We start from the raw sequence: 56553 nt of genomic DNA, 5'->3' as shown, positions 1-56553 counted from the left end.
GCACCGACTTCCCGAACATTCCGTACTCCTACGCCACACAGCTGCGGGCGATCGCCGGCTGGGCGGCCGACGATCGCCTTGGCGAGCCGTTCCTGCGGGCGGTGCTGCACGACACGCCCGCCAAGCTGCTCAGCGTTTGACCGCCACGAGGGCCTGGCTCCTCGGCAGCGCCACCTGACGTCCGGCCAGCGTGAACCCGGCCGCGACCAGCGCCACCCACGGCAGCGGGCCGTTCAGCAGCCCTTCGCTCAGCGGCGCGAACCCGTGCGCGGCCAGGCCGAGGAGACCGCCGGAGGCGAGCAGGCCCGCCAGCACCAGCTGCGGCGTCCGTGCGGTGACGACCACGCCGTCCGGCTGCATCTCGAAGCGCTCGAAGAGCCGCAGCAGGCCCAGCAGCACCGCGCCGCACACGGCGAACCAGGCGGGCGCCATCAGGAACCACATGGACGAACCCGGGGCCGGCGTCGAGTAGCCGAGGCCGAACACAGTCACGCCGGAAACGATGACCAGCGCCGGCATGTGCCACAGGTAGACCGACATGAACCGCGGGCTGAGCCAGCTGAGCGCCGCCGTGACGCGGGGGAGCGAGACGAGCTTCTCGCGGAACGCCAGCAGGAACCCGATCTGGCCGAGCGCGAGGAACAGCAGCAGGACGGTGGGCGGGCTCATGTTGGACACCGGCGCGCCCGGCATGCCGATCATGCTCGCCGGGTACGGGCCGAACGCGACCAGCAGTGCCGTCACCCCGAATCCGGCGGCGGAAACGGCGAGCGCGGCGCGGCGGCTGAGCGAGCCGAGGCGGCCTTCGACGTAGTGGAAACCGAGCTGGTGGACCGCGACCCAGACGATGACAGCGTTGGCGTACCCGATCATGCCGAGGTCGGAAAACCGTGCCACGTCAACGAGAACGCCGAGACCGGCCAGTACCGCCGGCACCGCGAGACCCCAGCGCCGGTGTGCGGCGACCATCAGCGGCGTGAGCAGCACGGTGAGCAGGTAGACCGAGAGGAACCACAGCAGCTGCGCGGCGATCGCGCTTGCGACCTGGACAGGTTGCGGGGGAACGCCCATGCCGTGCAACAGATCCGGCACGACGAGCCACACCGCCATCAGCGGCAGCACGGGAACGAGCAGCCGGCGCACGCGGCCGGCGAACCAGGCCCGGGTGGATTCCGCGCGGCGCAAGGAGATCAGGTTCGCGGCACCTCCGGCGAAGAAGACGAGGGGCATGACTTGCGAGGCCCAGGTGATGATCCACCAGCCGGGGGTCGCGAGGGCGTTGCCGGTGGCAAGAGTGTTGCCGGAGAAGGAAAGCACCGGCATCGTCCAGTGCTGCGCGACCACCGCGAGGATCGCTCCGGCTCGCACCACGTCGAGGAACTTGTCCCGGGTTGCCCTTGTGCCGCGGGTCTGCAGCTGGCTCGTCGTCATGCTGAAGAGCCTGTCGGTTTCCGGGCGCGGAAACAGCGGTGCTGACCACCGAAACCGGGTTCGGGTCAGCAGGGGGTGCGAGGTGGGGTCTGCCCTACCTGGCTAGGAGAGCGTGTCCGGTTCCGGCTCGGACTCGTGCGCCTGCACCCGGTACGCCCAGCCGTCCTCGGTGAGGCCGAGTTCGTACCGCGTCTCGATTTTCGGCCCGCCGTGCAGGTGGATGTGGCGCACGACGGTGCCCGGAACCGGTTCTTCGTCGGCGAGTTCCTGCACCCGGCCGTCGAGCGGGCCGCCGAAGAAGCGGACGCTGCGGTCGGGCATCGGACTCTCCTCGCTCGGTTCGGGCATCAGCCCATGGTAGGCGAGAGACGGCGGGCGAGGCTGCCGTCAGTTCGAGTGAGGGTATTCAGCGGCCGAGATAGGTCAGCACCGCGCGCACCCGGCGATGTTCCTCGGAACTGGCTTCGAGACCGAGCTTCGCGAAGATGTTGCCGATGTGCTTTTCGACCGCCCCGTGCGACACCACCAGCGAGTTCGCGATGGCGTTGTTGGACAGCCCCTGTGCCATCAGGCCGAGCACTTCGGATTCGCGCGCGGTGAGCGAATCGAGCGGGTTGCGGCGGCCGCGGGCCATCAGCTGGGCGATGACGTCGGGGTCGATGGCGGTGCCGCCGTCCGCGACGCGGCGGACCGCGTCCAGGAACTCGTCCACGTCGGCGACGCGCTCTTTCAGCAGGTAACCGACGCCGCCCGCGCCGCCGGACAGCAGCTCCACCGCGTAGCTTTCCTCGACGTACTGGGACAGCACGAGCACCGGCAGGCCGGCGATCTCCTTGCGGGCCGCGAGTGCCGCGCGCAGGCCCTCGTCGGTGAACGTCGGCGGCATCCGGACGTCGACAATCGCCAGGTCAGGGCGGTGTTCGGTGATGGCCCCGAGCAGATCGTCGCCGTTGTCGACCGCGGCTACGGTCTCGATGCCCTCGTCGGCGAGCAACCGGGTGACCCCCGCCCGCAGCAGCACGGCGTCTTCGGCGATCACTACCCGCATCAAGGCCCCCAGGTCCGTGAGTGAAAAGCTCCCGGAGGCTATTCACTCACGAACGGGTCACCATTGACACGGCAGGTCCGCTCTGATGACCGTCGGCCCGCCGACCGGGCTCACCACGGTGATCACGCCGTCGATGGTCGCCGCCCGGTCGGCCAGCCCGGCGAGCCCGCCGCCAGGGCGAACCTCGGCGCCGCCGTGGCCGTTGTCGGTGATCTCGGTGATGACGTGCGTTTCCGAGCGCCACACCTTCACCGTCGCCTCGGTCGCGCCGGAGTGCTTGGCGATGTTGGTCAGCGTCTCGCCGACGATGAAGTACGCCGTGGTCTCGACCGCGGCCGGCGGCCGGGGCTCGACGTCGACGTGCACGTCCACCGGGATCGGCGACTTCGCGGCCTGCGCGGACAGCGCCGCGTCGAGACCGCGGTCGCCCAGCACGGCGGGGTAGATGCCCCGGGCCAGGTCGCGCAGCTCGGAAACGGCGAGCTTGGCGTCCGAATGCGCCTCGTCGATCAGGTCGCGCACCGCGTTCGGGTCGTTGTCGAACTTCGACTTCGCCCGGCCGAGGCTCATCGCGACGGCCACGAGCCGCTGCTGGGCGCCGTCGTGCAGGTCGCGCTCGATCCGGCGGCGCTCGGCCTCCGCGGCGTCCACGCCCCGGGCCCGCGACGCCTGCAGGTGCTCGGCCTTCTTTTCGAGCTTCTTCGTGCGGTTCGGGCCGAGCATCGACAGCGCCAGGTTCCCGTGCAGCCAGCCCAGCCACGGCGTCACCCAGATCGCCATCGGCAGCAGGATGATCGACGCGAGCGCGATCGGCAGCTCCACGATCGACAGCGGGAACGCGACCATCAGGTAGGCCAGATCGCGCCAGGTCGTCGGGTCGGACAGCCGGGTCAGCCAGCGCCGGGTCAGCGACTGCCCGTCCAGCGACAGCCGCTCGACCGGCACCAGCGGGGTGCCGAGCATCCGGCGGGCCCACCGGCGTTCGAGGTCGCCGGACCAGCGGATGAACCCGGTGACCGCGAGCAGGATCGGGAAGCCGATCCAGATGATGAGCGTCGCCGTGCCGACGGTCCCGCCGACCACGATGAGGATGAACTGAAGCAGCCGCAGCACGAACGACGGGATCATGTACGCGATCGTGCGAGCCGGATGCGGGCGCGGGTGCTCCGGAGGCGGGTCTTGCGAAGTCATCCGGCCACCGTGATCCCGTCGATCTCGTTCCACGAGCGCTCCATGCGACGCCGCTGGGCGACCGTCGGCCGCAGCAGCCCGGCCGCGACCGCCGCGTGCAGCGCGGCCAGCCCCTTGGTCAGGGCCACGGCGACCGCGGCGAGCAGGACCCCCAGCGCCGCCCAGGGCAGCGCGGTCACCGTCGAGTCGACGACGAACCACTGCACATCGTAGCTCGGGAAGGCGTAGACGCCGTCCGGAAGGAAGCGGTAGTAGACCGGCAGCGCGACCAGCCCCAGGCTGACCGCCCAGACCGTCACGACCAGCACGAACTCCACCAGCCCGAGCGGGAAGAGGAGGAACAGGTAGGCCAGGTCGCGCCAGGTCGCCGGGTCCTTCAGCCGCGCCAGCCAGCGCTGCTTCAGCCCGGACGGCGGCAACGGCAGATACGGATCGTCGAGATACACGTCGAGCAGCGCGAACACCCGCCCCCGCTCGACCCGCCCCGCGGCCCGCGCGAACAGGACCAGCAGGCCGAGCAGCGGAACGCCCAGCCACACGACGATCGTCCCGAACCCGGCCGACGCCAGGGTCACGATGAGCGTGAACGAGAGGATGCCGATGGGCAGGTTGAGCAGGAGATACGCCAGCGCCCCGCCCAACGGCGGAGTGCGGCGCCCAAGACTGCGACCGGCGGGCACGGTGACCATGGCGGGGCTCCCTCACTGCGGAAACTGACCTGCTCAGCATGGCCGGACCGGTGCCGGGCAACCAGGGGGCGAGCGGGCATCTTGGAGGTGGGGACAGCCCTACCCCAGCCGCTGGCCCATGCCGGAATTATCGGGTTGCCGCTCGGGTTATGATGGGTAGGTTACGAGCACCTGCAAGGGGGTGAACGGTTTCGACTCTGGACGTTGAATCAAGGGAAGCGTGCCGGTGCAGGCGAGAGACCACCGCAAGCGTCATCGCAACCTAATAAGCGCCAAGGCCAATAGCCAGCGCGACTTCGCTCTCGCTGCCTGATCGCAGTAGAGCAAGTCTGTCGGCCCGGGGTCGCCTCCGACCCGGTCGCCGGCATCAGCTAGGAGGCTTACCACCAGTCCCGGCCACGGGGCCTGGCAGGGAAGCAAACAGTGGCTGGGCTCGTCACTTCAGCTTGTTCGCGTGACTGAAGGGGCCAAGCAGAGACACAGCGGACTGCGCACGGAGAAGCCTTGAGGAGGCGCTAGAGGACCCGGGTTCAATTCCCGGCACCTCCACTCGATTCGCGGGAGAGCCCTGCCCCACGCTGACGCGGGGGCCAGGGCTCTTCTTCGTATCTGGCTTTGGGGGTCGGACCCCCAAACCCCCGCCAGGGGGCTGCGCCCCCTGGACCCCCGTCGTGGTGGTCGCGTTGGGTGGGTCTGTTGCCTTCAGTGTTGGGAACGCGGGTTGCGGGGCGGAGCGGGCCTTCGTCGGTATGTCGGCGTAGTGCGCGGAAGTCTGATGGATGTCGGATTGGCCAGTTGGCGAATTGCTGGCCGTGTGCCGTCGGCATCGACGTTGTGACGACGAGTGCTGTGATGTGGCGTGGTCTCATTCCGGCCGAGTGCCGCCGATGTGGGTCGTGAGGGTGGCAGCCGTCGCGGCGACAGCCTCGGCCAAGTCGGGGAACGTTTCTTCGCACGGGCCGTCCTCTGGGCAGAGGTGGCGGAGCGTCACGCTGATCGCGGCCATCGGGCGGGAGCCGTGGTCGAAGACCGGGGCGGCGACGGAGGCGAAACCGGTTGTTACGTGGCCGTCTTCGACCGACCAGCCTAGGCGGCGTTCGGTGGCCAAGGTTCGGCGTAGGGCGGCTAGGGAGTTGGGGCCGCGCGGGGTGCGTAGGACGAAGGACGTCGCGGCGGGGAACAGGGCTCGGACGTGTGCGGCGGGCAGGTGTTGCAGCATCGCGCGGCCGGAGGCGGTCAGGTGGGCTGGCAGGCGGACGCCGACGTCGGTGACCAGCGTTTCCGGGCGGGTGGGGCGTTCCTTGATCAGGTACAGGGATTCGTTTCCGTGCAGGACGCCTAGGTGTGCGGTGTGGCCGATGCGGTCGACGAGTTTGCGCAGCAGGGGGCCGGCTAGGCGCTCCAGGGGGTCGTGGCGCAGGTAGGCCGAGCCTAGTTCGAAGGCGGCGATGCCTAGGCCGTAGCGGCGTTCGGAGGGTAGGTGGGTGACGAAGCCGGCGGCGGTTAGTTCGTTCAGCAGGTGGTAGGTCGTGGAGCGGGGGAGGTCCAGGTCGCGGGCGATGGCGGCGGCGGAGACTGGGCCGGCGTGGCCGGCTAGCAGGCGCAGGACGGAGAGGCCGTTGCGCAGGGCTGGCACGTCGGAGCTGCTCAACGGGGTCACGTCCTCTCGGATGGTGCGAGGGGACCCATCGGTCCGCCCGGACGGAGTATGAGGGGTCCCTTCGCTCCGGTAACCGAGGCTCTCGCCACGTATTGTCTTGGATGCCAGACACTACCCCGAACTCCGCCCTGTCGCCGCGGGCCGCTGGGAGGTGCAATGGCGGCATGCCGGAACCAGTCCTCCTGAGTGCGAAGCCGATGACCGCGGCGCAGGTTGTCGACGTCGTCCGCGGGCACGCGCACGTCGGGCTCGCCGAGGCGGTCGAGAAGAACCTCGCCGCCACTCGCCAGCACATCGAAGACCTCGCCGACGCCACGTCGCCGACTTACGGGGTCTCGACCGGGTTCGGCGCGCTCGCCACGCGCCACATCCCGGTCGAGAGCCGCACCGCGCTGCAGCGCAGCCTGATTCGCTCGCACGCCGCGGGTGCTGGGCCTGCGGTGGAGCCGGAGGTGGTGCGCGCGTTGATGCTGCTGCGGCTGCGCACGTTGGCCAGCGGCTATACGGGGGTGCGACCGCAGACGGCGCAAACGCTTGCGGCCCTGCTCAACGCGGATATCACCCCGGTCGTGCACGAGTACGGGTCGCTCGGTTGCTCCGGCGACCTCGCGCCGCTGGCTGCGGTCGCGTTGGCGTTGATGGGTGAGGGCGAGGTGTTCCACGCGGGTGAGCGGAAGCCGGCCGCTGACGCGTTGCGGGCGGCTGGGATCACGCCGGTCGTGCTGGCGGAGAAGGAGGGGCTCGCGCTCACCAACGGCACGGACGGCATGCTCGGCATGCTGCTGCTCGCCGCGGCTGATCTGCACCGGCTGTTGGACGTCGCGGACCTTACTGCGGCGATGAGCGTCGAGGCGTTGCTGGGGACGGATCGTGCGTTTGCCGCTGACTTGCAGGCGCTCCGGCCGCACCCGGGGCAGGCGACCAGCGCGGCGCGGATGTTCGCGGCGTTGCAGGGGTCGAAGATCGTGGAAAGCCATCGCGGGCCGGACTGCAACCGCGTGCAGGACGCGTACTCGCTGCGGTGTGCGCCCCAGGTGCACGGGGCCGCGCGGGACACGTTGACGCACGCGGAACTCGTCGCGGAGCGGGAACTGTGGTCCGCTGTGGACAACCCGGTGGTGCTGTCCGACGGCCGGGTCGAGTCGAACGGCAACTTCCACGGCGCGCCGGTCGCGTATGTGCTCGACTTCCTCGCCGTGCCGGTGGCGGACGTGGCGAGCATCGCCGAGCGCCGCACTGACCGGATGCTCGACCAGGCGCGGTCGCACGGGCTGCCGCCGTTTCTCGCGCACGACCCCGGCGTCGACTCCGGGCACATGATCGCGCAGTACACGCAGGCCGCCGTGGTCAGTGAGCTGAAGCGGCTCGCGGTGCCTGCCTCGGTGGACTCGATCCCGAGCAGCGCGATGCAGGAGGACCACGTGTCCATGGGCTGGTCCGCCGCGCGCAAGCTGCGCAAGGCGGTCGACGGCCTCACCACCGTGCTCGCCGTCGAACTGCTCACCGCGGCTCGCGCGCTCGATTTCCGCGCGCCGCTGCAGCCTTCGCCGGTCACCGGACGCGTCCGGGACCTGCTGCGCACCAAGGTCGAGGGTCCCGGCCCCGACCGTCATCTGGCGCCCGAGATCGCGGCCGCCGAAGAACTCGTGCGGTCGGGCGCTGTCCTGGCCGCGGCCGAACTGGAGGCCTGAGCAATGACAAGCACCGCCCGTACCGTCCGCGCCGCCCGGGGCACCTCGCTCACCGCGAAGAACTGGCAGACCGAGGCCGCGCTGCGGATGTTCCACAACAACCTCGACCCGGAGGTCGCCGAGCGGCCCGACGATCTGGTGGTTTACGGCGGCACCGGCCGTGCCGCGCGCAACTGGGCGAGCTTCGACGCGATCACCCGCGAGCTGACCGCGCTGGAGCAGGACGAGACGCTGCTGGTCCAGTCCGGCAAACCGGTCGGCGTGTTCCGCACGCACGAGTGGGCGCCGCGGGTGCTGATCGCGAACTCGAACCTGGTGGGCGACTGGGCGACCTGGCCGGAGTTCCGCCGGTTGGAGCAGCAGGGCCTCACCATGTACGGCCAGATGACCGCGGGGTCGTGGATTTACATTGGCACGCAAGGCATTCTGCAGGGCACCTACGAGACGTTCGCCGCGGTGGCGAAGAAGCGTTTCGGCGGAACGCTGCGCGGCACGCTCACCGTCACCGCCGGGCTCGGCGGCATGGGCGGCGCGCAGCCGCTGGCGGTCACGATGAACGACGGCGTGGCGTTGTGCATCGAGGTCGACGCCCAGCGCGCGCACCGCCGGGTCGAGCACCGGTACCTCGACGAGGTGGCCGACGACCTGGACGACGCGATCCGGCGGGTCACCGCGGCGAAGAAGGAGCGGCGGCCGCTGTCGGTCGGCGTGGTCGGCAACGCCGCCGAGGTGCTGCCGGAGCTGTTGCGCCGCGACGTCGAGGTGGACATCGTCACCGACCAGACGTCGGCGCACGACCCGCTGTCCTACCTGCCCAAGGGCATCAGCGTGGACGACTGGCCGGACTACGCGGCCAAGAAGCCGGACGAGTTCACCGACCGGGCGCGCGAGTCGATGGCCGACCACGTCGACGCGATGCTCGGGTTCCTCGACCGCGGCGCCGAGGTGTTCGACTACGGCAACTCGCTGCGCGGCGAGGCGAAGCTCGGCGGCTGCGAGCGTGCGTTCGACTTCCCCGGCTTCGTGCCCGCCTACATCCGGCCGCTGTTCTGCGAGGGCAACGGGCCGTTCCGCTGGGCCGCGCTGTCCGGCGACCCCGAGGACATCGCCGCGACCGACCGCGCGATGCTCGAACTGTTCCCGGAGAACGAATCGCTGGCCCGCTGGATCAAGATGGCTGGCGAGCGCGTCGCGTTCCAGGGCCTGCCCGCCCGGATCTGCTGGCTCGGCTACGGCGAACGGCACCTGGCCGGCCTGCGCTTCAACGAGATGGTGGCCAGCGGCGAGCTGAAGGCCCCGGTTGTGATCGGCCGCGACCACCTCGACTCGGGCAGCGTCGCCTCGCCGTACCGCGAGACCGAGGGCATGGCCGACGGCTCCGACGCGATCGCCGACTGGCCGCTGCTCAACGCGCTGGTCAACACGTCGTCCGGGGCGAGCTGGGTGTCCATCCACCACGGCGGCGGGGTCGGCATGGGCCGGTCCATCCACGCCGGGCAGGTGAGCGTCGCGGACGGCACGCCGCTGGCCGCGCAGAAGCTGGAGCGGGTGCTCACGAACGACCCGGGCATGGGCGTCATCCGGCACGTGGACGCCGGGTACGACCGCGCGGCCGAGGTGGCCGACGAGCGCGGCGTGCGGGTGCCGATGCGGGAGCAGGCGTGACGGCGTCCGGGCTGCTTGGCGAGATCGCCGACGTCGGGCGGGATGCCCGGCGCGGCGGTTACTCGCGGCACGCGTTCGATTCGCCGGAGCACGACCTGCGCACGTGGTTCGTCGAACGGGCGCAGCAGCTGAGCCTCGACGTCGAGACTGACCGCAACGGCAACCTGTGGGCGTGGTGGGGCGCTCCCGGGCCGGACGCGGTCGTCACCGGCAGCCATCTGGACTCGGTGCCGGGCGGCGGCGCGTTCGACGGGCCGCTCGGCGTCGTGAGCGCGCTGGCGGCGGTGGAGGCGTTGCAGGCCAAGGGGTTCCGTCCGGTCAAGCCGTCTGCGGTGGTGGTGTTCGCCGAGGAGGAGGGCGGGCGCTTCGGCGTGCCGTGTCTCGGTTCGCGGCTGCTCACCGGGACGATCGACGCGGACCGGGCCCGGGCGTTGCGGGATCCGTCCGGCGTCACGTTCGCCGAGGCCGCCGCGAAGGCCGGGCTGGACGTGGACCGGGTCGGCGCGGATCCGGACCGGCTCGGGATGATCGGGCAGTTCCTGGAGCTGCACGTCGAGCAGGGCAGGGGGCTGATCGACCTCGGGTCGCCGGTGGCGGTCGGCAATACGGTGATCGCGCACGGCCGGTGGCGGTTCTCCTTTGCCGGGCAAGGCAATCACGCGGGTGCGACGTTGCTCGCGGACCGGGTGGACCCGATGCTGCCCGCCGCGGAGACCGTGGTGGCGGTGCGGCGGCTGGCACGCACGGTGCCGGACGCGCGCGCGACGGTGGGCCGGTTGGTGCCCACGCCGGGCGGGACGAACGTGATCGCGTCCACTGTGGACCTGTGGCTGGACGCGCGGGTTCCGGGCACGTCGACGCCGGAGCTGGTCGAGGAGATCACTCGCGCGGCGCAGGCGGCTGCTGAGGCGGAGGGGTGCGAGCTGGCGGTCACACGTGAGTCGTATTCCGACGACGTGGTGTTCGACGAGTCGCTGCGGCGGTCGCTGGGGGAGTGGCTGGGCGCTCCGCCCGAGCTGCCCACCGGTGCCGGGCACGACGCGGCGATCCTGGCGGGATTCGTGCCGTCCGGGATGCTGTACGTCCGCAATCCGACCGGGATCAGCCACGCGCCGGAGGAATTCGCTGAGGCGGACGACGTCGAGGCCGGTGCCCGGGCGCTCGCCGAGGTGCTGGAGCGGCTCGCGAGATGACCACGTACTGGTGCGAACGGGCCTGGCTGCCCGACGGGGTCGCGGACGCGGTCCGGATCGAGGTGGCGGACGGCCGGATCGTCTCGGTGGCCGCCAACACGGCGAGGACCGGAACTGTCCTCAACGGACTGACCATGCCCGGGTTCGCCAACGGGCACTCGCACGCGTTCCACCGCGCGCTGCGGGGCCGGACGCACCACGAGCGGGGCACGTTCTGGACGTGGCGGGAGCGGATGTACTCGCTCGCCGCCCGGCTTGACCCGGACTCGTACTACCGGCTCGCCAGAGGCGTCTACGCGGAGATGGTGCTGGCCGGCTACACGAGCGTCGCCGAGTTCCACTACCTGCACCACGGGCCGGGCGGCACTCCGTACGCGTCGCCCAACGCGATGGGCGACGCGCTGCGGCAGGCCGCGCGGGACGCCGGGATCCGGATGACGCTGCTCGACACCTGCTATCTCGCGGGTGGCATCGGCGTGCCGCCGGACGAGGTGCAGCAGCGGTTTTCGGACGGATCCGCGGAAAACTGGGCGGAACGCGTCGCGCTGATGAAGGAAGACGACCAGTTCCGTGTCGGCGGGGCGATCCACTCGGTGCGCGCGGTGCCGGAGTACGAGCTGCCGAAGGTGGATGACGCGGTGCCGGAGGACCGGCCGTTGCACATCCATCTGTCCGAACAGCGCGCGGAGAACGAGCAGTGCGAGGCCGCGTATCGCTGGACCCCGACCGGGCTGCTGTGGGATTACGGCGTGCTCGGCGAACGGCTCACCGCCGTGCACGCGACCCACCTGACGGAGCAGGACATCAAGTGGCTGGGTGATTCCCGGAGCGGCGCGTGCTTCTGCCCGACCACTGAACGGGACCTCGGCGACGGCATCGGGCCCGCTCGGAGCCTGCTCGACGCCGGGGTGCGGCTGGGCATCGGGAGCGACAGCAACGCGGTGGTCGACGCGTTCGAGGAGACCCGGGCGCTGGAGCTGGACGATCGGCTCGCCAGCGAAGAACGCGGCCGGTTCACCGCGGACGAACTGCTCGCCGCCGGCACCGAGCACGTCTCCGCGGGCTGGCCGGAGAACGGCACCATCGCGGCCGGAGCCGGGGCCGACCTGGTCACGGTCGCGATGGACACGGTGCGCACGGCCGGGATCGAACCGTCCGGCGTGCTGTTCGCCGCCGCGGCCGCGGATGTCCGTACCGTGGTGGTGGCCGGGCGGGAAGTGGTGCGCGACGGCGCGCACGTGCTGATCGAACGACCGGAAACCTTACTGGCCAAGGAGATCGAGGCGCTGTGGCAGTTCTGATCACCGGAATCGGCGAACTCACCACGAACGACCCGGAGCTGGGCAAGCTCCGCGACGCTGCGCTGGTGCTCGACGGCGAGACCGTCGCGTGGGCGGGTCCGGCCGGACAGGCCCCGGACGCCGACGAGCGCGTGGACGTCGAGGGCCGGGCCGTGCTGCCCGGGTGGGTGGACAGCCACACCCACCTCGTGTTCGCGGGCGACCGCACCGCCGAGTTCGAGGCGCGGATGGCCGGACAGGCATACGCGGCAGGCGGAATCGCGGTCACCGTCGATGCGACGCGGGCGGCTTCGGACGATCAGCTGGCGGCGAATCTTCGTCGACATGTCGAGGAAGCGGCCGCGCAGGGCACCACGTGCCTGGAGACGAAGACCGGGTACGGGCTCACTGTCGCGGACGAGGAACGGTCGGCGCGGATCGCGGGCACGGTCGCGGACGAGGTGACCTTCCTCGGCGCGCACCTTGTGCCGCCGGGTGCCGACGCTGAGTCCTATGTGGACTTGGTGTGCGGCGAGATGCTGGACGCGGTCGCGCCGCACGTGCGGTGGGCTGATGTGTTCTGTGAGACCGGCGCGTTTGATGAAGCGCAGTCGGCTCGGGTGCTCAAGGCGGCGAAGGAACGCGGGCTTGGGTTGCGGGTGCACGGGAATCAGCTCGGCGAAGGGCCGGGCGTGCGGCTGGCGGTGGGGCTGGACGCGGCGAGCGTCGACCACTGCACCTACCTGAGCGACGCGGACGTCGAGGCGCTCGCGTCGTCCAACACGGTCGCGACGGTGTTGCCCGCGTGCGATTTGTCGACGAGGCAGTCGCTCGCCCCAGCGCGGCGGTTGCTCGACGCGGGGGCGACGGTCGCGTTGGCCAGCAACGCTAATCCGGGCAGTTCGTACACCACGTCGATGGCGTTCTGCGTGACGGCGGCGGTGCTGCAGATGCGGATGACCGTGGACGAGGCCGTGTGGTCGGCGACGGCCGGCGGGGCGCGGGCGCTCCGGCGTGAGGACGTCGGGTATCTGCGGCCGGGCGCGCGGGCGGATGTGCACGTACTCGATGCTCCGTCCACCACGCATCTCGCTTATCGGCCCGGGGTCCCGTTGACCCACGCGGTATGGCGGAAAGGGGCAAGGGTGCGTTAATCAGGTGGCGGCGGAGTCCGCGGCTGCGCTAACGTGAAAGGGAACAGGACGCGCGAAAGACCATTGTCCGGTATGGGTTAGGCTGGACGATCCATTCGCTCTGTTTCCGAGTGCCCAGCGTAAGCGGGCCAGCCCAGTGCGTCCCTCTCGAACCAGAACTTTGGTACGGAAGGGACCTAGCTGATGGCGGGCAACGCTGGCAACACTGACAACGCCGAAAACACTGTGCTCGTGATCGGGGCCGGGCTCGGCGGGCTGTGCCTCGCCCAGGGGCTGCGCGAAGCCGGTATCCCGTGTGCGGTCTACGAACGCGATTCCGCGCTGGACGCGCGACGGCAGGGCTACCGGCTGCACATCGATTCCCGCGGTGACCAGGCGTTGCGGCAGGTGCTCCCGCCGCAGCTGCACGAGCTGTTCCGGGCCACCTCGGGGCAGCCGCGCAACGTCACCACGATCTACGACAGCCGGCTGACCCCGGTCACCGAGTTCGTGCTGGACGACGGCGACGTCCAGCGCAACGTCAACCGGTTCACCCTCCGGGAGATTCTGTTCGAGGGCCTCGACAACGTCCATTTCGGCAAAGAGTTCGTCCGCTACGAAGAGCGCGACGGCGGCGTCATCGCGCACTTCGCCGACGGGACGCAGGCGCGCGGCGCGGTTCTCGTCGGCGCGGACGGCGTGAATTCGCCGGTGCGCCGCCAATACCTGCCGCACGCGCGGGTCGTCGACACCGGATTGCGCCAGCTGTACGGGAAGATCCCGCTCACCGCGGCGAACCGGGAGTTGTTCGACCCGGCCATGTTCTCCGTGTTCAACATTATTTCCGGGCCGGAGAAGGCGATGATCGGAGTCGCGCCGGTCGACTATCCGGAGCCGATCGCCGACGCGTGCGCGCGGCTCGCGCCGGGGGTGCGGCTCAGTCCCGACGAGCCGTACATGACCTGCGCTTTCGGTGCGCGCACGGAAGTCTTCGGGCAGACCGACGACGAACTCCGCGCGCTCTCCGGCGACGAGATGCACAAGCTCGTGCTCGACCGGGTCGCGGACTGGGATCCGAAGGTGCGCCGGATCGTCGAAAGCTGGGTCCCGGAAACGGTATTCCTCGTCTCGATCCGAACCAGCGTGCCGATCCGGCCGTGGGAGCCGTCGCGGATCAGCCTGGTCGGCGACGCGATCCACGCGATGAGCCCGGCCGCCGGCGCGGGGGCGAACACCGCGATGCGCGACGGTGCCGCGCTCGCCGCCGCACTGAGCAGCGGCCGGCCGGAGGCGATCGGGGAATACGAGGCGGAAATGCGCCGGTACGGATTCGCCGCGGTGCGCGAGTCCGCGGCGAACGGGGCACAGCACCTCGGACAGAATCCTTTGCCGGAATTGTCCCCGGCACCCGTTTTCTAACCCGTTTGCGAAGTGCGTGGGGGCAGAGTTCCTGCCCCCGCGCCCGCTCCTGGGCGCGGCCGTGGACCGCTCGGGAAACGATCACCAAGGACCAGCAGGTGAACGGCGGAAAACCAGCGGCGGCGGCAAGATCCCGTTCATTCAGAGTTCAACTACTGGCCACTCGTTGAGGGATCTGGAGACCCCGCGCGCGTCGGTACCGTCACTCCCGCAGGACACTCCGGACTGGAGAGCGGGCATGGACTTTTCTCTCATCGTCCTGGTGGTGATCGTCGCGGCGCTGGCCTTCGACTTCACCAACGGGTTCCACGACACGGCCAACGCCATGGCCACCTCTATCGCCACCGGCGCGCTGAAGCCCCGGGTCGCGGTCGCGATCTCGGCGATTCTGAATCTCGTCGGCGCGTTTCTTTCGATCGAGGTCGCGAAGACCATTTCCGGCGGAATCGTCGACGACGCCAAGGTCACTCCGGTGGTGATTTTCGCCGGGTTGGTCGGGGCCATCGTCTGGAATCTCGTCACGTGGCTGGTCGGGCTGCCGTCGAGTTCGTCGCACGCGTTGTTCGGCGGGCTGATCGGGGCGACCTGGATCGCGTCCGGCGCGGACGCCGTGCATTTCGCGAAGGTCGTCGAAAAGGTGCTGATCCCGGCGGTCGCGTCGCCGGTGGTGGCGGGCATCGTCGCGATCGTCGGCACGTTCCTCGTCTACCGGATCACCGCCAGGTCCCGCCAAGACGTCGTCGGCAAGGGCTTTAAAACCGGCCAGGTGCTTTCGGCCAGCCTGGTTTCGCTCGCGCACGGCACCAACGACGCGCAGAAAACCATGGGTGTCATCACGCTGGCGCTGATCGCGGGAGGCTCGCTCGCGCCCGGGTCGAACCCGCCGGTCTGGGTCATCCTCGCCTCCGGCGCGGCGATCGCGCTCGGCACCTACTTCGGCGGCTGGCGGATCATCCAGACGATGGGCAAGAAGCTCACCGAAATCCAGACGCCGCAAGGCTTTGCCGCCGAAACGAGTTCCGCCGCGGTCATCCTGGCCTCGTCGCACCTCGGCTTCGCGCTGTCGACCACGCACGTCACCTCGGGCGGCATCATCGGCTCCGGGCTCGGCCGGAAGCTCGCCGAGGTGCGCTGGGCCGTCGCGGGCAAGATGGTGATCGCCTGGGCGCTCACGCTGCCCGCCGCCGCGATCGTCGGCGCCATCGCCGCCGCGGTTTCCACGCGCGGCAGCTGGGGAACGGTCCTTGTCGGCGGCGTCGGCGTGCTGCTCGCGCTGGGCATCTGGCTCGCGTCGCGGCGCAACCCGGTCACGCCGGCCACCGTCAACAACGAGCCGGACCCCGCTCCGGTCGCGGCCTGAAGGAGCACGACATGGCGATCAACTGGGGTGCTCTCGGCATCGTTTTCGTGGTGGCGCTGGCCGCGGTGGTCGTGCTGACCGGGCTGTTCGCGTACGGGGTGCGCGGGCTGTCCGAACGCGTGACAGCGCGGGCGCACGGCGGCAGCGGCACGGTTCAGCTGACCGGCGCGGTCGTGTGCTTCACGATCTGCGCGGCCGTGATCGGGTACGGGATCTACCTGATCGTGGCCTAGGCGAGGGCCGCCTCCGCGCGGGCCCGCAGTTCTTCCGGAAGCTCGTCGAGCAGCGGTCGCACCGTGGCCCGGCGAGTTTCGTTCAGGTGGGCCAGCACGTCCAGCGCCGGTTCCCACAGCGATTCGTCCGCCGCGGCGGTCCGGACCAGCGAGGGCAGCCGGGTTTCGCCGAGCAACGCGAGCACGTGGTCGATCCGGCTCCGGTCGTCCAGGACGTACGCGGTGCGCAGGAGACCGGCGTCGTCCAGCAGGCCTATGCACCGGCGCACCGTCTCGTCCGGCAGGTGGCCGACGAACCGGCCCAGTGTGATCCAGTCCTCGCGGCGGGTCAGTTCCTCGGCGACCGCCACGACCGTCGTGACCGGGATTCGCGTGATGATCGACGTCGCGCGCCGCGGATCCAGCTCCGCGGCGACTGAGGCGAGGAACTTCGGCGACAACCGCTTGGCGACATCGACGCCGCGCGACACGTCGACCAGCCCGGCGATCCGCGCGCACAGCAGCGGACCGAACACCTTCTCGGCGATCTTCGCGGTCACCGCCGCCGGCAGGAGCTTGCTCGCCAGCGCCATCCGCTCCAGTACGACCAGGTTCGCGTCGAACAGCGTGGTCGTCATCTGCTCGCGAAGCAGCCGCACCTCGCCCTGGTCGACGTCGGCGAGGTAGTCGAGCCGGGCGGGGTCGACGTCGAGCACCCGGGCGAGCTTGAGGATTTCCGGGTTCACAGGCCGACCGCTTTCCGCACCGCGCCGCGCAGCAGGGCGGGCACGTACTTCAGGCTTTCCTCACCCGCGCGGGCCAGCGCCTGCGCTTGCCGGTGCCGGGCGTCCCGCAATGCCGAGGAGAGATCCTGTTTGTGCTGCTCAGGCAGGGTCTCGATGCCGTCCGGCAGCGGAGCGCCGAGCTGGTCGGCCAGGGTGCGTTCAGCCATGGTGACCCATCATGCCTCACGATCTCGACCTTGACTTTCGGCAGTGGTGACGAATCGGGCGGCCCTTGTAGCGTCAGCGGCATGAAGGAGGCGACGCGGGTTCGGTGGCGCGTGGCGTTCGACGTGCTGCTGTGGGCCGCGTTGTGCGGGTTTGTCCTGCTCGACGCGCCGAACAGCCCGAACGCCTGGGAACTCGCCTATGGACTGGCGTCGGTCACGGTGGCGATGGCGACCGCCCGCGTGTACCCGGCGGTCGCGCTGGTGGTGGCGATGGCGACGGCGATCGTCATCGCGTTCGGCTGGGGCGGCCGGGTCGCGGTGTGGGAGTTCTTCCTGATCGTCGTGATCTCGTACCTGGCCGGGCTGCGGCTCGCCAGGGCGCGCGTGGCGATGATCAGCTTTTTCGCCATCGCGGTGGCCGGGATCCCGCTCGCGCTCCTGCCGACGTCGGGATTCGACGCGTGGGGCGCGGTGCTCGGCACGCTCGCCTTCGCCGGGGTCGCGCCGTGCCTGCTCGGGCGGCACGTGCGGCTGCGGCGCGAACTCGCGCAGGACGGATGGCGGCGCGCCGAGGAGATGGAGAGCAGGCACCGGCTGGTCGCGCAGGAGGCGCGGCTGCGGGAACGCGCCCGGATCGCCAGCGACATGCACGATTCGCTCGGTCACGAGCTGAGCCTGATCGCGGTGCGGGCGGCGGCGCTGGAGGTCGACAGCGGGCTCGGCGACGAGCAGCGCGAGGCCGCCGGACAGCTCCGGGCCGGCGCGGCGACGGCGACGGAACGGCTGCGCGAGATCATCGGCGTGCTGCGCGAGGACGCCGCGCCGGTCGAGCCGGTGCAGGGCGATCTGGGGGAGCTGATCGACCGCGCGCGTGCGTCGGGGATCGAGATCGGCGCCCGGGTCGGCAGCCTCGACAACGCGCCGCCGATGGTCGCGCGGGCGGTCTACCGCGTGGTGCAGGAAGGGCTCACGAACGCGGCGAAGTACGCCCCCGGCGCGGCCGTCACGGTAGTAGTCACCAGCACTGATGAGGCGACTGACGTCCAGGTCCGGAACGCGCCGCCGCCGGCCGGACCGTTGCCTGGCCGGTCCGGGCAGCGGGGGTTGATCGGGCTGCAGGAGCGCGTGCGGCTGGTCGGCGGAAGCCTGACGGCGGGCCCGTCGGACGGCGGATTCGAGGTGGCGGCGCGGCTGCCGCACGACGCGGCGCCCGCACCCGAGCAGGACGACGAGATGATCGGGCAGGCCGCGCGCGAACTGGAACGCGCCCGTCGCGCCGTCCGGTCGAGCCTGGTGCAGGCGATCGTGGTGCCGCTGGGGCTGTTCGGGGTGATCATCGGCGGTGCCGGGGTGGCGTTCCTGGCGCAGTGGTCGGCGTCGGAGCTGCCGCCGGAGTCGTACGCGCGGATCCAGATCGGCATGCCGCATTCGGCGGTCGAACCGATGCTGCCCTCGCGCCAGCGCACGACGCTGCCGGCGATCAACGTGCCGCCGCAGCCGAGCCGGAGCACCTGCGAGTACTACGGAGCCGGCCGGAGCTGGCTCAACTTCAACCACGCGGTCTACCGGCTGTGCTTTGTGGACGGTCAGGTGGCGAGCAAAGACCTTTACAGTGAGGACGAACCGTGATCCGGGTGCTGCTGGCCGACGACGAAGCGATGATCCGCGCCGGGGTGGCCGCGATTCTGGCTTCGGACAAGGAAATCGAGGTGGTGGCCGAAGCCGCGGACGGACGCGCGGCGATCGAGCTGGCACGGGCGAACCGGCCGGACGTCGTGCTGCTGGACATCCGCATGCCCGGCTTGGACGGCCTGGCTGCGGCCGAGGAGATCCGCAAACTGCTGCCGGACACCGGCGTGCTGATGCTGACGACGTTCGGGGAAGACGCGTACATCGAACGTGCGCTCGGTCTCGGCGCGAGCGGTTTTCTCCTCAAGGCGGGCGACCCGCGCGAACTGCTGGCCGGGGTGCACGCGGTGGCGGACGGCGCGGCCTTCCTGTCGCCGAAGGTCGCGCATCGGGTGATCACGCGGTTGTCCGGCAACCGGTTCAGCCGCGCCGCGACCGCCCGCGAGCGGGTCGGCGTCTTGACCAACCGGGAACGGGAAGTGCTGGTGCTGCTGGCCGAAGGACTGTCCAATGCGGACATCGCGGCGCGGATGTTCGTCGTCGAGGGCACGGTGAAGGCGCACGTGAGCACGATCCTGACCCGGCTGGACGTGCGGAACCGGGTGCAGGCGGCGATTACGGCTTTCGAGGCGGGGCTGGTGTGAGCTTCGGCGGTTTCCAACGGCTGATACTGGCACCTACCTGGGTGGTGACCTTTGCTGGCAGCAGCCGGGTAAACGCCGCCCTGAGCGCGACCGCGGCTGGGTTTCGGAGAAGCGGTCCGCTGGCACCGGCCTGAATGGACGATCGCGCGACTTTTTGCGTTCGTGGACGGCGTTCCGCGTCATAGCGACGGAGCGCTTCCTCCACTGTGGACTCGTTCGCGTGGGAAGCCAGCACCACCGCGTCCTCCAGCGCCTGGCAACCGCCTTGCCCCAGAAACGGCGGCATCGCATGCGCTGCGTCCCCGAGGAGCGCGATGCGGCCGCGAGTGAAGCTGGGCAGCGGGGTCGCCAGGTGATGGGTGTCGTGCAGCAGGATTTCCGTTGTGGCGTCGATGAGTTGCGGGATCGGCTCGTGCCAGCCGCGGTATTTCGTGCTCAGATACGCGCGGATGTCATCGTGCCGGACTCCGGCCGGGCGCGCTTCGGAGATCCACCAGTACACCTCGTCGTCCAGCAGCGGCAGGACACCGATCTCGATTCCCGCCGCCCACGTGGTGCTCAAGGTGGGTTTCAATGGCAGTTTGGCGACCCCGCGGAACGCCGCGCCGCCGCTGTAGGCCACTCGCGCGGACGGAAAGAGCGCCTGCCGGATCGGACTGTTGATGCCGTCGGCGGCCACGACCAGGTCGGCTTCGATCGCGCCGGAACTGTGATGCACCACGCCGTTCTGCTCGACGCTCGTCACGTCGACCCCGGTCTTCAGGCATTCGCCCGGCAATGCCGACCGCAGCGTTTCGATCAGGCTCGCCCGGTGAATCGCCCCCAGCGGGAGGCCGTGACTGCGCACGAAGAGGTCCGCGTCCCAGCTGGCCAGCCGCCGCCCGCGCCAGTCGACCAGCCCACCGCCGCGCCGCGCCGCGATCCGAGGCGCGACACCGAGTTCCCCCAGCGCCCGCTGCGCGTTGGGCCACAACGAGATCCCCGCACCGATCGCGGTGAACTCGGGTGCCCGCTCCAGCACCGTGACCTGCCAGCCGACCTTGCGCAGCCCGATCGCCGCACCCAGCCCGCCGATGCCGCCGCCGACCACGACCGCGTGCCGCTGAGTCATCGTGCGCCTCCTCTACTTCTGTAGAGGACTCTACACCTGTAGTGTCCTGGGTGTGGAGCGGATAGCTGTGATCGGCGACGCGGCCGTCGAGGTGATCGCGGCCGAAGGCATGCGCGGCCTGACTCACCGCGCGGTCGACCGGGCAGCCGGCTTGCCACCCGGCTCGACGTCGTACTACGCACGCACCCGCGCGGCGCTGCTGGCGCTGGCCGCGGACCGGATGATCGCGCTGGACCAGGCCGAGATCGCGCCGCCGACCTCGCGGTTGGCGGAATTTCTCGGCGCGATGGTGTACCGGTCGATCACCGCCGGACGGACCCGGATGCTGGCGCGGTACGAGTTCGCCCTCGAATCGACCAGACGGCCGGAACTGCGGGCCCGGTACGACTCCGGCGGGCTGGAACTGCGCCGCCGATGCGCGGAGGTCCTTGCCGCGGCCGGTTCCCCCACGCCGGAGGACCACACCCGGGTGCTCATCGGCTGGCTGGACGGGTCGATCTTCGACGCACTCGCGGGCACGGGCTCCCTGAACCCGCCGACTGAAGCCGACTTGGTCGCTGGGGCTCGCGCGGTGCTGGCCGGACTGGGATTGCCGCACGCCTGACCGGTGCGGCCGCGCCGTTCCGTGAGGGCCACCTTCACGGACTCTGATTCCCTCAGGGTTCCCCTCACGGCCGTTCGGCGAGCCCAGTCCGGCCCGGGGTCGGTCTGTGAGGGGCCCCTTCACGGACTTAGATTCCCTCAAGGAGTCCCTCACGGACCGCCCCGCCCCGCCACCAACCGCCGCCGATGCACCCGAAGCAGCGAGGCACCCAGACCCACCCCCGCACCCCGATACGAAGCCAAAACGCGGTCTGGGGTGGCTTGTCAAGGCATCTTTCCCGCCTTGACAAGCCACCCCAGACCGTCGTCACACTCAGGCTTCGGGGTGCCCCACGCAACCACTCGCCCCTCAGGCATCACGCCGATTCAACAACGCAGTCCCGGCCCCCAGCCCGACAACCGCCCAGACAAGACACACCAACACCCCCACCCAAGGCCCATACGGCGGCAAGCTCCCGAACAACGGATTGACATCCCCCGGCGGCACCATCGCATTAATCCCGGCAAACGCCGGAAAGTAATTCATCGCCTCCGGAAACACATAAGACGACATCAACATCGGCAACGGCAGCAGCAGCACGATCACCACCACCAACGTCCCAGCCGCACTGCGCAGCACGAACGAGACCCCAAGGCAAAGCACCCCGAGCAGCGCGAAGTACGCCCCCATCCCGAGCGCAGTGATCGCCCCCTGCGACAGAGACGTGGAACCCCCAGCCCCACGCATCATCACCGACGCGACACCAATACCGACCACCGAGACAACCACGCCATAAACAAACAACACCGGCACCAGCACCGCAGCCTTAGCCACGGTAACCCGGCCCCGAACCGGAACCCACTGCAAGGTAGACCGAATCGACCCACTCGTGTACTCGCTAGTCACGAACAACGTCGCCACCGCGAGCACGCAGAACTCGACCAGATAAATCGCCCCGGCATTGACAATACCGTGCGCCGACTGCTGCCGGTCATCACCGACGTGCTGGGAAATCCCCGACACCACGGAGTAGAACGCCATCAACAGCACGCCGCCGATCAACGACAGCCACGTCGCCCGCACCGACCAGAATTTGGTCCATTCCGCGGAAATCGCCAGCTTCGTCATGCCGTCACCCCGTATTCCACCGATCCGGCAGTCAGTTCCATGTACGCCTGCTCGAGCGACGCGGTCCGCTCCTCCAGGCCGTGCAAGCGAATGCCCAGTTCATAAGCCAGATCCCCGACCTCGGCCACGCTCATCTCGTCGACGAGCAGTTCGCCGTCCTCCCCGGGCAGCGCCGAGCGGCCGTTCCCCCGGAGCCAGTCGGCGAGTTTCGCGCGCTCGGCCGGATCCGGCACGCGCACCGCGACCGACCTTCGCGAGTTGCCCGCGATGAAGTCGCCGATGGCGGCGTCGGCGAGGATCGCGCCCTTGCCGATGACCAGCAGGCGGTCCGCGGTCAGCTGCATCTCGCTCATCAGATGGCTGGACACGAACACCGTGCGCCCCTCGGCGGCGAGCGAGCGCATCAGCTGGCGCACCCAGCGCACGCCGTCCGGGTCGAGGCCGTTGACCGGCTCGTCGAACATCAGCACGCCCGGGTCGCCGAGCAGCGCGCCGGCGATGCCGAGCCGCTGGCTCATGCCGAGCGAGAACGTCCCGGCGCGCTTGCCCGCGACGTCGCTCAGCCCGACCGTCGCCAGCACCTCCTCGACCCGGCTCGCGGCGATTCCGTTGCTGCGCGCCATCGCGAGCAGGTGTTTGCCCGCGCTGCGTCCGGGATGCATGGCTTTCGCATCCAGCAGCGCGCCGACTTCACGTAGCGGAAACCGCAGTTCCGCATAGGGTTTGCCGCGGATCAGGGCGTCGCCCGAGTCGGGCCGGTCGAGGCCGACGGTCATCCGCATGGTGGTCGACTTGCCCGCGCCGTTCGGGCCGAGGAACCCGGTCACCGTGCCTGGCTCGATGACCGAGGTGAGGCCGCTGACCACCGTTTTCTGGCCGTAGCGCTTCGTCAATCCGCGAAACGTGATCATAGGGCGAAGTGTGCGCCCGCGCGGGCACCGCGGACATCAGCCGACCGTCTGCGACCGACCCCGACTTTAGACAGGGGTCGTGAGTGGCAATCCCGGTTCTAACCGGGATTGCCACTCACGAGCGCGACCTGCGGGTGGTGTGCCGGGTGGGCTTCGCGGTGGCGGGGTCCTCCGGCCACGGGTGTTTCGGGTAGCGGCCGCGCAGGTCGGCGCGGACGGCGGGATATCCGGTGCGCCAGAAGGATTCGAGATCGGCGGTGACCGCGGCCGGGCGGCCGGCGGGGGAGAGCAGGTGCAGCACCACCGGCGCGCGCCCGTCGGCGAGCGACGGCGTCGCCGTCCAGCCGAACGTCTCCTGCAGCTTCACGGCGAGCACCGGCTGGTCGCCGCGATAGTCCACGCGGTAGTGCGAACCGGACGGCACTTCCAGCCGGTCCGGGGCGAGTTCGTCGAGCCGCGCGGCCTCGGGCCAGGGGAGCAGGCCGCGCAGGGCGGTTCCGGCGTCGACGTTCGCCAGTTCGGCGCGGCGGCGCACCCGCGAGAGGTCCAGCCAAGTGTCCACATCGGACAGCAGGGTCTCGTCGGTCATCGACGGCCACGGCTCGCCGAGTACGCGGTGCAGGAAAGCGAGGCGTTCGCGGAGCCGGGTGCCGTCTTGGCTCCAGCGCAGCAAACCGAGGCCTTCGGCGCGGAGACCAGCGACCACGGCGTCGTGTACGAGCTGCGGATCCGGTTTGTGTAAAGGCTTTTCCGACAACACGATCGCGCCTAACCGCCGGACGTGCCGGGCGACGACATCGCCGTCCCAATGCACTTCGTCCACTTCGGACACGAGAGTTGGCGCGGCGCGCGTCGCCAGTGCTTCGTCGGCGGTCGCGGCAAGCCGGATGGTGCCGTGCACCCGGCCTGGGTCGCGGGTGGCTTCGGCGACGGCCAGCCATTCGGCGTCGCCCAAACCGCTGCCGTGGGGCAGTTCGGCCGCGGTGCCGCCAGCCATCAGGTACACCGGAGCCGAGCCGGCGCGGCGTCGCGCCAAGCGTTCCGGATGTGCGAGAGCGACGACCAACGCGGCGTCTGGAGAACCTTTCGACGGCGAATTGACCAAGGCTGCCAATCGTTTCGCTTCCCGCTGCCAGCGGCGGGCCGCGTCGTCGTGGGCGGAACGGAGCCGGCGCAGTTCGGCTTCGACATCGGTGAGCGTCGCGCCGGAGTCCAGCAGCGCGACCACTTCCGCGGCCGCGCGGGCCCCGACGGCCTCCGCACCGTCCAGCAACGCGCGCGCCAGCCGAGGATGTAAGCCGAGGTCAGCCATCTTCTGGCCGCGTGGCGTGACCGCGCCATCCGCGGTGGTCGCGCCGAGCGTCACGAGCAGGCTTCGCGCGGCGGCGAGCGCGCCTTCGCCGGGCGGATCCCACCAGGCGAGCCCGGTTCCGTCCGGAGTGGACCAACAGGCGAGTTCCAAGGCGAACCGCGCCAGTTCGGCGGTGCGGATTTCCGGCTCCGGGTACGCGGGCAGCGTCGCCTGTTCGTGCTCCGGCCAGCAGCGGTAGGCGCGACCAGGTGCTTCGCGGCCAGCACGGCCAGCGCGTTGTTCAGCGACCGCAGCCGAAACCCGGACGGTCGCGAGCCCGGCGAGGCCACGTCGATGGTCCACCCGGGGCGCCCGCGCGAGGCCCGAATCCACGACCGCGCGGACGCCGGGCACGGTCAGGCTCGACTCAGCGACGGCGGTCGCCAGCACCACCCGGCGACGATCCCGTGGCCGCAACGCTTCGTCTTGCCGAGCGGCGGACAGTCGTCCGTGCAGCGGCAGCACATCAGCGTCCAGTGAACTCAGCAACGCCGACGTGCGCGCGATTTCCCCGGCGCCAGGGAGGAATGCGAGCACATCACCGTCCCCTTCGGACAGTGCTTTCCGGACTGCCGACGCCACTGTGGCTTCCGGACGCTCCCCACGTGCCGGAGCGCGATAGCTCAGCTCGACCGGATACGTGCGGGCCTGCGCGGTGATCACCGGGGCGTCGCCGAGCAGTTCGGCCAGCCGTCCGGCCGCGACCGTCGCCGACGTCGCGAGCAGCCGCAGGTCGTCGCGCAACCCGGCACGGACGTCGAGGAGCAGGGCGAGCAGCAGATCGGCGTCGAGATGGCGCTCGTGGCATTCGTCCAGCAAGACCGTCGACACTCCGGCTAGCTCGGGGTCGTGCTGCACGCGCCGCACCAGCAGCCCCGACGTGACCACCTCGATCCGCGTCCGCGAGGACACCTTCCGGTCGCCGCGCACGGCGTACCCGACCGTCTCGCCGACCGGTTCGCCCAGCAGCGCGGCCATCCGCCCGGCTGCGGCCCGAGCAGCGAGCCGGCGCGGTTCGGCGACCACGACGCGTCCCTCGCCGCGGTTCAGCGCGAGCGGCACGAGCGTGGTCTTCCCGGTGCCCGGCGGGGCGACGAGCACCGCGGTGCCGTGGTCGTCGAGCGCGCTCAGCACGGACGGCAGCACCGCGCGGACGGGCAGGTCCGGCAGCGAGGACAGATCGGTCACTGCTCGGTGATCTCCGGTGGATTCGGCAACGGATAGTTCGACGGCCCGATGTTCGTCTGCAGCGACTTCAGCCAGGCCCCGGTCGACACCATCTTCCGGATGGCGTCGTCTACGGCGTGCTGGCCCTCGGTGTCGCCCTTGCGCAGGCCAATGCCGTACCGCTCAGTGGAAAACGGACGGCCGACCACCTTCAGCAGCTCCGGATTCTGCGCGGCGTACCCGGCCAGGATCACCGCGTCCGTGGTGACCGCGTCGACCTGGTTGGCCAGCAGCGCGGTGACGCAGTCCGGATATCGCGGGTACTCGACCAGCTGCACCCGCTGCGCGAACTTGTCCTTCACCATCTGCGCGGGCGTCGAGCCGGTGACCGAGCAGAGCCGCCGCCCGTTGAGGCTTTCCGGCCCGGTGATGTCCGGCGACGTGAGCCGGACCAGCAGGTCCTGGCCGGTGCTGAAGTACGGGCCGGCGAAGCCCACCCGCTGCTTGCGCTTGTCGGTGATCGAATAGGTGGCCACCACCAGGTCGACCGCGCCCGAGGTGAGGTCGGTTTCGCGGCGGGCCGGGGTGGTCTCGTGCCAGGTGATCCCGGCGGGATCGACCCCCAGCTCGCGCGCGACGAAAGTAGCGACATCGACGTCGAAACCGGCGAGCCTGCCGTCGACTGTGCGCTGCGAAAGACCCGGCGCGTCGAACCGGACGCCGATGGTCAGGTGGTTGCCGTCACGCGCCCGGGTGGGAAGCGGATCGTCCTTCGACACCGCCGACGATCCGCAGGAGACGCAGCTGACCAGCAGAAACACTGCGGCGAGCACTGCGCGAAACCGCATCGGTGCCTCCGCTTCGCCGGCTGGCTGCTCACATGGTTCTCAGGTCAGACGGCTAGCCTAAGCGCGTGCGCCGACTGCCCCAACCTGTACTCGACACCATCGGGACGCTGGCCCGGCTCGGGCTGGCGGCCGTGTGGCTCGTCTCCGGCGGCCTGAAGATCGCCGATCCGGGGCAGACGTACATCGCCGTGCAGGCCTACGAGGTGCTCCCGCACGCGCTGGTGCGCCCGGTCGCCACCGGGCTGCCGCTGCTGGAGCTGGTGCTCGGGCTGCTGCTGCTCGCCGGGCTGGCCACGCGCTGGGTCGCGGGCGCTTCGCTGCTGCTGCTGGCCGTGCTCGTCGCGGGCATCGCGCAGTCGTGGGCCCGCGGGCTGAGCATCGACTGCGGCTGCTTCGGCGGCGGCGGGCGCGTGAACGCCGGGCAGACCGAATACCCGCAGGAGATCCTGCGGGACACCGGCTTCGCCCTGCTCGCGGTGTGGCTGCTCGTACGGCCGCGCACGTGGTTCTCAGTCGACGGCTGGCTCGGCTGGGGCAAGGGCAGGAACTCCGGGAACTCCGGCGAGGACTTGGACGACTACCCCAAGAGCATCGCGGAAGGGAATTAGGAACAGTGGGTGGAGCTGCGCGCAACGCGCGGAAAAGCCGTCAGCAGGCGGCGGCCGCGAGGTCGGTCGCCCAGGCGCGGGGCTCGGGGAGCGACCGGAACAAGATCATCGCGGTGGTGGTGGCCGTAGTGGTCGTCGCCGCGCTCGTGATCGGCGGCGTGCTCTGGATCAACTCGAGCAAGAACGCCACGCAGGACAGCGCGATCCAGCCGGGCGCGAGCCCGTCGCTGGGGCAGGGCGTGGTCGAGAAGCGCGACGGGGCCGTGGTGTCGGTCGGCAAGCCGGGCGCGCCGAAGACGATCGACCTCTACGCCGACTTCCTGTGCCCGTACTGCGCCAAACTGCAGCAGGACTTCGGGCCGCGGATGGAGAAGGCGATCAACGACGGCCAGCTCACCGTGCGCTACCACATGGTGATCCTGCTCAACAAGAATTCGGACCCGCCGGGCTACTCGCTCGACTCGGCGAACGCCGCGCTCGCCGCCGCCGACCAGCAGAAGTTCACCGCGTTCCACGACGCGCTGTTCAAGAACCAGCCGCAGGAAGGCGGCCGCGGGTACGACAAGGCCCAGCTGGTCAAGCTCGGCCAGGACCTCGGCATCACCGACCCGAAGTTCGCCCAGACGGTCAACGCCGGCACGTACGACCAGGAGCTGCAGAAGGCGTTCCAGCAGATCCAGAGCGACCCGAAGCTCCAGCAGGACTTCGGCAGCGGCCAGGTCGGTTTCGGCACGCCCACCGTCGCGGTCGACGGAAAGGCCGTCCCCGCCTCGGGTGATTGGCTGGCGAAGATCCTCAACGGCTGACCTGATCCGGTCAATTCGCCTGTCCGGGCACAACCCGTCCGCTAACCTGGGCCGCAGGGCTCAGGGGAGGGGCGGGTTGTGTCCGGTTTTCATGTCGACGACGGCGCGTACGAGAACTACGCGAAACAGGTCGACCCACTCGGCGACGAGGTGCGCGCCGCGGCGAAAGCACATCTCGGTCCGCACGTGACGCTGTCCGGCGACGGGTTTTCCGCGATCGGCGACGAATCCGGGTTCGCCGGCGCGTACGGCGCGCGAATGCGGGCGCTGCAGGAACGGATGCACGCCCTCGGCGGCGGCTGGCACAACGTCGGCGAGGCCGCTCGGCGCACGCAGGGCAACTACGCCGCAGTCGAGCAGGAACACGGCGACGCGATGCGCAGGCTTTCGTGAACGCACCGGTCGATCATCTGGTCCGCAATGGACTGGACACCACCAATCAGTTCGCCGCGAAACTGAAGCACGATCCGTCGGCGATCACCGGCGCGCGCGACGGGCATGTCGCGCTGCAGACGTCCGTCGGCCAGGCCAACCAGCACGCGGGCAGCCAGCGGGTGAATCTCGCGCAGTCCAGCTCCGGGGCGACCTCGGAGCGGGCGGTCGCGACGTCGAAGGACCTGGAGAAGGAAGTCCAGGACCTGCTCGACGAAAGCGCGGAAATCGAGCGTGCGGTCGCGGAGGCGGCGGAGACGCTGCACGTCGGCGAGATCCGCAATGACCAGGTCCGCGACCAGATTCTGCGCGAGATCGCGTCTTCGATGAAGGCGCTGGCGGCGGTCAACGGGATCCAGCCGCCGGAGAGCCGGGCGGCCGCGGCCCGGCAGATTCTGCTGCAGCTGCAGACGAAAATCGGGCAGCTGACCGGGCAGGCGGCCACGTTCACCGAGGAGACCCTCGGGAAGCTGACCGGGCTTGGCCAGCGGCTCGGCGGGTCGGAATCGACCTCGGCGAGCAGCGCGACGACTTCGGTGCCGCAGGCGTTCAACAACAACGGAGCGCACGTCAGCCACGGCGGTGGCGGGGGCGGCGACAGCGGTGGTGGCGGAGGCGGCGGCGGGTACGCCGGGAAGCCGCGGTTGCCGGTCGCGGTTCCGCCGCAGCCGGGCAGTGGTGTCGGGATCAACCTGCCGGGCGGGAAAACCGTGATGGCGCCCAACGAGACCGCGGCCAAGGCGGTCCGGGCAGCGTTGTCCCAGCTGGGCGTGCCGTACGTGTGGGGCGGGACCGCGCGCGGGCAGGGGCTCGACTGCAGCGGGTTGACGATGACGTCCTATCAGGACGCCGGGCTGCAGCTGCCGCGGACGGCCAAGCAGCAGACGGTCGGGGCCGAGGTGCCGTCGATCGATCAGTTGCTGCCGGGGGATCTGGTGGTGTGGTCCGGGCACGTCGCGATGGTGATCGGCGACGGGCAGATGGTCGAGGCCGGGGACCCGGTGCAGATCAGCAAGATTCGCACGACCAACTCCGGGCAGCAGTTCATCGGGTTCTACCGGCCGACGGGGTGAGTGGTGGCTGAATTCGACATGGACCGCGCGGTGGCGCGGGTGATGGAGGAGGCTTCCCGGACCGGGGAGGCGGCGGCCGCGCGGTTCGAGCGGGCTGGGCCGGTGGTCGGGAAGGCTGCTGCCGGCGGGGTTTCCGTCGAGGTCGCACCGGGCGGGTTGCTGACTGGGCTGACGCTGACCCGGGCCGCGTTGCGTGGCGGGTCGGAGGCGGTGGCCTCGCAGATTTTGGCGTTGTCCCGGCGGGCGGAGCGGCGGGCTGGGGATCGGATGCATCAGGTTCTGGCACCGGTGCTGGGGGCCGAGGCGGTGGAGGCGCTGGGGTATTCGGCGTTGGGCGAGGACGATCCGGATTTTTATGACGAAGAGCCGGTGGTGCTGTGAAGACCCGGGAGTTGATCGAGCTGGCGCGTTCCCGGGAGGACGCGCTGGCTCGGGTGTCCTCGGTGATGGGGGAGGTTCGGGGGTCGGCTCATGCGCTGGATGGGTCGGTTGAGGTGACCGTGGATGCTTGGGGGGCGTTGAAGCGGTTGTGGCTTGCGCCTGCGTTGGCGTCGGCGGATCCGTCTCGGGTTTCGGCTTTGGTGCTTGAGGTGGTGCGGGTGGCGATGGCCGAGGCTGAGCAGGATTGCTACAACCGGGTGGGGTTGCTGCTGGGGGAGGAGGCGGGGTTGCTGGTCGAGGCGTTGTCTGGGCGGGCTGCTCCGGCTCGGGCGGCGGATGACGACCCGGGGATGACGGTGGAGGAGTTTCAGCGGTTGCGGGGGGAGAGGGTGGGGGAGAGGCGGTTTGCCCCTTCTGCTCCTGCGTCTGCTGCTGAGTCCACTGTGGATCGGGAGGAGTGGGAGGATTTTGATCCGGCTTCTTTGCGGTCGGATCGGTGAGGGTGAAGTCTCGAAGCGCCAAAGCCCTGAATGCCTAAGCCCCAACCTGCGAATGGCTAAAGCTTCCAAGTACCTGGGTCCTGGATGGCGGAGGGGGCCGAGGGGCTGACGCCCCCTTCGGGGGCCGTGGTTGCGAGGGACACCCCGAAGCTCGATTGTGACTACGGCGCGGGGGTGCTTGTCAAGGCGGGAAAGATGCCTTGACAAGCACCCCCGCGCCGTGTTTTTGGCTTCGTATCGGGGTGCAGGGCGGGGGCTGGGTGTTCTCGGGTTGGTGTGCGTGCGATCCATGCTGGATCGCACGCACACGCAAACCTTTTTGTTTGTCTTAGCCTCGTTCGATGAGGTGGCCTACTACTTCTGGGCCTGGGTGGGCGTGGCCTGAGCCGTCGCGGCGGAGGTCTACCTCGGGGAGTTCTACTGGGTCTCCGGTGCGGCTCGCGCCTGCTGGGCGGGGGCCGATCCAGGCGACCTGGACTTCGGTTTCTCCCTTGAGGAAGCGGTGGGTTCGGACGCCGCCGGTGGCTCGGCCCTTTGCCGGGTATTCGCTGAAGGGCGTGACCTTGACGCTCTGGCCCGTTGCTGTCACGACCATCGGCTCGCCGTGTTCTTCGTCGTCGGTGCGGATGGCTCCGAAGAAGACGGCGGTGTTGTTCGCGGACAGTTTCACGCCTGCCATGCCGCCGCTCTTGGTGCCTTGCGGGCGGATCAGGCTGGCGGCGAAGCGGAGCAGGGACGAATCGGACGAGATGAAGGCCAGGGTTTCGTTTCCGTCGGTCAGCCAGGTCGCGCCGACGATTTCGTCGCCGGGCTTGAGGGTGATGATCTCGAATTCGTCCGAGCGGACCGGCCAGTCGGGGGCGCAGACCTTCACTACGCCGGCGCGCGTGCCGATGGCCAGGCCGGGGGAGCTGCCCGCTTGTTCGCCGAGGGGGGCGATGCCTACGACGCGTTCGCCCTTTTCCAGCGGTACCAGTTCTTTTGCTGCCATGCCGCCGCGCAGGGAGACGGTTCCCGCTTGTTCTGGGAGCACTGGTAGCGGTAGCACGTCCGTCTTGAACGCGCGGCCTCGGCTGGTGACCAGCAGGACTTGGCCGCGCGCGGTGGTGTGCACGACGGCCGATACCGCGTCGTGTTTTACGCGGCCGTTGCGACGGCGGACTTCGGACGCCTCTTCGGACTCCGCCGCGGTGCGGGCGACCAGGCCGGTGGCCGACAGGATCACCTGGCACGGGTCGTCGGCGACTTCCAGCGGGCCGGACGGTTTCGACGCGGCCAGGACTTCCTTGAGGTCGCCGTCGATGAGGCGGGTGCGGCGTTCGGTGGGGAAGTCCTTGGCGATCTTCGCCAGTTCCGTCGACACGAGCTTCTTCAGGACCGACTCGTCCTCGAGGATCGTGGTCAGCTCGGCGATTTCCGCGCGCAGCTTCTCCTGCTCGTTTTCCAGCTCCAGCCGGTCGTACTTGGTGAGGCGGCGCAGCGGGGTGTCCAGGATGTAGGCCGCCTGGATCTCGGACAGCTTGAACTTCGTCATCAGGCCGTCCTTCGCGGCGGCCGCGTTCTCGCTTTCGCGGATCAGCCGGATGACCTTGTCGATGTTCAGCAGCGCGACCAGCAGACCGTCGACCAGGTGCAGGCGCTCTTCGCGCTTGCGGCGGCGGTAGCGGGTGCGGCGCGTGACGACCTCGTAGCGGTGCCGCAGGAAGACCTCCAGCAGCGCCTTCAACCCGAGCGTCTGCGGCTGTCCGTCGACGAGCACCAGGTTGTTGATGCCGAACGACTGCTCCAGCGGCGTGAGGCGGTACAGGTCCGCCAGCAGCGCCTGCGGGTTGACGCCCACCTTGCACTCGATGACGAGCCGGGTGCCGTTCTCGCGGTCGGTGAGGTCCTTGACGTCCGCGATTCCGGTGAGCCGCTTGGACTTGTTGACCTCGTCGGTGATCTTCTCGATCACCTTCTCCGGGCCGACGCCGTACGGCAGCTCGGTGACCGTGATGGCCTGCCGGCCGCGGCTGCCCTCCAGCGGGCCGGTCTCGACGTTCGCGCGCATGCGCACCACGCCGCGGCCGGTTTCGTAGGCCTTGCGGACCTCGTCGAGGCCCAGCAGGCTGCCGCCGGTGGGCAGATCGGGGCCGGGGACGTACTCCATCAGCTTGTCGAGCGTGGCGTTCGGATGGTTGATCAGCCACCGCGCGGCGCCGATCACTTCGCCGAGGTTGTGCGGGATCATGTTGGTCGCCATGCCGACCGCGATCCCGGACGTGCCGTTGACCAGCAGGTTCGGGTAGGCGGCGGGAAGCACCGAGGGCTCTTCGAGCGAACCGTCGTAGTTCGGGCGGAAGTCGACGGTGTCTTCGCCCAGTTCGCCGACGAGCAGCATCGCTTCGTTCGACATCCGGGCTTCGGTGTTGTGGTTGACGAAGCCGCCTGCCAGGAACGAGTGGTCCTCGGTGGTCACCCGCACCGAGTAGACCTCGGCGGGCTCGGCGGCGGTCGCCTCGACGACCTCTTCGAACCGGTAGCCGGAATCCATGATCGGCAGGATCGTCGCGAGGATCTCGGTGTCCTTGATCCGGTCGATGATCCGGAGCCGCTCGGTTTCCCACCGTTCGATGCGGTCGAAGTTGTGCTGGGTGAGCCATGTCCGGCCGCTCCCGCGGCGGTCGAAGTCGAGTGCGCCGCGCACATAATCGGCCACGAACGGCACCTTGTCCGAGCTGAGCCGGTGCGGGCGCAGGACAGACCGCTGCAAGAGCCGCTGCAGCTTCGCCTGCTTCGACTTCAGGAAACCGACACGTTCAGCGAACGCGCGGACGTTGCGCAGGCCGGACACCACAAGCCGGTGCTCGACCGAACCGCTGGGCCGGGTGTACCGCCGGTGAGCGGCGATGACGCCGAACTCGGCGAGCATTTCCTGGAGCTGGGCGGCAAGCTGCTCGCTGTAGCTTGAGTACTGGACGGTGAAGCCGTCGTAGGCGACCCGGCAACCTCCGTCGCCCTCGAACGCGGCCATCAGGAACGCGCGTTTCACACCGGGACCGGCGTTCCAGACGAACTCGGGGACAACCTTGTCCCGGGCCTGGTGGCCGATGAACTCGGCAAGCGGGCTGGCCCGGAACGAGTCCATCGCTCCGGCGTAGTCCTGGATGTCGATTTCGTGGATCCGCTTGCGGTCTCGTCGCGTCGTGCGTTCCGAAACGTAGCGATTGCCTCCGACCACCTGGTCGTAAGCGTGCAGGACCTCGCCGAAGAAATGCGCGTCGGTGTTGTTGAAACCGGCCCGGTTCTCGCTGGCGAAGCCCTCGGAAACCCAGGCTCCGGCCAGGACGCCGAGATTGTACTCCCGGGCAGTCGGGATTACCTGCGTCCACGCGTTGCGGGCGAGGCAGACGACGGTTCCCGGTTTGACCTCGTCGAGCTGCCGCCACTGGAAGATCGGCACGCCCATCGGCGCTTCCAGGCACAGCACCGGGTGGTTTTCACTGCCGCGGAGCGAAAAACCGGACTTGGTCGTGATCTGGACGGTCGGATGCACGCCGGAGTTGAAGACCTTGTCGACCTGGACCGCCTTGCCGTCCTTGTCGAGCACCTCGAAGTCGGCGTCGGCCTCGGAATCGGCGGGCAGGTTCACCACGTCGGCGATGCGCGGGCTGGAGCCGTCGGCGAGGCGGATCCGGGTGTCGCCGGTCAGGCAGTACCGGCTCGCGGCCGGGCCGTCGTCTGGGCTGCCGAAGTTGCCGTGCCCGTCGATCAGCGGGGCGTTCAACGAGAAGTCCTGCGCCAGCCGGACCATCGCGTCGTAGATCGCCACGTCGCCGTGCGGGTGGTACTTGCCCATGCAGTTGTGGACGACGAAACCCTCGGCGGCGAATTCGTGCTCCTCGGCGCCCACCTGGATGTCGTAGGTGACCTCGGGTTCGACCCGTTCCACGGAAACCACTTCGAGGAACGAAAAACCGTTCAGCGCGTCGAGCCGGTCCGCGAGCGGGGAGCCGATCCGGCGCAGTTTCTCGATCCAGCCGTCCTGGTGCGCCCGGGAAAGCCGGAAGGAGCGGTCGGCCAGCGCGGTGCCGTGCCGGTCCTTCCCGTAGCGGACCGCGGCGCCGGTCTCCGCCGACAGCGACGCCCGGAACGCGGTTCCCTCGGTGTCGCGGAACCAGCCTCCGCCGAGGTGCGCCGCGGAGAACTCGGCCATGACCGCCTTGTTGGGCAGCCGGTCGGTCCCCTGCTTTCCGCCGTACTCGTAAGCGATCTCGGTGAGCTTTTCGAGACTGCTCTTCTTGTAGCCGATGGTGATCCACGGCAGCAGGACGCGGGCCAGCACCGCCGCGTCGGATCCGCTCACGGACAGACCCAGCAGCGTCTTGTGCCCGGCTGGCTTGGGACTGCTCCAGTGATGGCCGTGGATGCCGAGGTCCGCGAGCATCGAGTAGACCTGCCGGACGAGCTTTTCGCTCGTACTGACGTAGACGATCTCCCGGTGGTTCTTCCGGATGTAGCCGTCGCCGTCGAAGAGGCCGGCGAGGTACGGCGCCCAGGCCGCCCGGTCCGCGAGGACCTCCGCGGGCACGCGCTTCGCGTCGCTGAGCGGTTCGCCTGCCGCGAGCAGGCCGTCGTGCCGGGCGAAGGTCAGGATGTGCTGGTCGCGCCACCCCGGCTTCGCCGCGGCGCGAGTCCCGCGCGACACCCGCACGCCGTTGGCCGTCGCCCACTCGTGCACGGCGTCGAGCGGCTCGATGTCGCACATGTGGATGCGGACCCGGCCGTCCGCGGCGCGATTCCGGTCGACGGCGAATCCTTCGGCCGTGATCAAGCCGAGCAGGTAGGCGTAACGGTCACCGCCTTGCGGCAGGCTTTCCCGCCGGCTGCTTCCGTAGGCGACGGTCAGCCGTCCGGTCAGGTCGCGGGCGGGCGTCCAGTCCAAGGTCGAGTCTTCCGCCACCGTCCGGAATCGCTGCCCCGGGGTGACGGTCATGGTGTGGCCGTTGGACCAGGTGACACGGACGAGTTCGTCCGGCGGGTTCTCGTAGACCTCGGCGACCGGCACCGCGTTGCCGCGGCCGTCGAGCACCTGGTCGCCGACCTCGATGGATTCGATCGGCCGGAGGCCGTCCGGCGTCGACACCAGCGCGCCGCGAACGAAACAGTCGCCGACCACGCGCGACGACTTCACGTACGCGTGCGTCGGGCGGTAGCCGTTCTCGTTCATCGAGAACAGGATCCGGCGGTGCACCGGCTTCAGGCCGTCTCGGGCGTCCGGGAGGGCGCGCGAGTGGATCACCGAGTACGCGTATTCCAGGTACGAGTCTTCGATCTCCGTCTTCAGCGGGTTGTCGAAGACCTGTGCGCCCGGCGAGTCGAACGCGCTCGGGTCGACCCGGGTCACCGGGGTCTTGCTACGGCGAGCCATGGCTCACAACTCCTTGGGAACGAACGGAAAACTCAGACGTCGATGGCGTCGCGGTCGACGCGGTCGGACGATTCGACCAGCCAGTTGCGCCTCGGCTCGACCTTTTCGCCCATCAGCAGTTCCAGCGCCAGCTCCGCGGCCTCGACGTCCTCGAGCGTGATCCGCCGGACCGAGCGCGTCGCCGGGTTCATCGTGGTTTCCCACAGTTCGTCGGCGTCCATCTCGCCGAGGCCCTTGAACCGCGGCACCGGCGTGACGACCGTCTTGCCCGCCGCTTCGAGTTCGGCGACCTTCTGCTCCATCTCGCGCTGGGTGAAGGTGAAGATGGTCTCCGAGCCGCGGCCCTTCGTGGTGATCTTGTGCAGCGGCGGCATGGCGGCGTACAGCCTGCCGTCCTCGATCGCCGGGCGCATGTACTTCGCGAACAGTGTGATCAGCAGCGTGCGGATGTGCGAGCCGTCGACGTCCGCGTCCGCCATCAGGATGACCCGGCCGTAGCGCATCGTCGACAGGTCGAACGTGCGGCCGGTGCCCGCGCCGAGCACCTGCACGATCGACGCGATCTCGGCGTTCTTCAGCGTGTCGCCGAGAGACGCCTTCTGCACGTTGAGGATCTTGCCGCGCAAGGGCAGCAGCGCCTGGTACTCCGACACTCGCGCCATGCGCGCGCTGTTGTGGACGAACACACCGGATTCGAGGGCGAAGTTGTGGTAACCCTCGACGGTGAGATCGTAAACGTCTGCCGTCTCGGTAAGCGGTTCGACGCTGACGACGCTGTGGTTGGCATTTTTCGCAGCCTCGCGAAGGCGGGTGTAGTCACCGTCGAAATGCGCGAGCAGCCGTGCGAAGCGCAAGCCGGTCTGCGCTGCGGTCTTGCGGTGTGCGTCGTACGTGGAGCCTAGTTCGGCGTCTGAGCAGGACAGCATTGTTGACAGACGCTTCAACGCGGCATTCCGGCGCCCGTCGTTCTGCTTGGCCACTCGCTCGGCTCGGGGAACAGACGCGACATACTCGGCGCGCCCTGCCTGGATCCTCTCAAGGTGTCCCGTCTCCGGGTCGCTCATTCGCTTCTTCATGCGCTCGGAGTGCTGCTCTCCGAACTCGGGATGCTCCTCGTGCCAGGCGACGACCGCGGCTCGCTGCCGTTCCCGCTCTCCAGGGCAGGAGAACTGCTCGATCGTCTTCTGCGAGCGCCAGGACCGGAGCGATTCGTCCTGCCACTGTCGGGCGGACCGTTCGCTCCACTCCTCGCGCCGTCCCGGCTCAGCGAAGAACGCACGGACCCGTTCCGCCGCCTGCGCTCGATGCTCAGGGTGTGCCCAGTACTCGGCTTGAACCTGTCGCAGGCGCTCGGCGTATGCCGTCTTCTCCTCGGCGCTGAGCCCGCCGTACCAGTTTTGGAAACCTTCTTCGAACCGCTTCCGGAAGTCCGGATCGCTGTTGAGCGCGGCCAACCGGGAGAGGCACGCCGTGCGGAAGGCCGGGTCCTCCCACTGGCGCGACAGCATCGCCGACTTGAACTCCAAGCCGCCTTCGGCCAGCCAGGCACGGTAGCCCTCGTGGACGTGGTCGCCCATCATCGACGCGTGCAGGGCGGCGTGGTCTTCCCACGTCATCCGGCGGATGTTGCGGGGATCGTTGTTCCGCTTGTTCACGTCGACGTGGTGCCTGACGTTGCCGTTCGCCACGTCGTCACGACCATGCCGCAGGTTGTCGGCGTCCGCGAGATAGTGCGTATACACCCACTCCGACCGGTCGTTCATCCAGACGCGTTCGTAGCCGTTGAGCTTGTCCCCTCCCGCGGTGGAAGAGACGGATCGGTAAAGCGGCATCAGAGAGTCGCCGGGAGCCAAGGCGTCCGCGCGCCGATACGACCCGTCCCGCAGCCGGAAGAGATGATCCGGGGTGCAGCGCACGGATTCGCCGTTGTCGATAGTGACGCGGACCAGCTCCGCGTCTTGCTTGGTCACCCGAGGCTCGACGAGCGGTGCGAGGACGACCCGGCCGGCCTTGTTCGTGGTGTAGCCGAAGTGAGTGATGCCTGCTTCCCAGTCTTCAGCAAGCTCCGCGAAGGACCGGCTGGTGCCAGAGGCAAGCGCTACCCGTGTGTCTCCCGTAAAGCAGCCGAGGGCGCTGTCGCCCTCCACCAGGAACAGCTCGCTGCGCGAGACGCCGGTGGTGCGGCAGTCGACCAGCTTCGGCGGCATCGCCGCGCCCTCCAGCGCGGTCTTGCGCCGGGCGGCGTCCTTCTGCTGTTTCTGGGTGAGCCGCACGCGCGCCGCGTCGACCACCTTCTGCAGCACGATCTTGGCCTCGGACTTGGTTTTCCGGTCCTCGGTCCAGGCGCGCACCTGCTTGTCCACGATGCCCTGGAGGACGCGCGTGATGCCCGCGGTGGACAGCTCGTCCTTGGTCTGCGACGTGAACTGCGGTTCCGGCAGCCGGACGTGGATCACCGCGGTCATGCCCTCCAGCACGTCCTCGGTGGTCGGCGGGTCCTCCTTCGCCTTGAGCAGCCCGCGCGTCTTGCCGATCACGTCCTGCAGCGCGCGGGTGACCGCGCGGTCGAACCCGCGCCGGTGCGTGCCGCCGTGCACGTTGCGGATCGTGTTGGTGAAGCATTCGACGGTGCGCTCGTAGCCGGTTCCCCAGCGCAGCGCGACCTCGACCTCGGCGTGTCGCTCCACATTGGACTGCATGACGCCGTTGGCGTCCGCCGCGTTCTCCTTGTACGTGCCCTGCCCGGTGATCATCAGCGTGCCGCAGACGGGTTTTTCGCTGTCCGGGGCGAGGAAGTCGACCATGTCCGCCAGCCCGTTCGGGAAGTGGAAGGTCTCTTCGTTGATGGTGTCCTCGAACGTGGTGCGCAGCACGTATGTGACGCCGGGCACGAGGAACGCGGTGTTGCGCAGCTTCGCGCGCACGCCCTCGACGTCGAGCGCCGCGCCGGTTTCGAAGTACCGCGCGTCGTACCAGTAGCGGATCGACGTGCCGCTGCGCTCGCCGCGCTTCATCTTGCCGACGAGGTTGAGCCCGGAGCGGCGGGTGAACTTCGCCTTCGCGCCGGGGCCGTCGAACACGCCGGGCACGCCGTGCGCGAACGACATCTGGTGGATCTTGCCGTCCTGCTTCACCGTGACGTCGAAGCGGTGCGACAGCGCGTTGACCGCCGAGGCTCCGACGCCGTGCAGGCCGCCGGACGTCTTGTACCCGGAGCCGCCGAACTTGCCGCCGGCGTGCAGCCGGGTCAGCACCAGTTCGACGCCGGAAAGGCCGGATTTGGCGTGGACGCCGGTGGGGATGCCGCGGCCGTCGTCGTCCACCTGGACGCTGCCGTCGCCGTGCAGCGTGACGACGATGCGGGCGGCGTGGCCGGCCACGCCCTCGTCGGTGGAGTTGTCGACGACCTCGGAGAAGAGGTGGTTGATGCCTCGGCTGTCGGTGGAGCCGATGTACATGCCGGGGCGCTTGCGAACCGCCTCGAGTCCCTCGAGGTGGGTCAGGTCATCGGCCCCGTACAGAGTCTCAGCGGTCACGAGGTCGTTCTCCCGGATCGAGGCGAGCTGTTCGGTGGGCAAACAGGCGGCCGGAGCAGGGGCCCCGGGCCGTCACCGTACTGCAGGATATCCGCACCCCCCGACAGGATCGGGCCGCTGCGTCCCGGATGCGGTCCGGCAGCGTGTCCCAGGTCACCGGTATAGTCCTGGAGGAATACATCTTCCACGCGAGTAGTTGTGCCAACAAGCAAGGACAGAACGAACCGGCTAGGGAGCGGTCATGCAGTTCGGAATCTTCTCGGTGGGCGACGTCACGACCGACCCCACCACGGGCGTTACGCCCACGGAGCACGAGCGCATCAAGGCGATGGTCAGGATCGCGCTCAAGGCCGAAGAGGTCGGCCTCGACGTCTTCGCCGTCGGAGAGCACCACAATCCGCCGTTCGCCGCGCCGGCGAACCCGACGGTGCTGCTGTCGAACATCGCGGCGCGGACGGAGAAGATCGTCCTCTCGACGTCCACCACCCTCATCACCACCAACGACCCGGTGCGCCTCGCCGAGGACTACGCCATGCTGCAGCACCTCGCCGACGGGCGGCTCGACCTGATGATGGGCCGCGGCAACACCGGCCCGGTCTACCCGTGGTTCGGCAAGGACATCCGCGAGGGCATCCCGCTGGCCGTCGAGAACTACGCGCTGCTGCACCAGCTCTGGCGCGAGGAGGTCGTCGACTGGCAGGGCAAGTTCCGCACCCCGCTGCAGGGCTTCACCTCGACGCCGCGCCCGCTCGACGGCGTGCCGCCGTTCGTGTGGCACGGCTCGATCCGCAGCCCGGAGATCGCCGAGCAGGCCGCCTACTACGGCGACGGGTTCTTCGCGAACCACATCTTCTGGCCGACCTCGCACTTCCAGCAGCTGATCGCGTTCTACCGGCAGCGTTTCGAGCACTACGGGCACGGCAAGGCCGACCAGGCCATCGTCGGGCTCGGCGGGCAGGCGTTCATCCGGCCGAAGTCGCAGGACGCGTGGAACGAGTTCCGGCCGTACTTCGACAACGCGCCGGTGTACGGGCACGGCCCGTCGCTGGAGGACTTCACCGAGCAGACGCCGCTGACCGTCGGCAGCCCGCAGGAGGTCATCGACAAGACGCTGACCTTCCGCGAGCACTTCGGCGACTACCAGCGCCAGCTGTTCCTGATGGACCACGCCGGCCTGCCGCTGAAGACCGTGCTGGAGCAGCTCGACCTGCTCGGCGAGGAGGTCGTGCCGGTGCTGCGCAAGGAACTGGCGGCGAAGCGTCCGGCACACGTGCCGGACGCGCCGACGCACGCATCGCTGAAGGCGGCTCAGGCCGTCACCGCCTGACCCGGAAGCATCGGAAGCAGGGGAGAAGGTCATGACTGCACGCACCATCGCCGTGGTCACCGCGGGGTTGAGCCAGCCGTCGTCGACACGGCTGCTGGCCGACCGGCTGGCCGAGGCCACCCGCGCCGCGCTGGCCGACGACGACATCACGGTCAAGGTGTTCGAACTCCGCGACATCGCGGTGGACGTCACCAACAACATGCTCACCGGGTTCCCCAGCCCGCAGCTGCGGGAAGTGATCGACACCGTGACGCGCGCCGACGGCCTGATCGCCGTTACGCCGGTGTTCACCGCTTCCTACAGCGGGCTGTTCAAATCGTTCTTCGACGTGCTGGACAAGGAAGCGCTCGACGGCAAACCGGTACTGCTCGCCGCGACGGGCGGCACGGAACGCCATTCGCTCGCGATCGACTTCGCGCTACGGCCGCTCTTCGCCTACCTTCGCGCGACTGTGGCGGCGACAGGCGTGTACGCCGCTTCGTCGGACTGGGGCAGTGCCGAGGCGACGGGTGCGTTGCAGCAGCGCGTGGAGCGGGCTGGTCGCGAGCTGGCTCAGCTGGTCGCGGCGGCACCCGAGGCGAAGCCGGATGACGAGTACGCGTCGGTGTCGTTCGAGCAGCTGCTGGCTGGGCACTAAGGGCTGCTCCTCGCGGTGAAGATCGCCTGCGGCGCCGGGGTTTCCGGGTCGAGGAGGAGTTCGGCCTCGACGGTGAACCCGGCGTCGCGCAGCCAGGCTTTCATGCGTTCCCGAGGGCGGCGGTGCACCTGGACGTTCATCGGGTGGCCGCCGTAGCCCTCGGTTTTGCGCCGGACCTCGTCGCCGACGTGGCACAGCAGCTGCAGCACCCCGCCGGGGCGCAGGGCTTGGCGGAAGTTCGCGAGGACGGCCGGGAGCAGGTCGTCGGGCAGGTGGATGACCGACTGCCACGCCACGATCCCGGCCAGCGAAGCGGCGGGCAGCGGGTCGGTCATCGAGCCGACCTCGAACCGCACCCCGGGATGGTCGCGCCGGGCGACCTCGATCATGCCGGGGGAGAGGTCGACGCCGTACGCGGCGACGCCGAGCCCGTTGAGGTGGGCGGTCACGTGCCCGGGCCCGCAGCCTAGGTCGGCGACTGGGCCGTCTCCGACCTGTTCGGCGAATAACCCCAGCGCGGCAAGCAGATACGGCTGCTTGCCGAGCGCGTCGCGGACGAAGACGGCGTAGTCCTCCGCCACGGTGTCGTAGGAACTTCGGGTGTCGGTGAGCCATTCCATGTCAGCCTGCCGGGGTTTGGGCGATGAGGACGGTGGCGCGCGTGGTCCAGCCGAGTGCTGAATACAGCTGTTGACCATCCGCGGTGGCGACGAGGATCCCGGTGGTCGCCCCGTGCGCCGCGGCGGTTTCCGCGAGGGCACTCATCACCACGCTGCCGAGACCGCGGCGGCGATGCTCGGGGACGGTTTCGATCCGGTCCGCGACCGCGTCCGTGCCGACCACCGCCATGGTTCCGCGCGCCGCGACTCCCGAATCGGGATGCCGCAGCACGGTTTCGAGGACGGCCCCCTTCATCGTGGTTGCGCACGTGTAGGGCGGCGGAGCCGGCCGGTGCGGATGTCCGCGCAGGGGGATGGTCATGAGTGCTTCGCGCTCGTCCCGCACTTCGAGCCCGGCGTCGCGGGCGATCTTTTCGACCGCCTCGGGCTCGTTGGTGGGCACGGTGAGCCACGTCGGCTGCGCCGCTGCGGCCACCTCGCCGGCGAGCGCGCGCACGGAATCCGGCGACAGCGCGATGACCTCGCGATGCCGATCCGGCTGTCCGAGCAGGACATGCAGCCCGCCGCGGACTTCTTCGGCGGGACGGAAACTTCGGGCGGTGCCCCATCCCGCCTGCCAGCGGCGGATGAGGTCAGGCAGTGATTCGACCACGCTGAGCAGCTAAGCACGCACCACCGACAAAACCGGGAGGGTTCGCGGGAGGGTCCAGTATGGACAGTCCGGCTGGCAGTACCGCGAACCCGGCGGCACACTGGCCCGATGGGATTGGGCAAGCCGGTGCGGCGGGTGCTCCTCGCGGCGGTCGGCGGGGTGCTGGTGATCGTCGGGGTCGTGCTGCTCGTGCTGCCGGGACCGGGGCTGCTGCTGGTGCTCGCCGGGCTGCTGGTGCTGGCCTCGGAGTTCCCGGCGCTGCAGCGATTTGTCGACCCAGTTCGGACGCGGGCGATGCAGGCCGCCGAGGACAGCGTGTCCTCTCCGCTGCGGATCGCCGGTTCGGTGCTCGCCGGGCTCGCGCTGCTGGCGGCGGGCATCGTGTGGGGGACGGTCCGGTGGCTTCCGCTGAGCGGGTGGAGCACCGGGACGAGTCTGATTCTGTCGAGTCTGATCTTGTTCGCGTTGCTGATCTGGAGCTATCGGCGGGTGCGGGCGAAGCGGGAAGAGCCGTGAAGGACTCCTTGAGGGAATTAGATTCCCTCAAGGAGTCCTTCACGGAACGTCAGGAGGCGTAGAGCTTGGCCACCTCCGTCGCGGAAAGGGCCCGGTCGTACAGATGCACCTGGTCGACCGCTCCGTTGAGGAAGTCAACAGCGTTCCCGCCGTACTTGCCGCGGCCGATTACCGTGTGGCCGGTGGACGCTTCGCCCAGACAGACGCTCTTCGACGCGGCGAGCTGGCCATCCACGTACAGCGCGAGCTGTCCGGTAGCGGCGTCGCGTACGCCGACCAGGTGGTACCAGCGTCCGGCTTCCGGCGTGATCGGCGCGAGGGCCCGCGTGCCGACGAAGCTGAACGCCAGCTTGTGGTCCGCGCCCGAGTACTGCAGGAAGAACGCGCTGTGGTCGTTGCCGTCCTGGCTCACCACGGTCTGGAAGCCGTCGCCGACAGCGTTGAACTTGACCCACGCGGCGACGCTGTAGCTCAGGTCCGTCTTCGCCAGCGCGGTGCCGGTGTCGGCGTACTGGCCGGAGCCGTTCACCGCCAGGGCCGAACCGCTGTGTCCGGCGGTCCAGGAAGCGCCTCCGACGAGCGTCGCGTCGTGGTGGCCCACGGTGTCCGCCGCGGTGGTGCCGCTGTTCTCGTCGAACGGATACGCGGCGATACCGTCGATGCCCGGCGTGCCGGGCGGGATGACCGGGCCCTGTTGCGGTGAGCCGTCCACGCCCTTGATCACCGACAGGTTCGCGGCCCGGACGGCTGCGAAGTCCATCTTCTTCACCTGACGGTCGTAGGTGAAGAAGCCGTTGACCTCCTTTTCCACGTCGGTGGTCTGCGTGTACACGCCTGCCGAGACTCCGCATTGCCGTCCGGCGAGCAGCAGGCGTTGCTGGAGTTCGCCGTAGCGGCGGGTGAGCGTCGCGCTGTCCGGCTCCATTTCGTACGCGAAGCTGCCGGCCGGGTCGAACTGGTGTCCGTCGACCTTCAGACCCAAGCCGCCGTATTCGCCGTCGACCGCGGCGCGTTTCGCGTCCGGCACGGGGGTGCCGGGGCCGGTGTAGGTGTGGTCGTCGTAGAGGTCGCCGCGGCCGCTGTCCGGTTCGGAGCGGCAGCAGTTCACGCCGGACTCCGCGTCGACCAGCCGGGTCGGGTCCCAGGCCTTGACCTGGTCGGCGATCCGGCCGACGGCGTAGTCGCCCCAGCCCTCGTTGAACGGCACCCAGGTGACGATCGACGGGAAACTGCGGTGCTGGTCGATCATCCGGTGCAGTTCGGACTCGAAGTTCGCCTGCGCGGCGGGCGACGCGTCGATGTCGTCCTTCATCGCGGGCATGTCCTGCCACACCAGGAGGCCGAGTTTGTCCGCGTAGTAGTACCAGCGGTCCGGTTCGACCTTGATGTGCTTGCGCACCATGTTGAACCCGAGTGCCTTTTCCTGTTCCAGGTCGAACTTCAAGGCCGCGTCGGTGGGTGCGGTGTAGATGCCGTCCGGCCAGAAACCTTGGTCAAGCGGGCCGAGTTGCATGACGAATTTGCCGTTGAGCATCATCCGCTGCTTGCCGTCCGCGGTCTTTCCGATCGAAACGGACCGCAGCCCGAAGTACGAGCCGACACTGTCCCCAGAGGACAGTGAGACGCGCAGGTCGTACAGGAACGGATCGTCCGGGGTCCACAGATGCGGCCGGTTCACCTTGAGCTTCAACGGAGTGTTGGCCGGTCCGGACGCGTAGCCGACGACGCGGCCGTGGTCGTAGGCGACCGCTTGCACCCGTTGTTTCGCCGGTCCGCCCACCACGGCGTTGACGGTGACCGAGCCGCTGGCGACGTCCGGCGTGGTGTCCACTCGCGAGATGTGCGCCGGGGTCACCGGTTCCATCCAGACGGTTTGCCAGATTCCGGACGACGGGGTGTAGAAGATTCCGTCGCCGGGTTTGCGTTGTTTGCCGAGCGGTTGCTGGCCCGCGTCATTCGGATCTGTGACGCCGACGACGACTTCTTGATCCTTCCCCGTCGTCAGCGCATTGGTGACGTCCGCCGAGAACGCGTCGTAACCGCCGGTGTGGCGGGCGACTTGATGGCCGTTGACCCACACCGTGGTGTCGTAGTCGACCGCCTGGAAGTGCAGGATCAGCCGCTCGCCCCGGCCGCCGACGTGCCAGTTCTTCGGCACCTGGAATGTCCGCCGGTACCACATCGACGTTTCGTGCCGCATGATTCCGGACAGCGCGGATTCGACCGGATACGGGACGAGAATCCGTTCGCCGAGGCTGCGTTTGACCGGCGGCGAGTCGCCCGGTTTGGCGGCGGAGAATTCCCAGACGCCGTTGAGGTTTTGCCAGTTGTCGCGGGTCAGTTGCGGGCGAGGGTATTCGGGAAGGGCGTTGCTCGGCGAAACCTGATTGGTCCACGGAGTGGTCAGGGGCGGGGTGAGGCGGTGCCACTGCGGCGGATCGGCCGCGGCGGCGGGGACACTCGACAACCCGGACACGGCCACGGCGAGCGCGGCGGCCACCGTGGCCATGCGGCCGGGTCTGCGGGCAGGACGGACCATCGTCGAACCTCCTAGCAACAGGTGGATCTCCGGTGAAGCGGGTCAGGAGCGGCGGGAACGGGCCAGCAGCCGCTGGATCACGACGACGACCAGCAGGAACGCGCCGCTGACCACCGTCTGGTAGTTGGAGTCGAGAGTGCCGACCTGGTTGATGACGTTCTGGATCAGCGTCTTCAGCAGCACGCCGACGAGCGTGCCGATGACGGTTCCGGCGCCGCCGGTGAGCAGCGTTCCGCCGATGACCACGACGGAAATCGCGTCCAGTTCCGTGCCGACGCCGAGCACGGTGACGCCCGATTGCAGATACGCCGCGGTGAGCACGCCGGCGAATCCGGCGAGCGTGCCGCTGAGCGCGTAGAGGGTGATTTTGGTGCGGGCCACCGGAAGTCCCATCAGCAGCGCGGACTGTTCCGCGCCGCCGAGCGCGAACACCGACTGCCCGAACCGGGTCCGGCGCAGCAGCAGCCCGCCGAGTCCGAAAAGGACCAAGGCGAGATACACCGGCACGCCGATGCCGAAGATCTTGCCTTGCCCCAGCCAGAGCAACGCCGATCCTGGCTCCACTTTGTACGTTGTCGCGCCCTCGTTGGTCAACGCCAGCAGGAGTCCGCGAGCGAACAACAGCGAGGCGAGCGTGACGATGAACGGCGCCATTTTGGTACGGGCGATGAGGAGACCGTTGATCAGGCCGATCAGTCCACAAACGACTAAGGGCAGCAGGATCGCGACCACCAGGCCGTATCGGGATCCGTACGCGGCCAGCACGCCGCCGAGCGCGTACACCGAGCCGACCGACAGGTCGATCCCGCCGGAAATGATCACGAACGTCATGCCCAGCGCGATCACCGCCAGGAAAGAACTTTGCAACGCGAGGTCGCGCAGGTTGTCCGCGGATCCGAAGCGGGGGAAGGCGAACCACGCGGCCGCCACGCCGAGCACGAGCACGACGGCCGCGCCTTGGCGTTGCAGGACCGCGGCGAACGCGGCGCCGCGTTCCGACGGCGGGGCGGCGGTGGTCGCGATCATCGCGTGCTCCGTTCCCTGGCGACGTATACCGCGACGACGATGATGGCGGCCTGCACCATTTGCGCGGCGGAATCGGGCAGGTTGTGCTTGATCAGCGTGGCGTGCACCAATTGCATGAGCAGCGCGCCGAACACCGTGCCGAGCACCCGGACGCGGCCGCCGGTGAGCGGAGTCCCGCCGACCACCACGGCGGTGATCGCGGAAAGCTCCATCAGCAGGCCGAGATCGTTCGGGTCGCTCGCGGCGAGCCGCGCGGTGGACAGCACCCCGGCGATCGCCGCCAGCGCACCGGACATCGCGTACACGCCGATCAGGACGCGTTTCACCGGCAGCCCGGCGAGTGTCGCGGCGGGACGGTTGCCGCCGACCGCGACCAGGTGCCTGCCGAAGGTGGTGCGCCGCACCAGCAATCCGGCCAGCACGGAGAGAACCGCGGCCACCAGCACCATGATCGGCACCCCGAGCACGTCGCCGGTGCCGAGCGCGAGGAAGTCCGGGTTGTGCAGTTGCACCAGCTGTCCGTGCGCGATCACGAGCGCTAGCCCTCGACCGCCGACGAGTAACGCCAGTGTCGCGATGATCGGCTGAATACCGAGCTGCGCCACCAGGAATCCGCTGAACAGACCGGAAACGACTCCGGCGATCAGCGCGACCACGATCACCATCAGCGGCCCGGCCCCGAGGTAAAGCGGGACGAGCGCGGCGGCGACCGACATCACCGAGCCCACCGACAGATCGATGCCCTCGGTGCCGATCACCAGCGCCATGCCGAGCGCGACGATGCACACCGGCGCGGCCTGCACCAGCTGCGTGCGGAAGTTCGCCGCGGAGAGGAAGTTCTTCGTGAAGGCGATGTTGAACAGCAGCAGCACGACGACTGCCAGGTACACGCCGTAGTTCTGCAGCCAGCTCGTGACGCGGGCGCGGTCAGGTCTCGTCAGTGTCGCGGTCGACATCGTTGTCACCCCCTGCGGCTATCGCCGTCAGCACGTTGTCCTCGGTGATCGCGTCGCCGGCCAGTTCGGTGGCGACGCTGCCGTCGCGCAGCACGACCACCCGGTCCGCGCCGTCGAGAAGTTCTTCCAGTTCGGACGAGATCAGCAGTACGCCGAGCCCGTCCTGGGCCAGTTCGTCGATGAGCGCCTGCACCTCGGCCTTGGCCCCGACGTCGATGCCGCGGGTGGGCTCGTCCAGCAGCAGCACCTTCGGTCCGGTGGCGAGCCAGCGGGCCAGCAGCACCTTCTGCTGATTTCCGCCGGACAGCTCGGACACCTTCTGCTCCGGGCTGGACGCCTTGATCCGCAATCGCTCCATGAACGTCTTCACCACCCGGTCCTGTTTGGACCGGCTGACGAAGCCTAAAGTGGACAGTCGCGGGAGTGCGGCGAGCACGATGTTCTCGCGCACGGACAGATTCGGAATGATGCCGTCAGCCTTGCGGTCTTCGGCGAGCAACGCGATCCCGGCCCGCATCGCGGCGGAGATCTTCCCGCGCTTCAACGGCTTTCCGGCCAGCAGCACGGTTCCGCCGTCGAGCGGAAAGGCTCCGACCACCGCCCGCGCGGTCTCGCTCCGGCCGGACCCGAGCAGCCCGGCCAGCCCGACGACCTCGCCCGGCCGCACACTCACCGAAACGTCGTGCAGCTTGTTCCCGCCGGACAAATGAGAGGCCTGCAGCAACGGTTCCTTCTCGGCATGATGCTCCTCGCCGAACGCGGTGACGCCCTCGGCGCGGATCTGCTTGATCTCCCGGCCGAGCATCATCGACACCAGTTCGATGCGTGGCAACGGTTTCAAGGGTCCACTGTGGACGACACGGCCGTCTCGCAGCACCGTGACGCTGTCGCACACCCGATACAGCTCGTCCATCCGGTGGCTCACGTACAGCACCGAAATGTCCTCGGCGTGCAGCCGGGCCAGCACCTCGAACAGAGTGTCCACTTCGCGCGGTTCGAGCGACGACGTCGGCTCGTCCATCACGACCACACCGGCCTTTGTGGACACCGCACGGGCCAGCGCGACCATCTGCTGCGCGCCGACCGCGAGCGTGTGCAGCGGACGCCGCACGTCGGTGTCGATCCCGTACCCGCTGAGCAGTTCGCGCGCCTGTGCGTTCATCGCCGACCAGTCGATCAAACCGGTGCGGGTGCGCGGTTCCCGGCCGAGGAAGACGTTGCTCGCCACGCTCATCAGCGGAACGAGGTTGACCTCCTGGTAGATGGTGGAGATCCCGGCGCGCTGCGCGTCGATCGGCCTGCGGAACTCGACCGGCTCGCCGAGGTGGCGCACCTCGCCTTCGTCCGGCCGGTACACGCCGGTGAGGACTTTGATCAAAGTGGACTTGCCCGCGCCGTTTTCCCCGACCAGCGCGTGGATTTCGCCGCGCCGCAGGCGGAAGGAGACGTCGTCGAGGGCCACGGTGCCGGGGAACCGCTTGGTCACCCCGGACACCTCGAGCACCGGTGCGGTCATGGTCGCCACCTGGGTGTCGGCCGTGCTCGTCATCAGTACGCGTTCCCGACCTTCTGGGCCGCGTTCGATTCGTCGTAGGAGTCGTCGGTGATGACGATGCTCGGCGGGATCGGCTTGCCGTCCTCGAACTGCTGCAGCGTCTGGAACGCCAGCTGCCCGAACCGCGGGTTGGACTCGATCACCGCGTTGTAGCTGCCGTCCACGATCAGCTGCACCGCGTTGCGGGTGCCGTCGACGGACACGACTTTTACGTCCTTGCCGGGGTTCTTGCCCGCGGTCTTGAGCGCGTTGACCGCGCCGATGCCCATCTCGTCGTTCTCCGCGTACACCGCGGTGAGGTCGGGATGGCTCTGGATCAGCTGTTCCATCACCTGCTGGCCCTTGGACCGGTCGAACTCGCCGGTCTGCTCGGCGACCACGGTGAGGCCGGGCGTCTTCGCGAGTTCGTCCTTGAACCCCTTGGTGCGGTCGGTGGTCACGTTGTTGCCCGAGGAGCCGAGCAGGATCGCGACCTTGCCGGTGCCGCCGGTGGCCTTCGCGAGCGAAGCGGCCGCGCGCTGGCCCTGTTCGGTGAAGTTGGACCCGATGAAGGTGAGGTAGTCGGTGCACGCCTTCGACGTCACCTGCCGGTCGATGGTGACCACCGGGACCTTCTTCGCCTTCGCCGCGTCGAGCGCGGGCTGCAGGCCGTCGGAGTTCAGCGGGGCCACGATGAGCAGCTGCGCGCCCCGGTCGAGCAGCGATTTGATGTCCGAGATCTGCTTGTTGAGGTCACTCTGCGCGTTCGTGGTGAGCAGGTGGTCGGCCGGGATGCCGAGCTTGCCCGCCTCGGCGCGGATGGACTGCGTCTCGGCGATCCGGAACGGGTTCGCCTCCTTCTCCGACTGGGAGAAGCCGACGATCGCGGTCTTCGGGTCGAGCTTCGGGTACCCGGTCTTGTCGATGGTGCAGCCGTCGGCGCTCGGCGCGGCGGACGCGGCCGAGGCGGCCGGACCGGCGCCGTTGCTTTGCGCGGCCGGGGTTTCCTCGCGGCTGGTGCACCCGGCGAGCACGAGTGCCGTGGCGGCGCCGGCGACCAGTGCGAAGCGGGCAGGGACGGACGGGGACACGGCGGACTCCTCGCAGCCGACGACTGGGGCAACCCGCTCGGCGGCGTGACGCCCGTCACGACGCTGAGCTGCGGCTATTTTTACATCGTTGGAACAACGTTGTAAACAGGCAAAACGTCGCTACACTACGTGGTCGTCGGGGCTGGTGCCGGAAGCCTCGCGGGCTCGTGATGGGCTCTGGGCCGACAAGATGAGGAGTCAGCGTGGCCGTGACCCTGAAGGACGTCGCGACGCTGGCGGGCGTTTCGGTGAAAACCGTGTCGAACGTGGTGAACGGCTACGCGTTCGTGAAGCCCGAGAACCGGCGGCGCGTCGAGGAAGCACTGGCCGCGACCGGGTACCGGCCCAACGTCGGCGCGCGCAACCTGCGCCGCGGGCGGACCGGGTTCCTGGCGTTGATGGTGCCGGAGCTGAGCATTCCGTACTTCGGCGAGATGGCCGGCCTGGTGATCACCGCCGCGCAGCGTCGTGGGTGGAGCGTGCTGATCGAGCAGACGCAAGGGACTCGGGACCGGGAACGGGCCACTGTGGACTCGCTGGGCCCGCATCTGGTCGACGGCGCGCTGGTGCATCCGGAAGCGCTCGAAGCGGCGGATTTCCCGGACGCGGAAGGGAAAATCCCGTTCGTGCTGCTCGGCGAGCACGCGGTGGACGTCGAGCTGGACCGGGTGGCGATCGACAACGTGCGGGCCGCGCACGTCGCGGTGTCGCATCTGGTTTCGCTCGGCCGCCGCCGGATCGCCGCGATCGGCGCGAACCCCCAGCGCGGGACTTCGTCGCTGCGGCTCGCCGGGTATCGGGCGGCGCTGGCTGACGCTGGTTTGCCGTCGGCGGATTCCTTGGTGGAGCCGGTGGCGAAGTATCACCGCGCCGAGGGGGCGGCGGCGATGAAACGGTTGCTGGCGCAGGAAGAACCGCCGGACGCGGTGTTCTGCTTCAACGACTTGCTGGCGGTCGGTGCGCTGCGATCGGCTGCCGAGCATGGGCTCCGGGTGCCTGGTGACATCGCGATCGTCGGCTTCGACAACACCGAGGAGAGCGCGTTCAGCCTGCCGGCGCTTACCACGATCTCGCCGGACAAGGCGGCCATCGCCGAGGCCGCGATCGACCTGATCGACAGCCGCCTTGCCGGTACCGAGAGTGCTGCGCCGCGTTCGGTGCAGCCGCCGTTTTCCCTGGAGGTAAGGGAAAGCACGGTCGGTTCCTAGAACAGCCGCACCGCCAGCACGAGGATCACCGCGCTGGACAGCAGGGCGGTGCCGAGCCGTCCGCGCGGGCCGGTGAGCCCTCGGCCGAGCAATGCGCCGCCGACAGCCAGCAGCAGTTGCCAGCTGGCTGACGCGGCGAACGCTGCGGCGGCGAACACGGTGCCGTCGGCCGGTCGGTCGCCGAGCACGAGCGCGGTGAAGTAGATGATGGTGGACGGGTTGAGCAGGGTGAGGCCGAGCAGAGTCGCGTACGCCCGCAGCGGGTGTGGTTCCGTTGCCAGCAAAGGGGTTTCGGCGGACCGGTAGCGGTGGATCGCCAGGACGGCGGTCCACGCGGCGAGCACGAGCAGGGCGACCGCGGAGGTCAGGCGCAGGGGAGTGGTGAGCGGGGCGAGCAGCGGGGCCAGGGCGGCGCCGCCGGTGGTGGCGAGAACAGCGTAGACGCCGTCCGCGGTGGCCACGCCCATCGCCGCGGCCGCCCCGACCCGCCACGACGTGCGCGCGGTGAGTTCGACCAGGTAAACGCCGATCGCACCGACCGGGATGGCGATCCCGTACCCGGCGACGAGGCCCGCGACGAGCGCGGCACTCATCGGACGGCCTGGCTGGTCCCTTCCTTGGCCGTCTGCTGCTTGCCGTACGCGGAGAGACAGCGGTACGGATGGCGGCGGGCGGGTTCGGTGGTCATGGCGGGAATACTCGGCTGCCCGGGCGGGGCTGGGCAACCGAATTTCCGGCTAGCCGTGGGCCGAGACCTTGTCGATCACCTCAGCCACCGCCGCGGGTTGCGAGAACAGCGAGTAGTGGCTGGCATCCAGTTCGACACACTCGGCCCCGGCCCGCTCGGCGAGCCACCGCTGCAGATCCGGATGGAGAATCCGGTCCTCTGTGGACACCGCGTACGCAGTAGGCAGGTCATGCCAGGCACCCGGCCCGCTCGGAGTGGCGAAACAACTGGAGTGCGCCCGCCGCTGCACCGCGGCCAGTGCGTCGGCGCGCTCGGACGGCACGTCGGCGGCGAATGCTTCGGGGAAGAGGTTCGGGTCGAGAGACGACCAGCCGTCCTCGTGGAAGACCATCGCGCCGGTACCGGGGGAATCCGGGAATTGGGCGTTCAGCGAGGGGATGGTCTCGCCTTCGTCCGGGACGTACGCCGCGAGGTAAGCCAGGGCGGTGACCTGCGGATTATCCTTAGCGGCACCGGAAATCACCGTGCCGCCGTAGGAATGGCCGGCCAGTACCACCGGGCCGTCGAAGCCGGCGATTTCTCTTCGGACCTCGGCGAGGTCGTCGGCCAGCGTCGTCATCGGCAGGTGCGCCGCGCGGACTCGGTGACCTTGCCGTTGCAGCACGGGAATCACGTCGAGCCAGACCGATCCGTCGGCCCAGGCTCCGTGTACCAGAACGATTTCCGCCATGGATGCCTCCTTCTTTCCGAAGGCAAGCCAACCACCGGCGGCGTGCGGGCATTCCGGAAACGGCCGGATGCGGGGCATTCCGACCCGAACCGGGCCCCGGACGGCGCTATCCGACACCAGTCCCTTGACAGCGAAGCGGCGGCCGGGACGCACCCGGCCGCCGCTCGTTCACCGCTGGGTCAGCCGACCTGGGAGTGGTCGTAAATCCGCTGCTGCGGCCCGGAGACCGCGCTGAGGCCGTTGGCCCACAGCCGCTGCACCCGGGCGGATTCCTGGGCGTTCGGGTTGGCGTTGCGGCAGGACGGGCCGGGGCCGCCGCCCGACATCAGCTCGGAGCACGGGCCCGAGTAGTGGTCCGGCAGGCCGAGCACGTGGCCGGTCTCGTGCGCGGTGATCCGCGTCTGGTCGTACCGGCGGGCCTGGCTGTAGTCGATGAAGATGGTGCCGTGGCCGTGCCCGTCGGTCTGCGCGTACGAGCCGCGCGGGTCGTTGCCCTCGGTGTAGCGCAGCGTGGCCCCGGACGCGCGCTCGACCAGCTTCACGTTGGTCACCGCGCGGTTCCAGTTCGCCGCGCCCGCGTTGATCGCGGCCCGGAACGTCGGCGCGCCGGACGTCGAGTAGTAGACCGTGGCCGCCGCGACGGCGGACGGGGCCGGAGCGGCGACCGCGACCGCGCCGGTGAGCGGGGCGGCGGCCAGAGCGAGCGCGGCCGCGCCGGACAGCACGAACTTCCTGGACATAAGAAAGCTCCTGGGGGATGGGGGAGTTTTGCCGGGTTTGCGCGCGCTCAACCCAAAGTAGGCAGAAGGCCCCGGATTGTGACCCCCCATTCGTACGGTCTGGCAACTGGTGATTTCCCAGCACTAACGAAGGGTTGACAAACCGGTCACCACGGCTGCATCTCGTCGTCGTCCTCGCCGGCCGCGCGACGGCGGTGCGGGCCGGACGTCGGGCGCGGCGGTTCGGGCGCGGCCGGGGGCGGCGGCGGGGTCGTGCCGGGAGGCGGCATCGGCGGACGGCTGTGCGTCGCGCCGCCCGGCGGGGGCATCGGACGGCCGTAAGCCGCGCTGCCCGGCGGAGTCGTGGTGCCCGGCGGCGGTCCGGCGTACGGCCGGGCGGGCGGCTCGGCCGGGGGCGCCGGCTCCTGCTCTTCCTCCGGCTCCGGCAGATACGACTTGACCACGTTCATCATCTCGCTGTCGCCCGCGATCGGCTCGAACGCGTCGATGACGTCCCGGGACACCTGGCGCTGCGCTTTCCCGTAGGCGTCCATGATCGAGGCGGTGAGCCGGGCGCCGCCGTGCCGCAGCGCGCGGTCGTCGATCTCCAGGTTCTTGAGCGCTCCGTTCGGGGTGACCGACACCGACACCAGCCCGTCGCCCGATTTGGCCCGGCCCTCCGCGGTGCTCAGCGTTTCCTGCAGGGCAGCGCTTTTCGCCTGCATCTCGTCAATCCGCCGCTGGAAGTCGTCCAGCCACCCCTGATCGTTCACCGGCGAACGCTATCGGCCGCCGCCGCCCAGCCGGTGAACCTCGGATGGCGCACGGGCTACGAAATGACCGCCATCAGCGGCGGGCCGGAGCGGGCGGGGGCAGCGCGAGCGGTAACAATGGGCAGGTGTCCGAAGAAGTCCAGGCCCGCACGCGCAACCGCTGGGGCGAGGGCGAACGGCTGCGCGGGGAAATCCTCGACGCGGCCAGCAGGCTCCTGTCGGAACTCGACGGCGAGGACGCGCTCACCATCCGCGGCGTCGCGCGCGCCGTCGGCATCGCCCCGGCCAGCATCTACCAGCACTTCAGCGACCGTGCCGCGCTCGTCACCGGGCTGGCCGAGCACGAGTTCGGCCGGCTGCGCGCCGCGATGGAGGCGGCCGAGTCCCGCGTGCCCGCCGCCGACGCGCCCGCCCGGGTGCGTGCGCTGCTGCACGCGTACTGCCGTTTCGCGATGGACAACCCCGGCCACTACCGGCTGATGACCGCGAACGGGGCCAGCCGCACCGCCCCCGGCGCCCGGCCGCACGGTCCGATGATCGATCTCATCGACCTGATCACCGCCGCGTTCGCCCGCTGCGCCGAGTCCGGCGCCACGCTCCGGGTGCCCGCCGACCGCGCCGGGGTGATCGCGTTCGTCGGCGCGCACGGCCGCGTCGCGCTGTTCCATTCGACCGGCAGGCGGCCCGGCGAGGACATCGTGGTGGACTTCGCCGACGAGCTGCTGGCGCTCATTTTCGCTTGAGCCACGGGCGGTTTCTCCCTCTTTGCCATGATCGTCCGCGGCCATCCCGGTGATCTTGGGACCCGGGTCTGGGCAAACATTCACCAGGACGCCTAACATGTGTTCGGTAAGTATCCGAACGATCGTTTGGTGACTTGTCCGCCAGGAGGCTGTGATGCCGGAGGCCCACACCGCAGAACCGGGGCACGCCCCGTTCCCGATGTCCCGGGGGCGCTGCCCGTTCGATCCGCCGCCCGAACTCGGCCGCAAGCTGCACGACGAGCCGGTGTCGCGCGTGCGGATCTGGGACGGCAGCGAACCGTGGCTGTTCACCCGCTACGAAGACGTCCGCGCGCTGCTCGCCGACCCGCGCGTGAGCGCCGACCCCGGCCGCGCCGGCTACCCGGCGCAGACGCCCGGGGTCAAGGCGCGGCGCGACCGGGTCAAGTCGTTCATCGGCATGGACGATCCGGAGCACGCCGCCCAGCGGCGGCTGCTGACCGGCGATTTCATGGTGAAGAAGGTCCAGCGGATGCGGCCGCGGATCCAGCAGATCGTCGACGGGCTGATCGACGAGATGCTGGCCGGCCCGAAACCCGCCGACCTCGTGCAGGCGTTCGCGCTGCCGGTGCCGTCGCTGGTGATCTGCGAACTGCTCGGGGTGCCGTACGCCGACCGCGATTTCTTCCATCGCTGCAGCAAGATCCTGGTCTCGCGGGAGGCGACCGTCGAGGAATCGCTCGCCGCGACGGAGGAGCTGCTCGACTACCTCGCGCGGCTGGTCGAGAAGAAGATCGGCGAGCCTGCCGACGACGTGTTCAGCCGCCTCGCGACCGGACCGGTCGCCACCGGCGCGATGACCGTCGAGGACGCGGCCGCGATGGGGCAGCTGCTGCTCGTGGCCGGGCACGAGACCACGGCGAACATGATCGCGCTCGGCACGGTCGCGCTGCTGGAGAACCCGGACCAGCTCGCCGCGGTCCGCGACGGCGACGACGCCTTGCTGGCCAACGCGGTCGAGGAGCTGCTGCGCTACCTGACGATCGTCCACTCCGGACGGCGCCGCGTCGCGCTCGAAGACCTGGAGATCGGCGGGCAGACCGTGCGCGCGGGCGAAGGCCTGGTCGCGGCCACGGACGTCGCCAACCGCGACGAGACGCAGTTCCCCGAGCCGGACAAGCTCGACGTCACGCGCAAAGCGCGGCATCACGTCGCGTTCGGCTACGGCGTGCACCAGTGCCTCGGCCAGCCGCTCGCGCGGGTCGAACTGCAGGTGGCGTACCGGACGCTCTACCGGCGGATTCCGGCGCTGGCGCTGGCCGCGCCGGTGGACGAGCTGAAGTTCAAGCACGACATGGTCGTCTACGGGGTGCACGAACTCCCCGTGACCTGGTGAAAGGAGCCGCGAGATGAAGGTGGTCGTCGACCAGTCCCGCTGCGTCGGGGCCGGGCAGTGCGTGCTCGTCGCGCCCGAGGTGTTCGACCAGCGCGACGAGGACGGGATGGTCGTGCTGCTACAGGAGAACCCGTCCGCGGAACTGCATGCCCAGGTGAAGGACGCGGCGCAGCTCTGCCCGGCGCTCGCGATCGAGGTGGACGGCTGAGCCAGCGGCCCCGGCGGTCCTTTATCCCCATGCCGGAGACTTAAGCCGGGCGGCCATGCCCGTTTCTTCAAGTCCGTGAGGGGAACCCTGAGGGAATCAGATTCTGAACTGCGCCCCGGAAGTTGGACTGGGAATCTGGTTCCGGCTGGCGGGGAGTGTGTTGGTTGTA

Annotated in this window: 49 protein-coding genes, 1 other RNA gene and 7 pseudogenes (1 of these 57 only partly in view); 26 read left to right on the top strand and 31 right to left on the bottom strand. The window is 69.4% G+C overall.

Translation table 11 applies throughout. The features are described from left to right. On the top strand, positions 1 to 140 hold the final stretch of the coding sequence (locus ACFSVL_RS11475) for an amidohydrolase family protein (RefSeq protein ID WP_378303254.1). Its footprint begins 757 nt before the window's first position; 140 of the gene's 897 nt are visible here — the last part of the coding sequence; the start codon falls outside the window, past its left edge; its stop codon occupies positions 138 to 140. Here the strand turns inward: ACFSVL_RS11475 and ACFSVL_RS11470 are convergent. The 5 genes from ACFSVL_RS11470 to ACFSVL_RS11450 all read right to left on the bottom strand — a co-directional run bounded on the left by ACFSVL_RS11470 (position 130) and on the right by ACFSVL_RS11450 (position 4359). After that, entirely contained in the window at positions 130 to 1431 is a 1302-nt protein-coding gene (locus ACFSVL_RS11470) for an acyltransferase family protein (RefSeq protein WP_378303253.1), read from the bottom strand. The genes ACFSVL_RS11475 and ACFSVL_RS11470 overlap by 11 nt on opposite strands. A gap of 102 nt (positions 1432 to 1533) precedes the next feature. Next, a complete protein-coding gene (locus ACFSVL_RS11465) occupies positions 1534 to 1752 on the bottom strand; it encodes a hypothetical protein (RefSeq protein ID WP_378303404.1) in 219 nt (72 codons plus the stop codon). An 85-nt stretch (positions 1753 to 1837) separates the two neighbouring features. Further along, positions 1838 to 2479 carry a response regulator transcription factor gene (locus tag ACFSVL_RS11460; RefSeq protein WP_344268895.1) on the bottom strand — a complete coding sequence of 214 codons (642 nt, stop codon included), beginning with the start codon at positions 2477 to 2479 and terminating at the stop codon, positions 1838 to 1840. A gap of 57 nt (positions 2480 to 2536) precedes the next feature. Beyond that, positions 2537 to 3670: a sensor histidine kinase gene (locus ACFSVL_RS11455; protein ID WP_378303251.1), complete on the bottom strand. Its 1134-nt coding sequence runs from the start codon at positions 3668 to 3670 to the stop codon at positions 2537 to 2539. After that, positions 3667 to 4359: a sensor domain-containing protein gene (locus ACFSVL_RS11450; protein ID WP_378303249.1), complete on the bottom strand. Its 693-nt coding sequence runs from the start codon at positions 4357 to 4359 to the stop codon at positions 3667 to 3669. The genes ACFSVL_RS11455 and ACFSVL_RS11450 overlap by 4 nt, the downstream gene beginning before the upstream one ends. Positions 4360 to 4536: 177 nt before the next feature. Between ACFSVL_RS11450 and ssrA the strand changes: the two genes are divergently transcribed. After that, positions 4537 to 4911, top strand: a transfer-messenger RNA (tmRNA) gene (ssrA, locus tag ACFSVL_RS11445). A gap of 313 nt (positions 4912 to 5224) precedes the next feature. Here ssrA and ACFSVL_RS11440 read toward each other — a convergent pair. Next, positions 5225 to 6010: an IclR family transcriptional regulator gene (locus ACFSVL_RS11440; protein ID WP_378303247.1), complete on the bottom strand. Its 786-nt coding sequence runs from the start codon at positions 6008 to 6010 to the stop codon at positions 5225 to 5227. A gap of 173 nt (positions 6011 to 6183) precedes the next feature. On the opposite strand from ACFSVL_RS11440, the gene hutH reads away from it, so the two are divergent. The 8 genes from hutH to ACFSVL_RS11400 all read left to right on the top strand — a co-directional run bounded on the left by hutH (position 6184) and on the right by ACFSVL_RS11400 (position 15993). Continuing rightward, positions 6184 to 7710, top strand: a complete 1527-nt coding sequence (gene hutH / locus ACFSVL_RS11435; protein WP_378303245.1) for a histidine ammonia-lyase — start codon at positions 6184 to 6186, stop codon at positions 7708 to 7710. A gap of 3 nt (positions 7711 to 7713) precedes the next feature. After that, a complete protein-coding gene (gene hutU / locus ACFSVL_RS11430) occupies positions 7714 to 9375 on the top strand; it encodes a urocanate hydratase (protein WP_378303243.1) in 1662 nt (553 codons plus the stop codon). Further along, complete coding sequence (locus ACFSVL_RS11425; RefSeq protein WP_378303241.1) at positions 9372 to 10568, top strand: allantoate amidohydrolase; 1197 nt, start codon at positions 9372 to 9374, stop codon at positions 10566 to 10568. Before hutU ends, ACFSVL_RS11425 begins: the two co-directional genes overlap by 4 nt. Beyond that, positions 10565 to 11869, top strand: a complete 1305-nt coding sequence (locus ACFSVL_RS11420; protein WP_378303239.1) for a formimidoylglutamate deiminase — start codon at positions 10565 to 10567, stop codon at positions 11867 to 11869. The genes ACFSVL_RS11425 and ACFSVL_RS11420 overlap by 4 nt, the downstream gene beginning before the upstream one ends. Next, positions 11857 to 13002: an imidazolonepropionase gene (gene hutI / locus ACFSVL_RS11415; RefSeq protein ID WP_378303237.1), complete on the top strand. Its 1146-nt coding sequence runs from the start codon at positions 11857 to 11859 to the stop codon at positions 13000 to 13002. The genes ACFSVL_RS11420 and hutI overlap by 13 nt, the downstream gene beginning before the upstream one ends. A 183-nt stretch (positions 13003 to 13185) precedes the next feature. Further along, entirely contained in the window at positions 13186 to 14400 is a 1215-nt protein-coding gene (locus tag ACFSVL_RS11410; protein ID WP_378303235.1) for an FAD-dependent oxidoreductase, read from the top strand. A gap of 238 nt (positions 14401 to 14638) precedes the next feature. Further along, positions 14639 to 15760 carry an inorganic phosphate transporter gene (locus tag ACFSVL_RS11405; RefSeq protein ID WP_378303233.1) on the top strand — a complete coding sequence of 374 codons (1122 nt, stop codon included), beginning with the start codon at positions 14639 to 14641 and terminating at the stop codon, positions 15758 to 15760. 11 nt (positions 15761 to 15771) lie between these two features. Next, the gene (locus tag ACFSVL_RS11400) at positions 15772 to 15993 is read left to right on the top strand and encodes a hypothetical protein (protein WP_378303232.1); all 222 of its coding nucleotides are present in this window, start codon (positions 15772 to 15774) and stop codon (positions 15991 to 15993) included. Here ACFSVL_RS11400 and ACFSVL_RS11395 read toward each other — a convergent pair. Continuing rightward, positions 15990 to 16718 carry a hypothetical protein gene (locus ACFSVL_RS11395; protein WP_378303230.1) on the bottom strand — a complete coding sequence of 243 codons (729 nt, stop codon included), beginning with the start codon at positions 16716 to 16718 and terminating at the stop codon, positions 15990 to 15992. The genes ACFSVL_RS11400 and ACFSVL_RS11395 overlap by 4 nt on opposite strands. Then, positions 16715 to 16924, bottom strand: coding sequence for a hypothetical protein (locus ACFSVL_RS11390; protein ID WP_378303228.1), 210 nt, complete (start codon positions 16922 to 16924; stop codon positions 16715 to 16717). The genes ACFSVL_RS11395 and ACFSVL_RS11390 overlap by 4 nt, the downstream gene beginning before the upstream one ends. A gap of 81 nt (positions 16925 to 17005) precedes the next feature. On the opposite strand from ACFSVL_RS11390, the gene ACFSVL_RS11385 reads away from it, so the two are divergent. Both ACFSVL_RS11385 and ACFSVL_RS11380 read left to right on the top strand, forming a co-directional pair. Continuing rightward, positions 17006 to 18553 carry a sensor histidine kinase gene (locus tag ACFSVL_RS11385; protein ID WP_378303226.1) on the top strand — a complete coding sequence of 516 codons (1548 nt, stop codon included), beginning with the start codon at positions 17006 to 17008 and terminating at the stop codon, positions 18551 to 18553. Then, positions 18550 to 19197, top strand: a complete 648-nt coding sequence (locus tag ACFSVL_RS11380; RefSeq protein WP_378303224.1) for a response regulator — start codon at positions 18550 to 18552, stop codon at positions 19195 to 19197. Before ACFSVL_RS11385 ends, ACFSVL_RS11380 begins: the two co-directional genes overlap by 4 nt. Here the strand turns inward: ACFSVL_RS11380 and ACFSVL_RS11375 are convergent. Continuing rightward, positions 19169 to 20308: an FAD-dependent monooxygenase gene (locus ACFSVL_RS11375; RefSeq protein WP_378303222.1), complete on the bottom strand. Its 1140-nt coding sequence runs from the start codon at positions 20306 to 20308 to the stop codon at positions 19169 to 19171. The two genes, ACFSVL_RS11380 and ACFSVL_RS11375, sit on opposite strands and share 29 nt — an antisense overlap. A 109-nt stretch (positions 20309 to 20417) precedes the next feature. Between ACFSVL_RS11375 and ACFSVL_RS11370 the strand changes: the two genes are divergently transcribed. Next, positions 20418 to 20912 (top strand): TetR/AcrR family transcriptional regulator, encoded by a 495-nt coding sequence (locus ACFSVL_RS11370; protein WP_378303403.1) that lies wholly within the window; start codon positions 20418 to 20420, stop codon positions 20910 to 20912. Between the two features lie 348 nt (positions 20913 to 21260). Here ACFSVL_RS11370 and ACFSVL_RS11365 read toward each other — a convergent pair whose 3' ends face one another. From ACFSVL_RS11365 to ACFSVL_RS11350, 4 genes are all read right to left on the bottom strand, one after another. Further along, positions 21261 to 22019 carry an ABC transporter permease gene (locus tag ACFSVL_RS11365; protein WP_378303220.1) on the bottom strand — a complete coding sequence of 253 codons (759 nt, stop codon included), beginning with the start codon at positions 22017 to 22019 and terminating at the stop codon, positions 21261 to 21263. Then, on the bottom strand, positions 22016 to 22930 hold the full coding sequence (locus tag ACFSVL_RS11360) for an ATP-binding cassette domain-containing protein (RefSeq protein ID WP_378303218.1): 915 nt from the start codon (positions 22928 to 22930) through the stop codon (positions 22016 to 22018). Before ACFSVL_RS11360 ends, ACFSVL_RS11365 begins: the two co-directional genes overlap by 4 nt. Before the next feature lie 115 nt (positions 22931 to 23045). Beyond that, positions 23046 to 25469, bottom strand: a complete 2424-nt coding sequence (gene hrpB / locus ACFSVL_RS11355) for an ATP-dependent helicase HrpB (RefSeq protein WP_378303216.1) — start codon at positions 25467 to 25469, stop codon at positions 23046 to 23048. Then, the gene (locus tag ACFSVL_RS11350; RefSeq protein WP_378303215.1) at positions 25466 to 26296 is read right to left on the bottom strand and encodes a glutamate ABC transporter substrate-binding protein; all 831 of its coding nucleotides are present in this window, start codon (positions 26294 to 26296) and stop codon (positions 25466 to 25468) included. The genes hrpB and ACFSVL_RS11350 overlap by 4 nt, the downstream gene beginning before the upstream one ends. A 98-nt stretch (positions 26297 to 26394) precedes the next feature. Between ACFSVL_RS11350 and ACFSVL_RS11345 the strand changes: the two genes are divergently transcribed. The 6 genes from ACFSVL_RS11345 (at position 26395) to ACFSVL_RS11320 (ending at position 30096) form a co-directional block, all read left to right on the top strand. After that, complete coding sequence (locus ACFSVL_RS11345) at positions 26395 to 26904, top strand: MauE/DoxX family redox-associated membrane protein (protein WP_378303401.1); 510 nt, start codon at positions 26395 to 26397, stop codon at positions 26902 to 26904. Positions 26905 to 26909: 5 nt separating this feature from the next. After that, the gene (locus tag ACFSVL_RS11340; RefSeq protein WP_378303213.1) at positions 26910 to 27710 is read left to right on the top strand and encodes a DsbA family protein; all 801 of its coding nucleotides are present in this window, start codon (positions 26910 to 26912) and stop codon (positions 27708 to 27710) included. 78 nt (positions 27711 to 27788) lie between these two features. Further along, positions 27789 to 28103, top strand: a complete 315-nt coding sequence (locus ACFSVL_RS11335; protein WP_378303211.1) for a hypothetical protein — start codon at positions 27789 to 27791, stop codon at positions 28101 to 28103. Further along, the gene (locus ACFSVL_RS11330; RefSeq protein WP_378303209.1) at positions 28100 to 29215 is read left to right on the top strand and encodes a C40 family peptidase; all 1116 of its coding nucleotides are present in this window, start codon (positions 28100 to 28102) and stop codon (positions 29213 to 29215) included. Before ACFSVL_RS11335 ends, ACFSVL_RS11330 begins: the two co-directional genes overlap by 4 nt. Next, entirely contained in the window at positions 29216 to 29596 is a 381-nt protein-coding gene (locus ACFSVL_RS11325; RefSeq protein ID WP_378303207.1) for a YbaB/EbfC family DNA-binding protein, read from the top strand. Continuing rightward, positions 29593 to 30096 carry a YbaB/EbfC family nucleoid-associated protein gene (locus ACFSVL_RS11320; protein ID WP_378303205.1) on the top strand — a complete coding sequence of 168 codons (504 nt, stop codon included), beginning with the start codon at positions 29593 to 29595 and terminating at the stop codon, positions 30094 to 30096. The genes ACFSVL_RS11325 and ACFSVL_RS11320 overlap by 4 nt, the downstream gene beginning before the upstream one ends. A gap of 328 nt (positions 30097 to 30424) precedes the next feature. Here ACFSVL_RS11320 and ACFSVL_RS11315 read toward each other — a convergent pair. The 7 pseudogenes from ACFSVL_RS11315 to ACFSVL_RS11290 all read right to left on the bottom strand — a co-directional run. Then, positions 30425 to 32506 (bottom strand): annotated as a pseudogene (locus ACFSVL_RS11315) (DNA gyrase subunit A); the annotation flags it as partial. A 390-nt stretch (positions 32507 to 32896) separates the two neighbouring features. Further along, positions 32897 to 33115: pseudogene (locus ACFSVL_RS46630) on the bottom strand (LAGLIDADG family homing endonuclease); the annotation flags it as partial. Positions 33116 to 33571: 456 nt separating this feature from the next. Continuing rightward, positions 33572 to 34159 (bottom strand): annotated as a pseudogene (locus tag ACFSVL_RS46625) (DNA gyrase subunit A); the annotation flags it as partial. A gap of 192 nt (positions 34160 to 34351) precedes the next feature. Continuing rightward, positions 34352 to 35506: pseudogene (locus ACFSVL_RS11305) on the bottom strand (LAGLIDADG family homing endonuclease); the annotation flags it as partial. 32 nt (positions 35507 to 35538) lie between these two features. After that, positions 35539 to 36177, bottom strand: a pseudogene (locus ACFSVL_RS11300) (toprim domain-containing protein); the annotation flags it as partial. 6 nt (positions 36178 to 36183) lie between these two features. Beyond that, a pseudogene (locus tag ACFSVL_RS11295) lies at positions 36184 to 37653 on the bottom strand (ATP-binding protein); the annotation flags it as partial. Further along, a pseudogene (locus tag ACFSVL_RS11290) lies at positions 37630 to 39042 on the bottom strand (ATP-binding protein); the annotation flags it as partial. The pseudogenes ACFSVL_RS11295 and ACFSVL_RS11290, both read right to left, overlap by 24 nt. A 241-nt stretch (positions 39043 to 39283) precedes the next feature. Between ACFSVL_RS11290 and ACFSVL_RS11285 the strand changes: the two are divergent. After that, entirely contained in the window at positions 39284 to 40369 is a 1086-nt protein-coding gene (locus ACFSVL_RS11285) for an LLM class flavin-dependent oxidoreductase (RefSeq protein ID WP_378303203.1), read from the top strand. Between the two features lie 31 nt (positions 40370 to 40400). Further along, a complete protein-coding gene (locus ACFSVL_RS11280) occupies positions 40401 to 41006 on the top strand; it encodes an FMN reductase (protein WP_378303201.1) in 606 nt (201 codons plus the stop codon). On the opposite strand, the gene ACFSVL_RS11275 is transcribed toward ACFSVL_RS11280, so the two are convergent. Further along, positions 41003 to 41626 (bottom strand): class I SAM-dependent DNA methyltransferase, encoded by a 624-nt coding sequence (locus tag ACFSVL_RS11275; RefSeq protein ID WP_378303199.1) that lies wholly within the window; start codon positions 41624 to 41626, stop codon positions 41003 to 41005. The two genes, ACFSVL_RS11280 and ACFSVL_RS11275, sit on opposite strands and share 4 nt — an antisense overlap. 1 nt (position 41627) lies before the next feature. Beyond that, positions 41628 to 42278 carry a GNAT family N-acetyltransferase gene (locus ACFSVL_RS11270; protein WP_378303198.1) on the bottom strand — a complete coding sequence of 217 codons (651 nt, stop codon included), beginning with the start codon at positions 42276 to 42278 and terminating at the stop codon, positions 41628 to 41630. Between the two features lie 108 nt (positions 42279 to 42386). On the opposite strand from ACFSVL_RS11270, the gene ACFSVL_RS11265 reads away from it, so the two are divergent. Continuing rightward, positions 42387 to 42794 carry a PGPGW domain-containing protein gene (locus ACFSVL_RS11265; protein WP_378303196.1) on the top strand — a complete coding sequence of 136 codons (408 nt, stop codon included), beginning with the start codon at positions 42387 to 42389 and terminating at the stop codon, positions 42792 to 42794. A gap of 49 nt (positions 42795 to 42843) precedes the next feature. Here ACFSVL_RS11265 and ACFSVL_RS11260 read toward each other — a convergent pair whose 3' ends face one another. Genes ACFSVL_RS11260 through ACFSVL_RS11240 form a run of 5 tightly spaced genes read right to left on the bottom strand, consistent with a single transcriptional unit; the run spans position 42844 to position 49940 of the window. Then, positions 42844 to 45333, bottom strand: coding sequence for a LamG-like jellyroll fold domain-containing protein (locus ACFSVL_RS11260; RefSeq protein WP_378303194.1), 2490 nt, complete (start codon positions 45331 to 45333; stop codon positions 42844 to 42846). 42 nt (positions 45334 to 45375) lie between these two features. After that, complete coding sequence (locus ACFSVL_RS11255; protein ID WP_378303192.1) at positions 45376 to 46359, bottom strand: ABC transporter permease; 984 nt, start codon at positions 46357 to 46359, stop codon at positions 45376 to 45378. After that, positions 46356 to 47315, bottom strand: a complete 960-nt coding sequence (locus tag ACFSVL_RS11250) for an ABC transporter permease (RefSeq protein WP_378303190.1) — start codon at positions 47313 to 47315, stop codon at positions 46356 to 46358. Before ACFSVL_RS11250 ends, ACFSVL_RS11255 begins: the two co-directional genes overlap by 4 nt. Next, positions 47287 to 48864 carry a sugar ABC transporter ATP-binding protein gene (locus tag ACFSVL_RS11245; RefSeq protein WP_378303188.1) on the bottom strand — a complete coding sequence of 526 codons (1578 nt, stop codon included), beginning with the start codon at positions 48862 to 48864 and terminating at the stop codon, positions 47287 to 47289. The genes ACFSVL_RS11250 and ACFSVL_RS11245 overlap by 29 nt, the downstream gene beginning before the upstream one ends. Continuing rightward, positions 48864 to 49940: an ABC transporter substrate-binding protein gene (locus tag ACFSVL_RS11240; RefSeq protein WP_378303186.1), complete on the bottom strand. Its 1077-nt coding sequence runs from the start codon at positions 49938 to 49940 to the stop codon at positions 48864 to 48866. The genes ACFSVL_RS11245 and ACFSVL_RS11240 overlap by 1 nt, the downstream gene beginning before the upstream one ends. Positions 49941 to 50143: 203 nt before the next feature. Here ACFSVL_RS11240 and ACFSVL_RS11235 point away from each other — a divergent pair, with 203 nt between their 5' ends. Then, positions 50144 to 51148, top strand: coding sequence for a LacI family DNA-binding transcriptional regulator (locus ACFSVL_RS11235; protein ID WP_378303184.1), 1005 nt, complete (start codon positions 50144 to 50146; stop codon positions 51146 to 51148). On the opposite strand, the gene ACFSVL_RS11230 is transcribed toward ACFSVL_RS11235, so the two are convergent. The 4 genes from ACFSVL_RS11230 to ACFSVL_RS11215 form a co-directional block, all read right to left on the bottom strand. Continuing rightward, positions 51145 to 51741: a LysE family transporter gene (locus ACFSVL_RS11230; RefSeq protein ID WP_378303183.1), complete on the bottom strand. Its 597-nt coding sequence runs from the start codon at positions 51739 to 51741 to the stop codon at positions 51145 to 51147. The genes ACFSVL_RS11235 and ACFSVL_RS11230 overlap by 4 nt on opposite strands. Before the next feature lie 144 nt (positions 51742 to 51885). Beyond that, positions 51886 to 52566 (bottom strand): alpha/beta fold hydrolase, encoded by a 681-nt coding sequence (locus tag ACFSVL_RS11225; RefSeq protein ID WP_378303181.1) that lies wholly within the window; start codon positions 52564 to 52566, stop codon positions 51886 to 51888. Positions 52567 to 52745: 179 nt separating this feature from the next. Next, complete coding sequence (locus tag ACFSVL_RS11220) at positions 52746 to 53306, bottom strand: snapalysin family zinc-dependent metalloprotease (RefSeq protein ID WP_378303180.1); 561 nt, start codon at positions 53304 to 53306, stop codon at positions 52746 to 52748. Positions 53307 to 53452: 146 nt separating this feature from the next. Continuing rightward, the gene (locus tag ACFSVL_RS11215; RefSeq protein WP_378303178.1) at positions 53453 to 54058 is read right to left on the bottom strand and encodes a YbaB/EbfC family nucleoid-associated protein; all 606 of its coding nucleotides are present in this window, start codon (positions 54056 to 54058) and stop codon (positions 53453 to 53455) included. A 125-nt stretch (positions 54059 to 54183) separates the two neighbouring features. Here ACFSVL_RS11215 and ACFSVL_RS11210 point away from each other — a divergent pair, with 125 nt between their 5' ends. From ACFSVL_RS11210 to ACFSVL_RS11200, 3 genes are all read left to right on the top strand, one after another. Then, the gene (locus ACFSVL_RS11210) at positions 54184 to 54801 is read left to right on the top strand and encodes a TetR/AcrR family transcriptional regulator (RefSeq protein ID WP_378303176.1); all 618 of its coding nucleotides are present in this window, start codon (positions 54184 to 54186) and stop codon (positions 54799 to 54801) included. 154 nt (positions 54802 to 54955) lie between these two features. After that, a complete protein-coding gene (locus ACFSVL_RS11205) occupies positions 54956 to 56176 on the top strand; it encodes a cytochrome P450 (RefSeq protein ID WP_378303174.1) in 1221 nt (406 codons plus the stop codon). A gap of 13 nt (positions 56177 to 56189) precedes the next feature. Beyond that, positions 56190 to 56384: a ferredoxin gene (locus tag ACFSVL_RS11200; RefSeq protein ID WP_378303172.1), complete on the top strand. Its 195-nt coding sequence runs from the start codon at positions 56190 to 56192 to the stop codon at positions 56382 to 56384. Positions 56385 to 56553 lie beyond the last annotated feature (169 nt).

Origin of the sequence: Amycolatopsis silviterrae (genome assembly GCF_042684085.1) — a bacterium.
GTDB classification, from domain to species: Bacteria; Actinomycetota; Actinomycetes; order Mycobacteriales; family Pseudonocardiaceae; genus Amycolatopsis; species Amycolatopsis silviterrae.
The sequence above is the reverse complement of the archived record's forward strand: the minus strand, read 5'-3'. Positions and strand labels throughout refer to the sequence as shown.

Coding starts and splice junctions, on each gene's coding strand:
- ACFSVL_RS11470 (WP_378303253.1), bottom strand. CDS start 1,431: ATGACGACGAGCCAGCTGCAGACCCGCGGCACAAGGGCAACCCGGGAC.
- ACFSVL_RS11465 (WP_378303404.1), bottom strand. CDS start 1,752: ATGCCCGACCGCAGCGTCCGCTTCTTCGGCGGCCCGCTCGACGGCCGG.
- ACFSVL_RS11460 (WP_344268895.1), bottom strand. CDS start 2,479: ATGCGGGTAGTGATCGCCGAAGACGCCGTGCTGCTGCGGGCGGGGGTC.
- ACFSVL_RS11455 (WP_378303251.1), bottom strand. CDS start 3,670: ATGACTTCGCAAGACCCGCCTCCGGAGCACCCGCGCCCGCATCCGGCT.
- ACFSVL_RS11450 (WP_378303249.1), bottom strand. CDS start 4,359: ATGGTCACCGTGCCCGCCGGTCGCAGTCTTGGGCGCCGCACTCCGCCG.
- hutH (WP_378303245.1), top strand. CDS start 6,184: ATGCCGGAACCAGTCCTCCTGAGTGCGAAGCCGATGACCGCGGCGCAG.
- hutU (WP_378303243.1), top strand. CDS start 7,714: ATGACAAGCACCGCCCGTACCGTCCGCGCCGCCCGGGGCACCTCGCTC.
- ACFSVL_RS11420 (WP_378303239.1), top strand. CDS start 10,565: ATGACCACGTACTGGTGCGAACGGGCCTGGCTGCCCGACGGGGTCGCG.
- ACFSVL_RS11410 (WP_378303235.1), top strand. CDS start 13,186: ATGGCGGGCAACGCTGGCAACACTGACAACGCCGAAAACACTGTGCTC.
- ACFSVL_RS11405 (WP_378303233.1), top strand. CDS start 14,639: ATGGACTTTTCTCTCATCGTCCTGGTGGTGATCGTCGCGGCGCTGGCC.
- ACFSVL_RS11400 (WP_378303232.1), top strand. CDS start 15,772: ATGGCGATCAACTGGGGTGCTCTCGGCATCGTTTTCGTGGTGGCGCTG.
- ACFSVL_RS11390 (WP_378303228.1), bottom strand. CDS start 16,924: ATGGCTGAACGCACCCTGGCCGACCAGCTCGGCGCTCCGCTGCCGGAC.
- ACFSVL_RS11385 (WP_378303226.1), top strand. CDS start 17,006: ATGAAGGAGGCGACGCGGGTTCGGTGGCGCGTGGCGTTCGACGTGCTG.
- ACFSVL_RS11375 (WP_378303222.1), bottom strand. CDS start 20,308: ATGACTCAGCGGCACGCGGTCGTGGTCGGCGGCGGCATCGGCGGGCTG.
- ACFSVL_RS11370 (WP_378303403.1), top strand. CDS start 20,418: ATGCGCGGCCTGACTCACCGCGCGGTCGACCGGGCAGCCGGCTTGCCA.
- ACFSVL_RS11365 (WP_378303220.1), bottom strand. CDS start 22,019: ATGACGAAGCTGGCGATTTCCGCGGAATGGACCAAATTCTGGTCGGTG.
- ACFSVL_RS11360 (WP_378303218.1), bottom strand. CDS start 22,930: ATGATCACGTTTCGCGGATTGACGAAGCGCTACGGCCAGAAAACGGTG.
- ACFSVL_RS11350 (WP_378303215.1), bottom strand. CDS start 26,296: ATGCGGTTTCGCGCAGTGCTCGCCGCAGTGTTTCTGCTGGTCAGCTGC.
- ACFSVL_RS11285 (WP_378303203.1), top strand. CDS start 39,284: ATGCAGTTCGGAATCTTCTCGGTGGGCGACGTCACGACCGACCCCACC.
- ACFSVL_RS11280 (WP_378303201.1), top strand. CDS start 40,401: ATGACTGCACGCACCATCGCCGTGGTCACCGCGGGGTTGAGCCAGCCG.
- ACFSVL_RS11275 (WP_378303199.1), bottom strand. CDS start 41,626: ATGGAATGGCTCACCGACACCCGAAGTTCCTACGACACCGTGGCGGAG.
- ACFSVL_RS11265 (WP_378303196.1), top strand. CDS start 42,387: ATGGGATTGGGCAAGCCGGTGCGGCGGGTGCTCCTCGCGGCGGTCGGC.
- ACFSVL_RS11260 (WP_378303194.1), bottom strand. CDS start 45,333: ATGGTCCGTCCTGCCCGCAGACCCGGCCGCATGGCCACGGTGGCCGCC.
- ACFSVL_RS11255 (WP_378303192.1), bottom strand. CDS start 46,359: ATGATCGCGACCACCGCCGCCCCGCCGTCGGAACGCGGCGCCGCGTTC.
- ACFSVL_RS11250 (WP_378303190.1), bottom strand. CDS start 47,315: ATGTCGACCGCGACACTGACGAGACCTGACCGCGCCCGCGTCACGAGC.
- ACFSVL_RS11245 (WP_378303188.1), bottom strand. CDS start 48,864: ATGACGAGCACGGCCGACACCCAGGTGGCGACCATGACCGCACCGGTG.
- ACFSVL_RS11230 (WP_378303183.1), bottom strand. CDS start 51,741: ATGAGTGCCGCGCTCGTCGCGGGCCTCGTCGCCGGGTACGGGATCGCC.
- ACFSVL_RS11225 (WP_378303181.1), bottom strand. CDS start 52,566: ATGGCGGAAATCGTTCTGGTACACGGAGCCTGGGCCGACGGATCGGTC.
- ACFSVL_RS11220 (WP_378303180.1), bottom strand. CDS start 53,306: ATGTCCAGGAAGTTCGTGCTGTCCGGCGCGGCCGCGCTCGCTCTGGCC.
- ACFSVL_RS11205 (WP_378303174.1), top strand. CDS start 54,956: ATGCCGGAGGCCCACACCGCAGAACCGGGGCACGCCCCGTTCCCGATG.
- ACFSVL_RS11200 (WP_378303172.1), top strand. CDS start 56,190: ATGAAGGTGGTCGTCGACCAGTCCCGCTGCGTCGGGGCCGGGCAGTGC.